Source organism: Pararobbsia silviterrae (assembly GCF_003628125.1).
GTDB classification, from domain to species: Bacteria; Pseudomonadota; Gammaproteobacteria; order Burkholderiales; family Burkholderiaceae; genus Pararobbsia; species Pararobbsia silviterrae.
On sequence record NZ_RBZU01000017.1, the window covers coordinates 1 to 57,671 of the forward strand.

Annotated in this window: 45 protein-coding genes, 1 tRNA gene and 1 pseudogene (1 of these 47 running past the window's edge); 18 read left to right on the plus strand and 29 right to left on the minus strand. The window is 66.1% G+C overall.

What is annotated here, in order from left to right; all coding sequences use genetic code 11:
* Nucleotides 1-566 precede the first annotated feature (566 nt).
* The 5 genes and pseudogenes from D7S86_RS25975 to D7S86_RS25995 form a co-directional block, all read right to left on the minus strand.
* A pseudogene (locus D7S86_RS25975) lies at nt 567-1,184 on the minus strand (tyrosine-type recombinase/integrase); the annotation flags it as partial.
* Between the two features lie 285 nt (nt 1,185-1,469).
* Nucleotides 1,470-1,545, minus strand: a tRNA-Ala gene (locus tag D7S86_RS25980).
* Between the two features lie 62 nt (nt 1,546-1,607).
* Complete coding sequence (locus D7S86_RS25985; protein ID WP_121090877.1) at nt 1,608-1,991, minus strand: c-type cytochrome; 384 nt, start codon at nt 1,989-1,991, stop codon at nt 1,608-1,610.
* A 50-nt stretch (nt 1,992-2,041) separates the two neighbouring features.
* Nucleotides 2,042-2,872, minus strand: a complete 831-nt coding sequence (locus D7S86_RS25990) for a BON domain-containing protein (protein ID WP_121090879.1) — start codon at nt 2,870-2,872, stop codon at nt 2,042-2,044.
* 39 nt (nt 2,873-2,911) lie between these two features.
* Nucleotides 2,912-3,499, minus strand: coding sequence for a phosphoheptose isomerase (locus tag D7S86_RS25995; RefSeq protein ID WP_121091018.1), 588 nt, complete (start codon nt 3,497-3,499; stop codon nt 2,912-2,914).
* Here D7S86_RS25995 and D7S86_RS29300 point away from each other — a divergent pair.
* The gene (locus tag D7S86_RS29300; protein ID WP_147432478.1) at nt 3,473-3,871 is read left to right on the plus strand and encodes a hypothetical protein; all 399 of its coding nucleotides are present in this window, start codon (nt 3,473-3,475) and stop codon (nt 3,869-3,871) included. The two genes, D7S86_RS25995 and D7S86_RS29300, sit on opposite strands and share 27 nt — an antisense overlap.
* On the opposite strand, the gene D7S86_RS26000 is transcribed toward D7S86_RS29300, so the two are convergent.
* Nucleotides 3,868-4,215, minus strand: a complete 348-nt coding sequence (locus D7S86_RS26000; protein ID WP_121090881.1) for a YraN family protein — start codon at nt 4,213-4,215, stop codon at nt 3,868-3,870. The genes D7S86_RS29300 and D7S86_RS26000 overlap by 4 nt on opposite strands.
* Before the next feature lie 271 nt (nt 4,216-4,486).
* On the opposite strand from D7S86_RS26000, the gene rsmI reads away from it, so the two are divergent.
* A complete protein-coding gene (gene rsmI / locus D7S86_RS26005; protein ID WP_121091020.1) occupies nt 4,487-5,395 on the plus strand; it encodes a 16S rRNA (cytidine(1402)-2'-O)-methyltransferase in 909 nt (302 codons plus the stop codon).
* A gap of 273 nt (nt 5,396-5,668) precedes the next feature.
* On the opposite strand, the gene D7S86_RS26010 is transcribed toward rsmI, so the two are convergent.
* Entirely contained in the window at nt 5,669-6,253 is a 585-nt protein-coding gene (locus D7S86_RS26010; protein ID WP_420813308.1) for a septal ring lytic transglycosylase RlpA family protein, read from the minus strand.
* Between the two features lie 1,159 nt (nt 6,254-7,412).
* On the opposite strand from D7S86_RS26010, the gene D7S86_RS26020 reads away from it, so the two are divergent.
* Together D7S86_RS26020 and D7S86_RS26025 are read left to right on the plus strand one after the other, a co-directional pair.
* Nucleotides 7,413-8,069 (plus strand): MBL fold metallo-hydrolase, encoded by a 657-nt coding sequence (locus D7S86_RS26020; RefSeq protein WP_121090884.1) that lies wholly within the window; start codon nt 7,413-7,415, stop codon nt 8,067-8,069.
* Nucleotides 8,066-8,722 carry a 3'-5' exonuclease family protein gene (locus tag D7S86_RS26025; RefSeq protein WP_121090886.1) on the plus strand — a complete coding sequence of 219 codons (657 nt, stop codon included), beginning with the start codon at nt 8,066-8,068 and terminating at the stop codon, nt 8,720-8,722. The genes D7S86_RS26020 and D7S86_RS26025 overlap by 4 nt, the downstream gene beginning before the upstream one ends.
* A gap of 16 nt (nt 8,723-8,738) precedes the next feature.
* Here D7S86_RS26025 and D7S86_RS26030 read toward each other — a convergent pair whose 3' ends face one another.
* The 4 genes from D7S86_RS26030 to D7S86_RS26045 form a co-directional block, all read right to left on the minus strand.
* Nucleotides 8,739-10,034: a glycosyltransferase gene (locus D7S86_RS26030; protein ID WP_121090888.1), complete on the minus strand. Its 1,296-nt coding sequence runs from the start codon at nt 10,032-10,034 to the stop codon at nt 8,739-8,741.
* Nucleotides 10,031-11,143: a glycosyltransferase family 4 protein gene (locus D7S86_RS26035; RefSeq protein WP_121090890.1), complete on the minus strand. Its 1,113-nt coding sequence runs from the start codon at nt 11,141-11,143 to the stop codon at nt 10,031-10,033. Before D7S86_RS26035 ends, D7S86_RS26030 begins: the two co-directional genes overlap by 4 nt.
* The gene (locus tag D7S86_RS26040; protein ID WP_121090892.1) at nt 11,140-12,627 is read right to left on the minus strand and encodes a flippase; all 1,488 of its coding nucleotides are present in this window, start codon (nt 12,625-12,627) and stop codon (nt 11,140-11,142) included. Before D7S86_RS26040 ends, D7S86_RS26035 begins: the two co-directional genes overlap by 4 nt.
* Nucleotides 12,628-12,727: 100 nt before the next feature.
* Entirely contained in the window at nt 12,728-15,064 is a 2,337-nt protein-coding gene (locus tag D7S86_RS26045) for an NHL repeat-containing protein (protein ID WP_147432479.1), read from the minus strand.
* Between the two features lie 294 nt (nt 15,065-15,358).
* Between D7S86_RS26045 and D7S86_RS26050 the strand changes: the two genes are divergently transcribed.
* Both D7S86_RS26050 and D7S86_RS26055 read left to right on the plus strand, forming a co-directional pair.
* Nucleotides 15,359-16,570, plus strand: a complete 1,212-nt coding sequence (locus tag D7S86_RS26050) for a glycosyltransferase family 4 protein (RefSeq protein WP_121090895.1) — start codon at nt 15,359-15,361, stop codon at nt 16,568-16,570.
* A gap of 62 nt (nt 16,571-16,632) precedes the next feature.
* Nucleotides 16,633-17,805, plus strand: coding sequence for an acyltransferase family protein (locus tag D7S86_RS26055; RefSeq protein WP_158602092.1), 1,173 nt, complete (start codon nt 16,633-16,635; stop codon nt 17,803-17,805).
* Nucleotides 17,806-17,962: 157 nt separating this feature from the next.
* On the opposite strand, the gene D7S86_RS26060 is transcribed toward D7S86_RS26055, so the two are convergent.
* From D7S86_RS26060 to D7S86_RS26095, 8 genes are all read right to left on the minus strand, one after another.
* Entirely contained in the window at nt 17,963-19,198 is a 1,236-nt protein-coding gene (locus D7S86_RS26060) for a glycosyltransferase family 4 protein (RefSeq protein ID WP_121090899.1), read from the minus strand.
* On the minus strand, nt 19,195-20,412 hold the full coding sequence (locus D7S86_RS26065) for a glycosyltransferase family 4 protein (protein WP_121090900.1): 1,218 nt from the start codon (nt 20,410-20,412) through the stop codon (nt 19,195-19,197). Before D7S86_RS26065 ends, D7S86_RS26060 begins: the two co-directional genes overlap by 4 nt.
* A complete protein-coding gene (locus D7S86_RS26070) occupies nt 20,409-21,944 on the minus strand; it encodes a glucose-6-phosphate isomerase (protein WP_147432480.1) in 1,536 nt (511 codons plus the stop codon). Before D7S86_RS26070 ends, D7S86_RS26065 begins: the two co-directional genes overlap by 4 nt.
* An 8-nt stretch (nt 21,945-21,952) precedes the next feature.
* Nucleotides 21,953-24,259: a polysaccharide biosynthesis tyrosine autokinase gene (locus D7S86_RS26075; protein WP_158602093.1), complete on the minus strand. Its 2,307-nt coding sequence runs from the start codon at nt 24,257-24,259 to the stop codon at nt 21,953-21,955.
* 166 nt (nt 24,260-24,425) lie between these two features.
* The gene (locus D7S86_RS26080; RefSeq protein ID WP_121090906.1) at nt 24,426-25,577 is read right to left on the minus strand and encodes a polysaccharide biosynthesis/export family protein; all 1,152 of its coding nucleotides are present in this window, start codon (nt 25,575-25,577) and stop codon (nt 24,426-24,428) included.
* A gap of 239 nt (nt 25,578-25,816) precedes the next feature.
* Nucleotides 25,817-26,776 (minus strand): glycosyltransferase family 2 protein, encoded by a 960-nt coding sequence (locus D7S86_RS26085; RefSeq protein ID WP_121090908.1) that lies wholly within the window; start codon nt 26,774-26,776, stop codon nt 25,817-25,819.
* 259 nt (nt 26,777-27,035) lie between these two features.
* Nucleotides 27,036-28,439: an undecaprenyl-phosphate glucose phosphotransferase gene (locus tag D7S86_RS26090; protein ID WP_121090909.1), complete on the minus strand. Its 1,404-nt coding sequence runs from the start codon at nt 28,437-28,439 to the stop codon at nt 27,036-27,038.
* Nucleotides 28,440-28,501: 62 nt separating this feature from the next.
* Nucleotides 28,502-29,236, minus strand: a complete 735-nt coding sequence (locus D7S86_RS26095) for a Crp/Fnr family transcriptional regulator (RefSeq protein ID WP_121090911.1) — start codon at nt 29,234-29,236, stop codon at nt 28,502-28,504.
* A gap of 221 nt (nt 29,237-29,457) precedes the next feature.
* Between D7S86_RS26095 and D7S86_RS29305 the strand changes: the two genes are divergently transcribed.
* Complete coding sequence (locus D7S86_RS29305) at nt 29,458-29,718, plus strand: hypothetical protein (RefSeq protein ID WP_147432481.1); 261 nt, start codon at nt 29,458-29,460, stop codon at nt 29,716-29,718.
* Nucleotides 29,719-29,882: 164 nt separating this feature from the next.
* Here D7S86_RS29305 and D7S86_RS26105 read toward each other — a convergent pair whose 3' ends face one another.
* The 9 genes from D7S86_RS26105 to D7S86_RS26150 all read right to left on the minus strand — a co-directional run bounded on the left by D7S86_RS26105 (nt 29,883) and on the right by D7S86_RS26150 (nt 44,229).
* Entirely contained in the window at nt 29,883-31,694 is a 1,812-nt protein-coding gene (locus D7S86_RS26105; RefSeq protein ID WP_121090915.1) for a serine aminopeptidase domain-containing protein, read from the minus strand.
* Complete coding sequence (locus D7S86_RS26110) at nt 31,691-34,438, minus strand: glycosyl hydrolase 2 galactose-binding domain-containing protein (protein ID WP_158602094.1); 2,748 nt, start codon at nt 34,436-34,438, stop codon at nt 31,691-31,693. Before D7S86_RS26110 ends, D7S86_RS26105 begins: the two co-directional genes overlap by 4 nt.
* 128 nt (nt 34,439-34,566) lie before the next feature.
* Nucleotides 34,567-35,580: a DUF1839 family protein gene (locus D7S86_RS26120; protein ID WP_121090920.1), complete on the minus strand. Its 1,014-nt coding sequence runs from the start codon at nt 35,578-35,580 to the stop codon at nt 34,567-34,569.
* A complete protein-coding gene (locus D7S86_RS26125; protein WP_121090922.1) occupies nt 35,577-36,566 on the minus strand; it encodes an amino acid--[acyl-carrier-protein] ligase in 990 nt (329 codons plus the stop codon). The genes D7S86_RS26120 and D7S86_RS26125 overlap by 4 nt, the downstream gene beginning before the upstream one ends.
* Nucleotides 36,567-37,844 carry an acyl-CoA dehydrogenase family protein gene (locus tag D7S86_RS26130; RefSeq protein WP_121090924.1) on the minus strand — a complete coding sequence of 426 codons (1,278 nt, stop codon included), beginning with the start codon at nt 37,842-37,844 and terminating at the stop codon, nt 36,567-36,569. It lies immediately after the preceding gene.
* Nucleotides 37,841-38,107, minus strand: a complete 267-nt coding sequence (locus D7S86_RS26135) for an acyl carrier protein (protein ID WP_121090926.1) — start codon at nt 38,105-38,107, stop codon at nt 37,841-37,843. The genes D7S86_RS26130 and D7S86_RS26135 overlap by 4 nt, the downstream gene beginning before the upstream one ends.
* A gap of 386 nt (nt 38,108-38,493) precedes the next feature.
* Nucleotides 38,494-40,434, minus strand: a complete 1,941-nt coding sequence (locus D7S86_RS26140) for a tetratricopeptide repeat protein (RefSeq protein WP_121090928.1) — start codon at nt 40,432-40,434, stop codon at nt 38,494-38,496.
* 12 nt (nt 40,435-40,446) lie between these two features.
* Complete coding sequence (locus tag D7S86_RS26145; protein WP_147432482.1) at nt 40,447-42,267, minus strand: tetratricopeptide repeat protein; 1,821 nt, start codon at nt 42,265-42,267, stop codon at nt 40,447-40,449.
* Between the two features lie 12 nt (nt 42,268-42,279).
* Nucleotides 42,280-44,229, minus strand: coding sequence for a tetratricopeptide repeat protein (locus tag D7S86_RS26150; RefSeq protein ID WP_121090932.1), 1,950 nt, complete (start codon nt 44,227-44,229; stop codon nt 42,280-42,282).
* A 383-nt stretch (nt 44,230-44,612) separates the two neighbouring features.
* On the opposite strand from D7S86_RS26150, the gene D7S86_RS26155 reads away from it, so the two are divergent.
* The 10 genes from D7S86_RS26155 to D7S86_RS26200 all read left to right on the plus strand — a co-directional run bounded on the left by D7S86_RS26155 (nt 44,613) and on the right by D7S86_RS26200 (nt 55,722).
* Entirely contained in the window at nt 44,613-45,383 is a 771-nt protein-coding gene (locus tag D7S86_RS26155; protein WP_121090933.1) for a ferredoxin--NADP reductase, read from the plus strand.
* 672 nt (nt 45,384-46,055) lie between these two features.
* On the plus strand, nt 46,056-46,910 hold the full coding sequence (locus tag D7S86_RS26160) for a sensor histidine kinase (protein WP_121090935.1): 855 nt from the start codon (nt 46,056-46,058) through the stop codon (nt 46,908-46,910).
* A gap of 76 nt (nt 46,911-46,986) precedes the next feature.
* Nucleotides 46,987-47,640 (plus strand): response regulator transcription factor RqpR, encoded by a 654-nt coding sequence (gene rqpR / locus D7S86_RS26165; protein ID WP_121090937.1) that lies wholly within the window; start codon nt 46,987-46,989, stop codon nt 47,638-47,640.
* Between the two features lie 567 nt (nt 47,641-48,207).
* A complete protein-coding gene (locus D7S86_RS26170; protein WP_121090938.1) occupies nt 48,208-49,914 on the plus strand; it encodes a flagellin N-terminal helical domain-containing protein in 1,707 nt (568 codons plus the stop codon).
* A 394-nt stretch (nt 49,915-50,308) separates the two neighbouring features.
* Nucleotides 50,309-50,722, plus strand: coding sequence for a flagellar protein FlaG (locus D7S86_RS26175; protein WP_121090940.1), 414 nt, complete (start codon nt 50,309-50,311; stop codon nt 50,720-50,722).
* A gap of 83 nt (nt 50,723-50,805) precedes the next feature.
* Complete coding sequence (gene fliD, locus D7S86_RS26180) at nt 50,806-52,962, plus strand: flagellar filament capping protein FliD (RefSeq protein WP_121090942.1); 2,157 nt, start codon at nt 50,806-50,808, stop codon at nt 52,960-52,962.
* A gap of 113 nt (nt 52,963-53,075) precedes the next feature.
* Nucleotides 53,076-53,495, plus strand: coding sequence for a flagellar export chaperone FliS (gene fliS / locus D7S86_RS26185; RefSeq protein ID WP_420813307.1), 420 nt, complete (start codon nt 53,076-53,078; stop codon nt 53,493-53,495).
* A 4-nt stretch (nt 53,496-53,499) separates the two neighbouring features.
* A complete protein-coding gene (locus D7S86_RS26190) occupies nt 53,500-53,841 on the plus strand; it encodes a flagellar protein FliT (RefSeq protein ID WP_121090944.1) in 342 nt (113 codons plus the stop codon).
* 7 nt (nt 53,842-53,848) lie between these two features.
* Nucleotides 53,849-55,387, plus strand: coding sequence for a flagellar hook-length control protein FliK (gene fliK / locus D7S86_RS26195; RefSeq protein ID WP_121090946.1), 1,539 nt, complete (start codon nt 53,849-53,851; stop codon nt 55,385-55,387).
* Nucleotides 55,384-55,722, plus strand: a complete 339-nt coding sequence (locus D7S86_RS26200) for an EscU/YscU/HrcU family type III secretion system export apparatus switch protein (protein WP_121090948.1) — start codon at nt 55,384-55,386, stop codon at nt 55,720-55,722. Before fliK ends, D7S86_RS26200 begins: the two co-directional genes overlap by 4 nt.
* Nucleotides 55,723-55,915: 193 nt before the next feature.
* Here the strand turns inward: D7S86_RS26200 and fliE are convergent, their stop codons facing one another.
* The gene (gene fliE / locus D7S86_RS26205) at nt 55,916-56,251 is read right to left on the minus strand and encodes a flagellar hook-basal body complex protein FliE (RefSeq protein ID WP_121090950.1); all 336 of its coding nucleotides are present in this window, start codon (nt 56,249-56,251) and stop codon (nt 55,916-55,918) included.
* Between the two features lie 317 nt (nt 56,252-56,568).
* Here fliE and fliF point away from each other — a divergent pair, with 317 nt between their 5' ends.
* On the plus strand, nt 56,569-57,671 hold the 5' portion of the coding sequence (gene fliF / locus D7S86_RS26210; RefSeq protein WP_420813309.1) for a flagellar basal-body MS-ring/collar protein FliF. It continues 679 nt past the right edge of the window; only the first 1,103 of its 1,782 coding nucleotides appear in the window; it begins with the start codon at nt 56,569-56,571; its stop codon lies off the right edge, out of view.

Sequence of the window (57,671 nt, forward strand, 5' to 3'; positions counted from 1 at the left end):
CTCGCTTGGGATCTCGGACCCCGATTTCGGTTTGCGTGGCATACATGCTCCTTTTGGTACATGTTATGCCTCGAACACAAAATCTCTGACACACTCCGCGGAACCGGTCGTCGACTGGATGGCACACCCGGGGTTGGCGGTCGCACGAATACTTCCCGCAACCCGTCGGCAAAGCACGCAGCTGTTCAGCAAACCAGTCTGGCACGTCAGGCAAAAACGGAGCGCGAAAACAACAAACCCAGCTCGACGGGTATCCAAGATACGTTCGGCTTCCAAATCAGACCCGATATAGAAGACCTATGAACACGACAGCGATGCAAACAGAACAGCGCGATGGACGTCACCAGAACACGCCCAAACGCAACCAAATGACGTGAGAACGTCGCGTGAGCGATGTGGTCGATGCGTAGCGACAAAAAAGATCGATAGACCCGCGCAGACATTTACCTTGGGCTCGCCGATTGCACGACATCTACTTTTAACGGGCGTGCCGTGACCCTGTCTGTCCATGAAGGAAGAGTTGGACTCAGCGTCGACTGGAACCTCGACATGTCAGGGCTTTCCCGTCAAAGTCCGCGCGGCCGGATGGGTCCGACCTCCGCCCCGGATTTCAGTCGATCCAGGTAATCGGCCCAAGCCTGCATCATCGCGACCCGGTCGTCGATGAATCGCGTCCGGTTATAGGCGCTGCCGAGGGAGTCGGGCACTCGATGGGCCAGTTGGTGCTCGATGACTTCCGCCGGAAACCGAAGTCGCTCGTGCAGGATGGTCCGAGCCATGGCCCGGAATCCGTGGCCGGTGATCTCGGTTTTCGTGTCGAAGCCTAGCCGTTGTAGCGCAGCGTTGATCGCCGCACCGCTCATGGGCTTTCTGCGATCGCGACCTGTAAAGACGTAACGCCATTTTCCCGTCAGCGCCTGCAGTTCCTTCAGGATATCCACCGCCTGCGTAGCCAGGGGTACCAGATGCTCGGTCTTCGTCTTGGAGACGGTATAGCGCCATTCGCGCCGCTCAAGATCAATCTGGGCCCACTCGGCCTGCCTCAACTCGCCGGGTCGCACGAACAGTAACGGCGCGAGTTGCAGCGCCGCGCGCACGACCAGTGTCCCGGAGAAGCCATCAAAGGCGCGCAGCATCTCGCCGACCTTCTCAGGATCCGTAATCGAGGCGAAGTGGGTATGCTTGTTCGGTCGCAGCGCGCCGCGTAAGTCGGCACTGACACCCGATACGTCTTTTCGCGTGGCGCGGCGCGGCGAACTTCCAGATCGGTAAGAGGCATGGGACACCTCCCGTTGCATGGGGGCACAAATTCTGCCGAGGCGGAAAATCTGGCCTTATGCCCCCAAAGCTGCGCCGAAAGGCCCCGGGCTGTCAACGGAAACCATGATCCCGGAGTGGAAACAAAAACCCCGCGAGCCTTACGGGACGCGGGGTTTCGGGAATACCGTGGAACTGCCTGGAACACGTGATGGTGGAGAGGAGGAGGATCGAACTCCCGACCTTCGCATTGCGAACGCGACGCTCTCCCAGCTGAGCTACCCCCCCAACGAACGCAAATTCTAGCCGGATTTCCGGCCCCACCGCAAGTAGGTCAATTCAGCAGCGATTTATTTATCGGGCGCACCCGCAAGAATCCAGCTCACGACCGTCCGGATGTCGCCGTCGCTCATCGCCGGGTGCGAAGGCATCGGAATCGCGCCCCACACGCCCGACCCGCCGCCTCGTACGACCTTTTCAAGGTGCGCCTGCGCGCCCGCATCATTCCGGTATTTCGTCGCAATGTCCCGGTAAGCCGGTCCGACCAATTTCCGATCCGCCTGGTGGCAACTCGCGCACGCGTTCGCCTTGTAGATCGCCTTCGCATTCGCGACATCGACCGTCGGCGCAGCGAACGCCGCGTCGCTCCCCACCACGCCGAGGAGCACGCCGCAGCACACCAATGCCGACGCCAACGGACCCGCAAAACGACCGCCACATACGCGCACCCTCATCGCGCCGAGAATCGTAGCGACAACTCGCACGCTCACCCCAACACGCCCCTTCACTGCGTCTTGTTCGGATTGCCCGGCTGCACCGGCGACGAATTCATCACAGGCGCCGGCGCCTGCTTCTGATCGATCGATTGCGACTGCACATTGCCGTCCGGCACCGCACCCGTCGTCACGCCCGCATCCGGCTCAGGCGCCGGCGCAGCCTGCACCGGAGCCGGCGCATTCGCGCCCGACGCGCCACTCGCGCCATCCGGCGACGGCGGCGTACCCAACGACAAGCGCTGCGCCTCCTCCGGCGTGATGTACTGGAACACCTTCACAACCTGCACCACCCCCGTCACGCGACTCGCGGCATCCGCACCCCGATCACCTTCCGTCGGCGTCACAAGCCCCATCAAATACACGCGCCCACCCTCGGTCACCACCTTGAAGAAGTTCGACCCGAGATCCTTCTCTGTGAACAACGCAGCCTTGACCTTGCTCGTGATATACGCGTCATTCGAACGCGCCGTGAACGAACTCGGCGGCCCGACCGTCAGCTCGTTGATGATCCCCTGCACGTTGTCGATCGTCCGCGTGATCGCCTCGGCCTTCGCCTTCGCCTCGGGCGTCGGCACCTCACCCGTCAACAACACGCGACGATTGAACACCGTCACGTCCATATGCGCCTCATCAGGCATATCACCGATGAACATCGACTGCGTCTTCGCCTGAATCTCGCGATCCTCAGTCTGCGCACCCACCGAACGGCGATCGGTCGCCATCAACGCACCACCACCCGCCGCCCCAACGACGACAAGCGGACACCCCTCCAACATGACACACAGGCTGGCAGTCAGCGCAGCCGCACAGAGCGCTTTGGTCAAGCGTGTTGCGATCATCGGATCGATCTCCTCAACAGTAAGCAGTCATGCGGAAGGTCATTCGTCGCCGAGCAGCATCGCATCGATGCCGTCGCTCAAGCAATGCAGCGTCAACAGGTGGACTTCCTGAATCCGCACCGTCCGGTCCGACGGCACACTGATATGAATGTCCGTATCGTACAGTTCTTCATTGATCTTGCCGCCACCGCCGCCGGTCAGCGCCACCACGATCATCTCGCGCTCATGCGCCTCGCGAATCGCAGCAATCACATTCGCCGAATTGCCCGACGTCGTGATCGCAAGCAGCACGTCACCCGGTTGCCCCAGGCCACGCACCTGCCGCGCAAAGATCTCTTCAAACTGCTCGTCGTCGCCGATCGCGGTCAGGATCGACGTATCCGTCGTCAACGCAATCGCACCCAGACTCGGTCGCTCTCGTTCGAGACGATGGATCAACGCGGCCGCGAAACGCTGCGCATCGGCCGCCGATCCGCCATTGCCGCACGCAAGCACTTTGCCGTTATTCGCCAACGCGCCGAACATCGCATCGATCGCCGCGGCAATCGGCACCGCAAGTGTCTGGACAGCTTCGAGCTTGAGCGCCACGCTGTCCTGGAAGTGCTGCTGTATTCGTTCAATCGACATCGATTTACCCATTTCCAGCGCAGCACGCAGCGCCGAATCATCCGTCTCGCCTCGCATCGTCGCGTCGCACGCCCCCATCGAACACGCTCGACAAACGTCAATCAGCCGTTCCAGAAGCCGTCGCAGACCGATGCAAGAAGAAGTTGCGAGTGTACCGCACTCAATGCTGCATTCGATGGCCAGAACGCCAACGGGTTCCGCTCAACACCCAAGATCAGCATCGATGCGCGCGTCAACGGCAGCCGCCTCGACCTCGCCTGTTCGACATCGTCCCTTCTCAGCGCCGATTTGATATCACCTCTTCGACATCGCCAATTCGATGTCGCTGATTCAACATCGCTGATTCCGCATCACCGCGTCGACATCCGCTAAAGCTGCGCATCGAATGCATCGCGAATCCAGTCGATACGTCCATCGTCGAATGCCACGACGTCGAAACGACAGCGCGGCACGCGCGCTCGATATCGCAGCAAAAATCGCTGTGCGGCCAGTTGCACGCGTCGCTGCTTGCGCGCATCGATCGAACCGAGCGCGCCGCCGAATGCGGCCCACGCACGCGCACGCACTTCCACAAAAACGAGCACGTCGGCATCGCGCATCACGAGATCGATCTCGCCAAAGCGATACCGGACATTGCGCGCGATACATGCGAGGCCCTGCCGTTCGAGATGCGCGCACGCAGCATCCTCATAGCGACGCCCGCTTTCGATCGACATGTCCAGCCTCCCTTTCGGCCACACACTTACAGAACATCTCGCACGTCTCGCACGGCGCGCTCCGTGTTCTCCCTGCGCCTCACACACCTCGCGCGCCTCTCGCCCTTCAAGCCCTCACCTCGCCGAATCGCCGCGACGATCTCGGCCGCCGCGACGCCGGCGCCTCCTTCATCCCCTCGGCACAGTCATCGCTCACGATGCGCTCGGCGCCTCCCGCTCACATGGCACAATGCCGAACGCCGCGACGCGGCCGTTTTCTCAGGACCATGCCGTGCCCGACCTGTTCGATCTCGCCCGCCAGCAACACTATCCCGAGGCCGCCCTCTTCATCGTCGCGACCCCGATCGGCAACCTCGCCGATATCGGCGTGCGCGCGCTCTACGTGCTGTCGCTCGTCGACCGCATCGCGGCCGAAGACACGCGCAACACACAGCACATGCTCACGCGCTACGACATCGACAAGCCCGTGCTCGCGGTTCACGAACACAACGAACACGAAGCCGCGGCCCGCGTCATCGAGCATCTCCGCGCGGGCGAACGCGTCGCCTATGTCTCCGACGCCGGCACGCCCGGCATCTCGGACCCCGGCGCACGCCTCGTCGACGCGGTACGCGCCGCGAACCTGCCCGTCATCCCATTGCCGGGAGCGAGCGCCGTCACGACCGCCCTGTCGGTCGCGGGCGCATGGGCGCAGACCTTCACGTTCATCGGCTTTCTGCCGACCAAAGCGCGTCAGCGCGACGATGCGATCCGCGCGCTCGCGTCATCCGAACCCGCACTCGTGTTCTACGAAGCACCGCATCGCGTCGTCGACACCGTCCGCGCACTCGCGCAAGGACTCGGCGCCGAACGCAAAATCCTCATCGCCCGTGAACTCACGAAGTTACATGAAGCACTGCATGTGTGCCCCTTGGCCGAAGGACCAGCTTTTCTCGAAGCCGATCCCAATCGGCAACGCGGCGAATTCGTCCTCGTCGTCGAAGGACGCGCGCCCGATCGCGACGGCGACGACGCACACTTGCACGACACGCTGCTCGTGACGCTGCTCGACGCGTTACCCGTCAAGGCCGCGGTCAAACTCGCGGTCACGCTGACCGGCGCATCGCGCAACGTGCTCTACGCGCGCGCGCTCGAACTCAAGAACGAGGACGACAACGCGGGCGACGAAAGAGAAGACTGAAAGAGACGGAAGCGCGACTCGGCATGTCGCGAGCGCGTTTGAGCAGGCATCAGACCCGTACGCTCAGAAGCGACGGATGACGCACAACAAATGACGGAATCGATGTGAAAGAGGCCATTGCGGCCGGGCATCTGATCCCTTCGCGCCAATGCGAAGGGATCAAAACCGACTGACGACGATGGCGAAGTATCGCCATCGTGACCGGTCATGCGAGGGGGGAGCGTCCAGCACGCGGCGGGACCGATGTCCGACGCCGCGAACGTCCGAAGACGCTTAATTCGCCGAGGCGAGCGATTCGCTCTGGGCGGCCGTCGCTTCAGCCGTCGACAACCCCTGAATCTTCACGTTCGACGTGCCGCTATGCTGCATGCCGAGCGCCAACGCCGCCGCGCGCGACAGATCGATGATCCGGCCACGATGGAACGGGCCTCGATCGTTGATCTTGACCACGATCGACTTGCCGTTGCTCTCGTTCGTCACCCGAACAAAGGCCGACATGGGCAGCGTCCGATGCGCCGCGGTCATCGCGTTCATATCGTACCGTTCGCCATTCGCGGTCTTGCGACCGTTGAAGTGACCGCCGTACCACGACGCGCGGCCCTTCTGCGAAAACGTCGATACATCGGGAATCGAGGCCGTCAGCGTCTTGCCGCCGAGCTTGCTCGACAAATCGGGGCTCGCGGGTAACGCATCGGCGGCCGACGCAAACGCATTCGGCGCGTCGGCGTGCGCCACGGCGGATGCGGGGTTCGTATGGATCGCATCGGACGTACTGACGCCATTGGGCGGCGTCGCACAAGCCACCAGTGCAACCGAACCGGCGACGGCAAGCACGCGTGCGCGCATCCGGATTCCCACGCGTGCAAACCGCGTTCGCAGACGCACCTGATGCCGATGCTCGAAGTGAAGCTTCATAGACGTGTCAATCAACGTTAGGCGAGCAGGCACACCGGCATCCACCGGTACGGCTGCTCAAAGGCGTACGAAAGCGATGACCTCGGCCCGGCCTGCGCCGTGCGTCAAGGTGCCTCTCTGGCATTCACCGACAGTCGTTGTCGACGGCCTTCCGGCCGAGCTTTGCCTAATTCAATCCACGTCTGGCAGCCACTCCCCCAGCGGCACCACCAGACACCCATACGTCACCGCCCCGGAACGCCGCGTCACGCTGCGGCTCATACACACGGACTTCGCGACCCCGGACATTGGGGGGGCCGTCGAAGATGCGGCAACTTTTAGGCTCCGTCAGGCGTTCTTTTGGCGAACATGCGGCGCAATGCCGCCCCGACGAAACGTGTTACATCGCAGATGCGATGCTTGGTATTGCAAAATCCGTCAAATCTGAAGCTCGACGTGACCACGCAACAATTGAAATGCACTTGAAAGCAGGTCCGAACACGCGACTCATACGAGCCGTTCAAACCCTGCTGCCTGCCTAAAATATGTGCAAGCGAGGCGCCATTATACCCAATTCTGAAAACCGGGCTCCGCTGCCCAAAAAACCGATTCGTACACTCACCTTCGTCCATCGCATTCGCATCCCATGCGTCGACCTCATCCGCCGGCCCGCCCGACCATCGGTTTCACCCTCTGATCCGGCTGCTTGAAACGGAAGCGCCCCACGCATCGATCGTCGCGCAAGCCGCGCGCCTGCGATGCCGCACACGCCGCCGAACACGGCGCGCCCTATCCCGCGAAAGCCCGCCCACGCGGGCGCGGCGCCGTCGCGCGCGATGTGTTCGATTCGCATCGAGAGCCCGAAACGGCACCCGGCCGCTTCATATTCGATGGCAGTTCCGGATCGCGATTTCAAACGGACGCGTCGACTCAGTAAACGCTTCACGGAACCGCGGCAAACCTGCCTTGGCAGCACACCGAGCGTCCCGCACCGCGCGCCCCGCCATGTGTCTGCCGTCCGATGCGTCCGCGCCGCCCCCGCTACAATGCCGCTTTGTGTTTCGCGCAGCCCCGCGACGCGTGTCGACGTCGCGCGCTCGGCCGCGCCACGTCCCGCTCATTCATGAAAGTCACGCTCATTCCCGTCACGCCGTTCCAGCAGAACTGTTCGCTGCTCGTCTGCGACCAGACGCAGCGCGCCGCCGTCGTCGACCCGGGCGGTGACCTCGACCGCATCGAGGCCGCGCTCGCGCGCGAAGGCGCGCAGCTCGAAAAAATCCTGCTCACGCACGGCCACCTCGATCACTGCGGCGGCGCCACGGCGCTCGCGTCGAAGTTCGGCGTGCCGATCGAAGGCCCCCACGAAGACGAGCGCTTCTGGCTCGACCAACTCGCCTCGCAAAGCCGAGACTTCGGCTTTCCGCCCGCGCAGGCATTCGAGCCGACACGCTGGCTCACCGACGGCGACACCGTGTCGTTCGGCGCGCAAACGCTCGACGTCTTTCATTGTCCCGGCCACACGCCCGGCCATATCGTCTTCGTGGATCGCACGCATCGCGTCGCGCTGGTCGGCGACGTGCTGTTCAAAGGCTCGATCGGCCGCACCGATTTTCCGCGCGGCAATCATCAGGATCTGCTCGACGCCATCCGCACCAAGCTCTGGCCGCTCGGCGACGACATCGTGTTCGTGCCCGGCCACGGGCCGACGTCGACGTTCGGCGCAGAGCGCCGCTCGAACCCCTACGTCAGCGACGCCGCACTCGCGCGGGGGCACGCATGAGCGTCGAAATCTACGTCAGCACGGACGTCGAGGCCGACGGCCCGATCCCCGGTCCGCACTCGATGCTGAGCTTCGCGTCGGCCGCCTATACGGCCGACAAGCAATTGATCGGCACCTTCAGCGCGAACCTCGAAACCCTGCCCGGCGCGGCCGCGCATCCGATCCAGGAAGCGTGGTGGAAAACGCAGCCCGAAGCATGGGCCGCATGCCGGCTCGACCTCCAGCAGCCCGAAGTCGCCTTGCCCGCCTACGTCGAATGGGTTGAGAAGCTGCCCGGCAAAGCGGTCTTCGTCGCGTACCCGGCGGGCTTCGATTTCACGTACATGTTCTGGTACATGATGCGTTTCGCACAGCGCTGCCCGTTCTCGTGGTCGGCGCTCGACATCAAGACGCTCGCGTTCGCGATGACGGGCCTGCCTTACCGGAAGTCGATCAAACCCCGGCTTCCGTCGGCATGGTTCGACGAACATCCCCATACGCACGTGGCGCTCGACGACGCGATCGAACAAGGCGCGCTCTTCTGCAATATGCTCGCCGAATTACGCCGCCGCGAAGCGCGCTACGCCGAACTCGACGCGCTGCATCCGCCCGCCTCCGCCGAAACGTCCGCGCCTGACAAGACAGGGCAACAAGCGGACGAGGACGCGTCGTAGCAAGCGCCCGCTCGACTCAGACCTGTCCGGGCACCGCCTGATGCCCGGTGCCGATGCGATCGGCCACGCGCGCAAGCGCGGCGTCGACGCGTTCGACGAAGGCCGCTTCGGTGAACTGCCGGCGCGCGGTCTCGCGGCCGGCCTCGGCCAGTTCGGCCGCATAAGCGGGATCGCGCCGCAGCGCGCCGAGTGCGCTCGCGAGCGCGCGCGCGTCTCCGGGCTCGGTCAGCAGTCCGGTTTTGCCATGCTCGACGATCTCCATGACGCCGCCCGCCCGCGCGGCGACGACAGGCTTGCCCGCGAGCATGCCCTCGACGACGACGCGTCCGAACGGCTCGGGCGCCGTCGAGGTATGCACGACGACATCCATCGCGGCCATCCAGGCCGCGACATCATGCTGAAACCCCGCGAAGTGAATCCGCGGTTCGAGCCCGAGACGCGCCACCTGCTCGCGCAAGCGCGCCGCATACGCATCCTCGCCGAACAGCGGCGCGCCGACGAACACGACATGCACTTCGACATGACGCGTCGAACGCGCGGCGGGTGCACCGCGCTCGCGCGCGCCGCCGACGTGACGCCGTTCAAGCGCATCGTGTTCGTCGACGAGCATCTGCGCCACCGCGTCGATCAGCACATGCTGCCCCTTCCACTGCGCGAGACGGCTGAACAGGCCGATGCACCACGCATCGGTCGGCACGCCGAGCGCCGCGCGTATCGCGCGATGCTGGGTATGCAGCGCGGCGTCGAATTGCGACGGATCGATGCCGTTGTAGACCACGTCGACGGCGCGATCGCGCCGCCCCGTCAAATCGGCAAGCGCCTGTGCGACCGCCTGCGAGTTCACGAGCGTCGCATCGGCAAAACGCGCGAGCCCGCGCACGACGTAACGCTGGAGCGCACCGAAATGCGCGGCGCTCATGATGTCGTGCAGAAACCAGACCACGGGCCTGCGCACGATCGCGCGCGTCAGCGTCCCGAGCACGAAGGCCTTCTGCGTGTTGACGAACATCACGTCGTAGTCGCGCGCGAGGCGCGCCAGCGCCCTGACCTGTCGATAGACCGGCAATGCCGCACGCAGCAGCGCCGACAGACCACCCGTCTTGCGCACGCGCGAGACGCCCGCGTCGACGAGCAGATGCACGGTCACGCCCGCGGCCTCGAGCCGCTCGCGAAAAGGTCCGTCCTGCAGCAGCACGACCGCGCCGTGTTCGCGATGCCGGATCGCAAGCGGCAGCAACGCGAGCTCGGCCCCGCCGAGCTCGCCGCTCTGATCGACGAACAGGATCCGCGAACCTCGCGCCGCATCTGTCATAGCTGCTCCCGGTGCCGCTTCGGTTCGAAGCGCGCGTCGTTCGCATGCGCGGCGCGCGCCGCGAGCGACTCGCGATAGATCTCCAGATACGCGGCATGCATGCGCGCCACGCTGAGCCGTTCGAGGCCCTGTCGCGCACGTTGCGCCCACGCCTCGCGCAATGCGGGATCGTCGAACAGCGTCGTCACGACATGCGCCATCGCGGTGGCGTCGCCGGGCTGCACGAGCCAGCCCGCGTTCGCCTCGTCAAGCGCGGCCATCGCGCCCGGCGCGCGCGCGGCGACGATCGCGCAGCCGGCCTCGCGCGCCTCGTTGAGTACGACGGACCACGTGTCCGATACCGCGCCCGACACGAACACATCGGCCGACGCGAGATAGCTGCGCGGATCGCGCACGAATCCTTCGAGATGCACGCGGCCCGCGAACGCGGGTGCCGACACGGCCTCGATCATGCGCATGCGATCGGCGCCGTCGCCGACGAGATACCAATGCGCATCGGGGACCTTGTCGAGCACTTTCTCGAAGGCGTGGAGCACGTCGAACACGCCCTTGCGCTCGACGACCTTCGCGACGCTCACGATGTTCGGATGCTGGAGCGCGGCCGGTTCGGGCGCGCCCTCGTAGCGCAGACTGCCGACCGTGCCGGTCGGAATCACGCGCACGCGTTCCGCGGGGATGCCGCGCGCGATCAGCGGCTGCGCGACGGTGAGCGTCGGCGCGACGAGCAGGTCGCCGTCGCCCATCGCGCGCGACGACTTCTGATACTCGCCGTGCACCGTGACGATCAAGACATACTCGCCGCGCACGGCGGCGAGACGCGCGAGCACCGCGCCCGTCAGCATATGCGCGTGAACGACCTGCGGCCGCTCGCGCGACACGACGAGCCGGAATCGAGAGAGCATCGCGGGCAGCGCGAAGACGTTCTTGCGCTGCACGAGCCGTACGTGCGAGACGCGATGCGCGGCGAGCAGCGCCTCATAGTGTCCGCCGCTCGACGCGACGGTCACGTGATGGCCGTCGTCGGCCTGCGCGCAGGCGAGATCGATCATCGCGTTGACGGCGCCCGAACCGAGCGTGTCCGTATGATTCGCGAGATGCAGGATCCTCATTTCGCGGTCTCCGGCGCCTTCGCGTGCGGCACGATCCGCGCGAGCATCATGCGCGCGAGCGTGCGCAAGCCCGGCGACGACATCCACGACCAGGTCGCGCTGCAGAGAAGCACGACGACGCCCGCGCCGAGCGACGTCGCGATGCCGAAGGACTTGGCCAAGGGACCGGCGAGCGCGAGCGATACGACGAGCAGGCCCAGATGCGCGAGCGCTTCGAAGACGGTCTGTCTCGCGCGAATGCGCGCGAGCCACGACAGCACGATGTTCTCGATCGCGGCGCGCGCGACGATCACCCACGCCGCGCCGAGAATTCCGAACGCGTGGATACCGATCCAGAGCGCGATTGCGACCGCCGGCAGCGTAATGAGCGAGACGCGCGTCGACGCGATCGGATGCCCCTGAGCCTGCAGCAGGATGCGCGCAAGCGCCGACTGACCGAAAAACCAGACCGCGATGATCAGGATGCGTCCGACGGGCAGCGACTCGACCGCGACGGCATGCCCGACCCAGAGGTGCAGAAACGGCCCGAGCGCGAAGATGCCGACCACGCAAGGCGGCGTCAGTACGGCGTTCATGAACGACAGGCCGTCGCGCGCGACACGATCGGCGCCCTCGCGTTCCAGCGCCGACAGGCGCGGAAACAGCGTCCGATGCAAGGCCATCTGCAGCATCTGCAGTTTCGTCACGAGGTTCTGCGGGACCGCGTAATACGTGACGAAGCGCGCGCCCATGATGAAGCCGATGAGGGTCCGGTCCATCGTATCGGCAAACCCGCTCGTCGCATTGCCGAGCACGACCCAGCCGCCATAGCCGAAAAGCTCGCGCACGAGTTTGCGGTCGGGCGGCAGCACGCGGCGCACGTCGAGGATGCGCAGCACGGCCGCGCCGAGCATCGCGCCCGCGATCAGGCGCGCGGCGATCGCCGCGGCGATCACGACGGGCAGCGTCGCGCCGAACACAAACGCGGCGCCGATCGGCAGCAACTGAAAGATGAACGTGCCGATCGTCTGATTCGTATTGAACACGCCGAACCGTTCGGCGCCGTTGATCGCGCCCGCGAACACCCACGAGACATTGCTGATCGGCACCGCGAGCGCGAGCCACGGCACGGTCGCGATCATCTCGTGCTGCAGCGGCGTCGTCGCATAGCCGAGCCGTACATAGATCCATCCGCTGAGCAGCACGACGACCGAGCCGCAGAGTCCCGTCACGAGATTGAGCCAGAACGCGCTCCAGAATAATCGCGCGCGCAACGCCGTGTCGCCGCTCGCGCAGGCTTTCGAGATCTGGTTCTCGGTCGCGATGCTCATGCCGAAGTCGAGCACGCCGAAATAGCCGATCAGCGTCCAGATCAGCGCGACAAAGCCGTATCGCTCGACGCCGAGCAGGTGGATATACGTCGGGATGGTCGCCAGCGAGATGAATGTCGGGAGCACGAGGCCCACGAAATTGATCGCGACGTTCTTCAGAATCGCCCTTTCCATGCCCTCGCCCGTTTTCCCTGTTCGGCGCTTTCGGCACCGGTCGGTTCCGGTGCATCCCCGCCTGCGCGTTGCGCTGCCCCGACGATCTCCACGCGCTGCACTACGACGCGTGCGGACCGGGGGTCCATCGATACATGATGACCTTGCCCATGTTGTCTTCTTCGACGAACACGAGGTACTCGCCATTCGCGCGCCGGTATGCGGTCACCGGCATCGGCACGTCGATCATGCCGCTCAGTGCGCCGACTTCGGGGCCCGGCTTCAGTTCGCCCACGGGCGAGCCTGTGTTCGCATCGTAGACCCGGACCGCCCCGCCGACGCGTTCGACAGCGAACACATAATCGCCTTCTTGCGCGATTCCCTCGATCGACGACGTATTCGGCACCCAGTTTTCGACGGGGATCGTGTACCGAAGCACCGGATGCGTGCTCCAGTGGTCGTAACGCGCGATGAGTTTCCCCGCGCCGTTCCAGTCATGTTCGTCCCACGGATACGCGGCGCTCGCGCCCGAGAGATACATCGTGTCCGACTCCGGCACATAGACGATGCGCGCAATGCGCGTGAACGGCGCCGGTATCGCATAGCTGTTCATATGCGCGTAGTCGTAGCGCGGATTGCCCACGCGATCGAGCCCTTGCACGCGATACCGCCATGCGCCGCGGTCGCCGAGGCCCTCCCAGATGTCTCCGCGCGCATCGACGTACCAGCAGCTCACCCACGTCTCCATGCCCGCCTGCGCGATTTCGCCCGCGGCGACCGTGCCGTCGCCATTCGTATCGCGCCAGATCCATCCGCTATGTTCGGGACGCTCGGGCGGCCACGCGATCGGCCGCGCGCTCACGAGGCCCGACGGAATCGCGATCTCGCCGTCGTGCGCGGCGTCGAACCGGTAAATCTTCAGGTACTGCGAAAACATGTCCGTATAGAACACGAAGCGCTTGCCGTCGATGCGACGCACCATCGGCATGCCGCGCTCGCTGCGCAGCACGTGATAAAGCGGATCGCCCGGATACTTGAAACGATCCGCCGTGAAGCCGGCGGCGCGCCATTCGGTACCCGGCGACGTCTTCGACAAGTCGAGCTCGACATGCCAGGTCCCCGTGAACACCGAGAGCGTGTTGCCGTCGGCCGAGACGTCGCCGCGATCGACATCGGCGCCGTCGACGAACATCAGGCCCTGATGACTGAACAATCGCTTGCCGTCGGGTCCGTAACCCTCGAGCACCGCGCCGTCGCCGACGCCGCCGTTGTCGAAGCCGATCGCGCGCGGCCCGCGCCCGTTCATCGCGACATAGACGTTCCCGCGCACATCGGCCGCGACGCTCGTGAGGCCGTTGAATCGCTGCGGACCCGGCAGGCCCTGCGTCCCGCCGAGGATGCCGCGCGCCTCGCCGAGCTCGCCGTCCGCCTGCCAGCCGCCCGCGCCTTTCGCATAGATGAGCACCTGCTGGCGCGGCCCGTCATCGGCGACGAGCAAGCGGCCCTTCGCGTCGAATGCGATCGAGACGGGGACGGCATCGTCGGGAAGCGGCACGGCATCGCGAAGCACGGTCCCCGTGACCGAAAAGTGTTCGAGTCGCGGACGCTGCGCGGCACGCGCGCCTGTTTGCGCATCCGTTCGCGTCTGCACGCTTGAGCCCGAACCCGGAGCCCCGGCGGTGGTCGGCGCCGACACGTGCGGCACATCGACGATCGCCCAGAGCGTGCCGTCGGGCGCGAGTGCGAGCGCGCCCGGCCGATTGGCGTCCCAGCTCGGTCCGGCCTGCATCGTCTCGGCGTCGAACGTGCGAATCTGATTCGTGTACATGTCGGCGACGTAGAGCGTCTCGTCGCTCGCCGCGAGCCCGCGCACGACCGCATCGCCGCCGCCCGAGACTTCGTTGACGATCAGAAAACTGCGCGCCACCGCGGTCCCCACGTTCCCGCGTCCGCCCGGAAACGGCGCGCCTTCGGCGATATTGCCGATCTTGCGACGCGACACGCCGACCCAATACCGCCCCTTGTCGGGATAGTCGCCGCGGCCGACGAGGCCGCCGCCTTCGTTGTCGATCGACGCGCCCGCGTAGATATAGCGGCGGTTGACCGCGATCGCGTCCCCGCCCGAGTTGCCCCACCCATGCGTCGCCATGCCGTACGTGACATGCGCGTCGCGCCAGGCGCCGAGTTCGCCGCCGGCTTCGTCCCAGGGCGTATTCGTGAGCACGGTGCCGTCCGGCGTCGCGGCGATGGCCTCGATCGCGTTCTGCACCCATTGGTGCTGTCCATGCGCGTCGACCGCGCCGCCGTACGTATTGCCGATCCACGAGGTTCGGTACGTCAACGTGCTGGCCCCATCGGCGCTCATCACGCCGAACGCCGCGGCGGCCACGAGCATCGTGCGCACGCGTGGCCAGGCACATCGCCATCGGGCGTGTACAGCGAGCAAGTTCCAGCTCATCGGCATGATCGTTCTGACTACGGATGACCCATTATTCAAAATCCCTCGCACACAATCTGTGCGGCTGCGTACCGACGTCGGGCGGCGCGGCGACTAGCATCGGTTCAGCGTCAGGACATTCATCCACAAGCCCGCGGGCTCACGCGCGCACCGTCACACGACGGACGACCGAAACGCGATCGACATGCTGCGACTCGGACGACGCGTATCTGTACCTGCTCGAAATACAAAGCTTGAGGATGCCTGGCATCGGTCCGCGCAGCCGCGCGTCGCCGCACGCTCGGGGAGTCGACCTTGAAAGTTGCAATCGTTCACGACTGGCTGGTCACGTATGCGGGCGCCGAACGCGTGCTCGAACAGATCGTCGCGTGTTTTCCCGATGCGGACCTGTTCAGCGTCGTCGACTTCCTCGACGACGACCGCGCCTTCATTCTCGGCAAGCGCGCGAAGACGACGTTCATTCAACGCCTGCCGTTCGCGCGCAAGCACTATCGCAGCTACCTGCCCCTGATGCCGCTCGCGATCGAGCAACTCGACCTGTCGGCGTACGACCTCGTCATTTCGAGTTCGCACGCCGTGGCCAAAGGCGTCATCACGGGCCCCGATCAGATGCACATCAGCTATGTGCATTCGCCGATCCGCTATGCCTGGGATCTCCAGCACCAATATCTGCACGAAGCGCGGCTCGAACGCGGCTTCAAGGCGGGACTGGCGCGCGCGATCCTGCACTACATGCGGACGTGGGACACGCGCACGAGCAACGGCGTCGATTTCTTCCTCTGCAACTCGCACTTCATCGCGCGGCGCATCGCGAAGATCTATCGCCGGACCGCCACGGTCTTGCCGCCGCCCGTCGATACCGACGGCTTCACGCCGTCGGCGAGCAAGGAAGCGTTCTATCTGACCGCATCGCGCATGGTCCCGTACAAGCGCATCGACCTCATCGTCGAGGCGTTCGCGGCGATGCCCGACAAGAAGCTCGTCGTCATCGGCGACGGTCCCGAGATGGCGCGCATCCGCGCGCTCGAGGCGCCCAACGTCGTGCTGCTCGGTTACCAGGCGTTCGACGTGCTGCGCAATCACATGCAGCGCGCGCGTGCGTTCGTGTTCGCCGCCGAAGAGGATTTCGGCATCGCGCCGCTCGAAGCGCAGGCCTGCGGCACGCCGGTCATCGCGTTCGGCAAGGGTGGCGTGCTCGATACGATCCGCGCGGACGGGCTCTCGCCGACGGGGGTCTTCTTCGAAGAACAATCGATCGCGTCGCTCGTCGCGGCGGTCCAGCGCTTCGAGCTCGCGCAGGAGAACCCGCTCACGCGCATCGACGCGGCGGCCTGCCGCGCGCAAGCCGAGCGCTTCGCGCCGCATCTGTTCCGCACCGCGTTCAAGGCGTTCGTCGGCGAGAAGCTCGCGAGCCGCCGCATGCTGCTCGAACGCGCCGCGCATCCGGAGATGCTCGACGCGCAAGACCTGTTCGACAGCGCGCCGATTCCCGACGCGGTGAGCTAAGACCGATGCATTCGGCGCGCGCTCGCGGCGACGTTACCGGGGTCGCGGTCATGGAAACACAGATGTCATCGACACACGTCAAGGGCTTCAACGGACTCCGCGCGTTGGCCGTCATGCTGGTGTTTCTCGACCACAAGGCGCGCATTCACGGGTTCAATCTGTCCGACCTCGGCGTCTGGATGTTCTTCGTCCTGAGCGGCTACCTGATCATCGGCGAACTGCATCGGCAGCGCCGCCGCATCGAGGACGGCGTCACGGGCGCGCGCGCGCAGATGCGCGTGTTCTTCACCAAGCGGGCGCTACGGATCTTCCCCGTCTATTACGCCGTGCTCTGCGTGCTGTTCGTCCTGCAGCACTTCTACCGGCATGCGGGTCCCGATCTCGGTTTCGCGTATCACTTCACGTACACGTCGAACGTGTGGATCGGTCTCGTCACGCGACATTGGGTCGGACCGTTCGGCGTGTTCTGGTCGCTCGCGATCGAGCAACAGTTTTATCTCGTCGCCCCGTTCGTCTTCCTGTTGACGCCGTCGCGTCTGCATCCGCTCGTCTGTGTCGCGGCGATCGTCGGGGGCGGCATCGCGCATGCGTCGATGTACGCGGCACACGTCGACGACATCACGATCTACGTGCTGTCGCCATGGAATTTCTCGATCCTCGCGATCGGCGGCCTCGGCGCCATGGCGTCGGCGATGCCGCGTTCGCGCCGCGCCGTGCAGCGCGTGTTCGGCGGACCGCTCACGCTCGCGCTCGGCGTCGCGGGCATCGTGTTCTTCGCGGCAAGCGCGCAATGGCTGGGCTCCGACTATCCGGGCCCGAACGCCGGATTCGATCTCGCGCTGACGGGCTCGGTCGCGGCCGTCGTGCTGTGGGTCGTTCACAATCAGGCCAGCCGTGTCGTCGCGATACTCGATCTGCCGCCGCTCGCGTACTTCGGCACCATCAGCTACGGCTTCTATCTGATGCACAACTTCATTCCGAACCCGCTCGGCCCCGCACTCGCGATGTACGCAGGCGTGCACGTCGAGCCGGCCCTCATCGAAACGTTCGGCGTGGCGCTCGATTTCGCGCTGTCGGCGACGGCGGCCGCGCTCTCGTGGCGCTTTCTCGAAGCGCCGGTCATGAGCCTGCGCCGGCGTCTGACGACGACGGGCGCGACCACCGCGACGCGACGAACCGACGCCGCGAGCGCGCCTGCTCAGCGAACAGCCGGCGCCGCGCGTAACGCGGGCTAAATGCTGGATCCTTTTTGATCCGCGCCGAGCCCGATTCGCGAAGGTCTCCACGAATGCGCGCACCGGCGTGCTGTCTGTCGCACACCCACGGCATGAACGACGGAAGCGAGGCATGCGGCCCCTCCCGCGTCGCTCATACACTCACGCGCTCATGCATTCACGCGTCGCGACGCATCATCGCCGCGTCGCGGGAACGCCGGCCGCCGCGGCGCGCCGAATGCTGTTCGCCGAACACGCGCACCGCTTCCTGATAGACCTTCGCCGTGCGCGCGGCTTTCACGGGGACATCGAAACCCGTGCGCGCATAGGCATGGCACGCATCGGCCGACGGCAACCGCAAATGTCCGCGCAACGCATCGACGATGCCGGCCGCCAGCGCGTTCGCGCCGAAGTTCGGCAGCACGAGATCCTGCGACAACCCCGACACGGCCTCGGGCAAGCCGCCGACCGGCGTCACGAGCACCGGCGTGCCGGCCGCGAGCGATTCGACGGTCGTGAGCCCGAAGCCTTCGAGCGCGACGGTCGGTACGATCGACAGATCGGCCGCGCGATACACGAGCGGCAGCACGTCGTCCTCGATACGGCCGAGCAGACGCACGTGATTCTCAAGGCCATGCTGTGCGACCCGCGCCGCGAGTTCATCCTTGAGCACGCCGCCGCCCACAATCACGAGCAACGCGTCGGGCACGGTATGCCTGACCTGCCGGAAGCTGTCGATCAGGTCCTCGATCCCCATGCGCCGCGCAAGCCGGCGCACGGTCACGACGATCGGCCGGTCGGCGGGCAATCCGAGCGTCTCGCACGCCACCTCGCGCGACGTACTGATCGCGAAGCGCGGTACGTCGACACAGCCGGGGATCACGCGAATCACCTCGCCGGGCACGCCGAAACGCGATTCGAGCACGTCGCGAAACGCACTCGACAGCACGATGATGCGCGTCGAGCGACGATAGACGGCGCGCTCGATGAGCGCCTTCGTCATCCCGCCGAGGTGCACGCCGGTCGCGCGGCGTTCGAGTCCGGTCTCGTCGGACCAGGGTCCCTGAAAGTGCGAGACGAGCGGGCGGTCCCGATACAGGTCGAGCGACGGCGCGCTATAGAGCGCGAAGTGCGATACGACGACATCGGGCGACCACTCGCCGAGCATGGCGCGCACGGCGCGGCGCGCCGCACGCAGACGTTCGACGAGCGGCCGATCGGGCCGCGCGAAAGCGCGCACGACGCCGTTCGACTCACGCGCGACCGCGTCGCTACCCGCGACGAGACCGCGCACATCGACGCCCGCATCGGGCAGCGCCTCGATGAGGTTCTGATAAATCCGGTCGAGACCGCCCGGTCGCTCGGGAAACCAGTGCAGCCCGAGTTGCAGTGCCGAGATGCGTTGCGCATTCATGAGATGGACCCCGTATTCCGATGCGCCGCGTCGGTCGTGCCGGGCGGCGTCTGATAGGCAGGCGAAGCGAACAGGCGCCGGTAAAGCGCGAGGTATCGCTCGCACATCGACGGCCAGCCGAGGCTCAGCGCGCGCTCGCGCGCGGCGTGCCCCATGCCGCGCAAACGCGCGGGTTCCGCGACCACGCGTGCGATCGCGCCGGTCAGGCCGTCCACATCGTTGGGGTCGTCAAGCACGACGCCGCACGCGGCATCGATGACTTCGGCCCCACCCGCGGTCCTGGCCGTGATCACGGGCAGGCCCGACGACAACGCTTCGAGCATCACGAGGCTCATCGCCTCGTAGCGCGAAGGAAACACGAACAGGTCGACCGAACGCATAAGCGCCGGCATCCGGTTGACCAGGCCGAGAAAATGCACGCGCGCGTCGAGGCCGGCTTCGGCGACGCGCGCCGCGTAGGGATTGCCGTTTTCGAGCCGCGCGGCGATCGCGAGATGCACGTGCGCGGGTAGACGCGCGAGCGCGAGCAGCACGGTGTCGAGGTTCTTGCGCGAAACCTGGATATCGCCCGCGAACAGCATCAGGATCGGACGCGCGCTCGCATCGGCCGCATCGTCGCCCGGCAGGCCGAAGCTCGCGCGCTCGGACGGTCCCGGCTTGAATTCGTCGATATCGACGCCGTTGTGGATCACATGGACCGATGCGGGATCGATGCCGTGCGCGACGACTTCGTCGGCGACTTTGTGCGAGACCGGCACGATGACGCGCGAACGGCGAAACGCCCAGCGTTCGAGCCACGCGTTGAGCGTGTTGAAGACGACCTGATACGTGTCGCGCGCGGATCGCCCCATGCGGAACGGATAGAAGCCGCAATGCAAGAAGCCGCGATGCACGAAGTGCACGGAATTGACGTCGGCGCGTGTCCACGCCGTGAAGCCGTTGACGTGCACGAGGTCGAACTCGTGGCGATGACGCGCGAGCCAGCGTCCCGCGCGCCACGCGAAGCTCTGATAGCGAAGCAGGCGTCCGGGCAGCCGTCCTTCGGGGATCTCGATCCAGCGCACGCGCGGATGGGTCCGCAGCGATTCGTCGATGCGCGAACCGATCAGCGTGAGGGTGTAGCCCGCGTCGAGCGCGGCGCGCGCGACCTCGGAATTCACGCGGCCCTGACCGTCGTTGCGAACGAAGACATGCGTGACGATGGCGATTCTCATAGACGCTCCGCCTGAGGCGCGAGGCCGTGACGAATCGCGCGGCGCCCGATCACGGGCAGCATGACGGCGATATAGAAATAGTTGCCGTTGCCCGCCGTCAGCATGTTCGACGAGAGGAGCATCACGAGCAAGGAAAGCGAAATGCCGACGGCCGACGCCGCGAAGCGGTCCTTGCGGATCGACATCGCGCTCAAGAACCCGCGCCCGAGCAGCGTGAAGATGCCGCCGCAAAACAGGAACGTGCCGGGCCAGCCGAGCACGAACGGAATCTCCATGAGACCGCTGTCGAAGACCGCGAGCGAGCCCGCCGACGAACTCGAATCGAGCTTGGTCGCCGCGCCCGTCGAACCGAGCCCCTGCCCGGCGATATCGGTCAACGCGGTATCGAGGAATTCCGCGTAGAAGCGGCTTCGATCGGCAAAGCTCTGGTCCTGACTCAGATTGCCCATCGACTGCAAGCGCTTCATGACGGGCTCCGAGAACTTGTCGATCGAGAGCAGCGGCACGGCAAGCATCGCGAGCACGACGCCGCTGCCGATGAGCCTCATGCGCATCCGCATGCTGAGCGCCGAGAGCGGAAACACGAGGCCCAGAACGAGTCCGCCCCACGCCGTTCGCACGGACGAAAACATCAGGGCCAGCACGATCGCGCACGAGGCGACCGCGCGTATGCGCCCGCCGTCGGCGAGCATCATCAACGTGCACACCATCGCGGCGACCGCGAACGGCCCGCTCGAATTCATCGTGCTCGCCACGCGCACGCTGAACGGCAAGGGATCGCCCTCGGAGTGCATCTGCGAGCCGATCAGCCAGAACGCGTCCCACGGCGGCATCGTGACGAATTCGAACACCCCGTAGAGCCCCATGACGAGCGCGCCATAGCGGAACGTGAGCCGCAGCACCGAACGAAACTCGCCATAGCGGCGCCAGTGAATCAGCAAATGAAAGCCGACGAAAATCGGCGAGCACCAGTTCACGAGACCGAAGATCGCCGGCATCGGGCCCACGCGCACAACCCCGATGCAGAATCCGTAGAGCACGCCGCAGAGCGCGAGCAGCAGCGGCATCGCGCGGCGCTGCGCGAAGACCCGGTGATAGCGAATGACGCCGATGCCCGCGAGCGCCGTCGTGGCCATCGGCACGACCATGATCGGACTGACCGGATTGAACACGCCGTTGAAGAAGTCCGCGAAGCGGCGCACGCCGGGCGTCAGAAACGTCACCCAGAACACGAACGCGAGCCAGTGGACGGGGTGCCGGAAGTAGAGCACGACGGCCGCCACGATCGCGATGACCGGATAGAGGTACTGGAGCAGATGGCCCTGATGCGCGACGATCAACGCGAGCGTGAGACCGAACACGGCCGCGCCCGGAAACCACGGCTGCGCGGCGAGCGCGGCCAGTCCGCGCTTGGGCGCACGTCCCGCCGCATCGCGGGTCGGCGCCGCCTCGCCTTGCTCGGCGCGCGGCGCGCCCGTCGGCCAGGCGCTCGCGCGGTGAGGCTCGCCGGGTCCGAAACCCATCTCGCTCATGGCGCGCATCAACCCGGCCCCGACCCGTATTGGTACGAGTACGCGTACTCGTATTCATAACCATGCCGGCCCTGACGATTCGACGGCACCGCATTGAACACGCCGCCGAGCACGCGCGCGCCCGCGCGGTCGAGCCGCTTGAGCGACTCGGCAATCTCGCGTTCGGTATGCGCGCCCGAGCGCAGCACCATGACCGTCGTGCCCGCGACGTGCGCGATGAGCGCCGAGTCCGTGACCGCGAGCACGGGCGGCGTATCGACGAGCACCACGTCGTAACGCGTCTCGAGTTCCTCGAGGCACTGGCGCAAGCGCGGCGTCATCAGAAGCTCGGATGGATTCGGCGGATGCGCGCCGCTGCCGATGAAGTGCAGGTTCTGCATGCCGGTCGTCACGAGCACCTCGACCGGGTCCATCTGGCCCGACAGCACTTCGGAGAGCCCGACACCGCCGCGCCGGCCGAAATAGTCGCCGAGATGGCCGCGGCGCAGATCGGCGTCGATGAGCAGCACGCGCTTGCCGGCCTCGGCCATGAGCACCGCGAGGTTGACCGCGAGAAAACTCTTGCCGACCGCGGGCGCGGGCCCGGTCAGCGCGACGACCTTGTTGGACGCGTCGGCCATGCCGAACTGCAGCGCCGTGCGGAAGTTGCGGATGCTCTCGATCGTCATGTCGTGCGGGAACTGACGCGCGAGCAGCGGCAAGCCGACGCCGTCGCGCGTGCGCTCGTCGGCGGAACGCACGACGAGGCCGCGGCTCTTCGACGGCGGCGTACCGCCGCCGAGCAAGGCGCGCGGCGGCGTGCGTTCGAGCGCGCCCTCGCCGTCGAAGCGCGCCTGTTCGACGCTATAGGTGATCGACCCGAAGATCGGCAGATGCAGCGTGCGTTCGACCTGATCGGGATCGTCGACGCCGCTGAGAAACGTCTGTTTGACGAACGCAAACGCGCTGCCTAGGATCAGCCCGAAGATCGCGGCGCCGGCGATGATCATCGAACGCTTGGGTTTGATCGGCGTCGAGGGGCGCATCGCTTCGTCGACGACGTGGACGTTGCCGATCGTGCCCGCGCGATTGACCGAGAGCTCCTGCGCCTTGTTCATGAGCTGCACGTAGACCTCTTCGGCGACCTTCGCGTTGCGCTCGAGCGCAGCCGCCTGCTGCTGGTCGGCCGGCATGCCGTTGAAACGCTGATCGAACTTGTTCTTCTCGGCTTCGAGCATCGAGATCTGCGAGTCGATCGCGCGGACCACATCCGATTGCTCGGTGAAACGCGTCAGATACTGCGCGCGCTGCAGACGCAGATTCGCGATCTGCCGCTCGTATTCGATGCCGTTGGTCAGATAGGTCGACGACTCGGCCGTCGGCTGCATCGAGCCGGCCTTCGCGCGATATTCGGCGAGCGCGCTCTCGGCGGTCTCGAGGTCTTGCTTGAACTTCGGCAACTCGGCGTTCAGGAAGGTCAGCATGCGGCTCGCCTCTTCCTGCTTGCGCGCGAGATGCTGCGAGACGAAGGCCGCGCTCACGGCATTCAGGATGTCGGCGAGCATCTGCGGATCGCCGCCGTCGAGCGCGATCTCGACGACGCCGCTGTCCTTGCCGCGCTCGCTGACGCGCAGGCTGTTGGACAGCCCCTCGACCGCGTTGAGCTCGTTGGACTTGACCACCGTGAACGTCGTACCCGGCCGCGCGACGAGCGTCGTGACGAGGATCGATACGCCGCTGCCGTGTTCGAGTTCGCCGACCGTGCCGTCGAGCAGCACCTGTTCGCCGGGCCCCGACAGTTCATAGCGGCCGTCGGGCAGCGCCTTGAGCTGGAGATGGACTTCTTCGAGCCCGCGCGGCACGTCGATCGATCCGAGCTTGATCTGCTCGCCGCCCCACGCATATTTGCCGAGCCCGAGCCAGGGACGCGCGAGACCCTGCCCGTGCCAGAGCTTGTTCGCGATCTTGCCGAGCACCGGACAGACGTTGGGCCAGGCGCCGAAGTCGAGATGGAATTGCGCGACGAGTCCCTCGACCAGCGAGCGGCTCTTGAGCAATTCCATCTGCGACGCCGTCGAGAGCTGCGCGGTCGCCGGCGACGTGCCCTGTCCCACGACCGTCTGTTCGGTCGGCTCGACCTGCAGCAGCGCATTCGCCGAATAGACGGGCGGCTGCAGATACGCGTAGACGGACGCGAGCAGTGTCAGCACTGTCGCGATCGCGAGAATCCAGACGATCTGGCGCCGCAGAATCGCGATCAAATCGCCGAGCACGAACTCGTCGTCGGCATCGCGCGCGTTGGCGTACTGGACCGACATCGGCGGCATCTGTGCCATCTGGGGCGACACGTTCTCCGGCGGCGCCGGAAGAAGATAAGGCCTGTTCACTCTATTCACCTCTGCATCGACTGCGGCTGCGCCTCCCGCGCGATCCGGTACCGGACGCGTTTCACCCCGCGCGCACCGCCGGCGAGGAGCCCGCGCAACGCGCGGGCCCGTCTCGTCAATAGTTGTTCGGATCGACGAGCGCCTTCGTATAGAACAGGGTCGAGAGCGCCGGCGTGATCTGGTCGAGGACCCGGTTGAACCGCACCGCGCCCGACGTTCCGACATAGAGCACGTCGAGCGGATGCAGCGCGAATTGGGTCTGCAGCAACAAGGCGTCGACCTGCGTCATATCGAGGCGGAACACGACCGGCTTCTGCGGGTTGTCGGCCGCGCCGCGAATCACGTAGATCTGCCGCGGATCGGCCCCCTTCGGATCGATGCTTTGGACCGCCGCGAGCGCATCGGCGAGCGTGAGCCCCGCGCGCGGAATCGGCACCATCTGCGGGTGACCGACTTCGCCGAACGCGAAGATCCGCGCATCGCTGCGATCCGGCACGTTGACGACGTCGCCCGCTTCGAGCAGCACGTTCTCGCGCATGCGTCCGTGTTCGAGAATCGACTGCGCGTCGATCTCGATGGTCTCGCCGTGGCGCGTCAGATGCACGCGCGACATATCGGCGGCGGGCGTTTCGCCGCCCGCGCGCGTGATCGCGTCGATGAGCGTCAACGGCACGTCGGTGACGGCCATCGTGCCCGGGCTCTTGACCTCGCCCGTCATCTGGATGCGCTGGCTCCGGTACGCGATCACGCGGATATCGACCTGCGGATCGCGGACGTTCTTCGCGAGCAGCTTCGCGAACGTCTCGCGCGCCTGTTCGATCGTGAGCCCCGCGAGCTTCACGCGGCCGAGCGTCGGAAAGAAGATGGTGCCGTCGGAGCCGACGCGATGGCCGGCCTGATCGCTCGGCGCCGCGCCCGCGACCTGCGGCAGCGGCGGCGCGCCCGCGTTCGACTCGGGCGCCGCCGTCGGCGAGGTCGTCGAGAGTTCCGGATGGTCGTAGACCGTCACGCCGATGATGTCGTCGGGACCGATCTTGTAGTCCCATTTGCTGAGGTCGCTCGGCAGGCTGCTCGCCTGTTCGGCGCGCACCTGGGCGACCTGCTTCATGATGACGTCGGCCGTGATGACCTGGACCGGGTACGTCTCGGTCGACTGCTTCGCGTCGAGGTCATCCTGCAACCGTGATTTGTCGAGCCAAGGACCCGGCGCACAGGCGCTCAAGCCCACCGCGGCACACGTGACCGCTGTCAGAGTTCGAATCCACATAATCTGTCCGTCCTGGTCCTGGTCTTTATGGTTGTTTGAATGGAGCACGTGGACACTCGCGGCCCGCCTTCGGGCCGCTCCCGCCGTTCCCGCCTTCCCCACCGCCTGCTTCGCCACGCCGACTTGCCTGCGTGTTCCGTCTGATCCGCCGATCCGTTCGTTGCGCCTGTTTCAGGTACGCCGCCTTTCCCCGACCGCGCGTCCCGCCCATGCCGCCGGCCCCCGGCGGCCCGATTCATTCAGGCATGGTGAGCCGCCGGTCCCCGCCCGCGGTCCGCTTCGCCGAAGACCGCCCAGGTCGCCCGCGCGCTGATCCATACCTTGTAAAACGACTGTGTCCAGCCTTGTCCCTGCAATGCGAGCAACGCCGCGCGCGCGAGGCCCGGATCGGCACGCGTGCCGACGAGACTGCAGAACGCGACGAACGCGATACGGCCGGGTCCGCTCAGGTGCTCGCGCATCACGAAGCGGTAGTTGTAGGCCGCGTTGAAATACGCGCTCGCGTTGAGTACGAACCGCTTGTCGTCGTCCGCGCGCTCGGCCGGAAAGTGATCGACCCGCACCATCGGGTCGTACAGCAGCTTCCAGCCGCGCTTGTGCACCGCGAGCGAAAACGCCAGGTCGTTATGGACCTGCGCGCCCGCGCCGAGCAGTCGCGTATCGAACCGCAATCCCTCGATCGCATCGCGCCGCCACGCCATGTTGGCGCCCTTCAAAATCTGCACATCCCGCGGCGCGCCGCTGCCGATGTGATGGTTGCCCGTCACGCGGCCATACCAGCTCAGCAAGCCGACCTTGCGCGCGTCGCCCGTGAGCAGCGCGCCGCGCTCATGGACCAGATCGCGGCCGCCGACGCCGCCGAGCTGCGGATCGCGCGCGAAATGCGCCTCGATGCGCTCGACCCAGTCGCGATACGGCGCCGCGTCGTCGTCGGTGATCAGGATCAGCTCGCCGTGCGCCGCGCGCAGCCCGCAGTTGTTCGCCGCGACCTGACCGGGTTCGTCGACCCATGCCACGCGCAGTCCGTGCACGGCCTTGACCGCGATCCAGCGCTCGAGGGCCGCGACCGTCGGCGCGTCCTCGCGGCGCGCGACGACGACGACTTCGTCGGCGCGACGCGTCTGCGCACCCAGCGCGGCGAGGCAGCGTTCGAGATCGTCAGGTCGACGAAAGGTCGGCACGAGCACCGAGATCTTCATCCAGTCTCTCCGTCGGTGCCGCCGTTCCCGGGAAGGGATCGCGGATCATTCAGCCTGTTCGCGCGGCATCGTCTTGCGATGCCGGTCGGCTCATTGGGTTGGCCCCGTCGCGTGATCTGTACCGCCCTTGATTCGGGCGCGCTCGACGGCTGCTATCCACACAGTCGTGCACCATGGTTCATACAATGGCGCAGCGCTCGACGCGTGTCGGTTCGGTCGCGAACCAACGCATTGCCGCGCGCGGCTCGGCAATCGGTCATCAATACGCGTTGCGGCTCATGAAGCCCTTGAACAGCGTCATGACGACGATCTTGATGTCGAACCAGAACGACCAGTTCTGGATGTAGAACAAGTCGAACTTCACGCGCGCTTCCATCTTCTCGACGCGCGACGTCTCGCCGCGATAGCCGTTGATCTGCGCCCAGCCCGTAATGCCCGGCTTGATCCGATAACGGAACATGTAGCCGTCCACGAGATTCTTGTAGAGATCGTCGTGCTCGATCGCATGCGGACGCGGGCCGACGACCGACATCTGGCCGAGCAGCACATTGATGAACTGCGGCAACTCGTCGAGACTCGTGCGCCGCAAGAACGCGCCGACACGCGTGACGCGCTTGTCGGCGCGCCCGGCCTGGGTCAGACGTCCTTCGGCTTCGCGATGCACGCGCATCGTGCGGAACTTGAGGATCTCGAACGGATGCCCGTCGACGCCCTTGCGATGCTGACGGAACAGCACGGGACCCGGCGACGAGAGCTTGACCGCGATAGCGATCGCGATCATCACGGGCAGCAGCGCCAGCAGCACGGCAAGCGCGAAGAACCGGTCGAATACGCGCTTGGGCCACATCTCGAGATCGCTGACGGGAGCGGCCGCGAGATTGATCGTCGGCATGCCGAGGATCTCGACGAGCGAGTGCGCATACAAGGAAAGGCTTCGTGTGTCGGGCATGAAGCGCAGGTTCACGAAGTCGTCGCGGAACTCGCGCATGAAGCGCAGCAGCAGCCGCTCGTTCGACATCGGCACCGCGAGCCAGATCTCGTCGATATGCGTCTCGCGGACCTTGCGCACGAGCCCGCCGAAATCATGGAAGACCGGGATGCCCGACACCGTCGCCGCTTCGCCGCGCGGCAGATCGACAAGCGTTTCGTCGTCCTCGGGTTCATAGATCATCGCGGGCTGAAAACCCGCCTGCGGCGTATCGCGCAGATGATTGATGATCGTGCGGCTATGACTCTCGGAACCGACCACGGCAACGCGCCGCTGATTGCGTCCGGTGCGGCGCACGCGGCGCAGCAGTTGATACACGAGCAGCTTCGCGCCGACGAGCCCGACGAGCGCGCAGAGCGTCATCGTGCCGAACCAGAGCCGCGAAATATCGCTCCGGTGCAGCGAGAACAACAGCATCAGCGCGACGCTCGTCGAGACGAGCCAGGCGCCGACGATGCGCCACGCGAGCGACGACAGCGACTTGCCGCGCCACGACTGATAGACGCCGCAGGCCGGAAAAATAATGAGTACGAGGGCGCAGTCGAATGCGACGAGCAGCGTGTCGGCATCGTTCCATGCGAACACGCCGCCGATGCCGAAACGCAGCCAATGAGCCAACAGCGCCGACAATGCGACGATCAGCACGTCGGTCGCGCGCGCGGTCAATCCAATCATGGCGAATCCTTGTCGCGGACCGCGCGCGCCGCGCGCGGTCCTTTAAAGCCCGAAGGAGGACCTCAGTTCATGTACTGAGGACGTTCGTATCGCGGCAGAAGGCGATCGAACTCGCGCTTGACGATGCCGTAGCACTCGCAGGCCTTTTCTTCGAGACCCGAGCGATCGAGCACGGTGATGTGCCCGCGGCTGTGATGGATGAGACCCGCTTCCTGAAGCTTGCCCGCGGCTTCGGTGACGCCCTCGCGGCGCACGCCGAGCATGTTCGCAATGGTCTCCTGCGTGACGGTCAGCTCGTTCGTCGACAGGCGGTCCACTGCAAGCAGCAGCCAGCGGCACAGTTGGCGCGCCAGCGCGTGATGACGATTGCAGGCGGCTGTCTGCGCAATCTGTGTCATCAACGCTTGCATATAGAGCAGCATCAGGCGATGCATGAACTGCGACTGCATGAAGTGCTGTTTGAACGCATGCGCACTGATCTTGTAGGCAAAACCCGCACTATGCACTTGCGCGCGGCTCGGCATCGTTTCGCCGCCCGTCAGCACGGGGACGCCGACCACGCCCTCGTTGCCGACCGCCGCGATTTCGACGGAACCGCCGTTCTCCATCGTGTACATCAACGACACGATGGCCGTCGTCGGAAAGTACAGATTGGTGATTTTCTCACCGTGATCCGAAAGGACCTGACCGCGCTGGAGTCTCACGATCTCAAGCTGGTGAGCAAACTTCTGCCATTCTTCCGTGGGTAAAGCAGCGAGAAGGTGGTTCTCGCGAACATCGCCTCGTAGTTGGATCATCGCAGTTCCCGAATTGGCCGTGGATGTATTCAGGCCGATGCGCCGCGCTTGTCTCGCACAGTCCCATCGGTCACGTTGTTGTTGCGATTCCATTAGCGATTCCCGTGCCATGACACGCGCAGCACGGTGTTTACGCGCGTGCGCTGCCCTGCAGCATCGTGCTCGGCGAGACATGGGCAAAAAATGTTTCAAAACTGAATCGCGAGACAGAGGAACGGGTCTTGAACGCTTCAGCGATGTTGCGCATCGAGCGACGCGAAACGCACTCGACGGTCGGCGCGCGCCACACGCTCATCGTGAGCAATGCACGCCAAACCATTGTCCGAAAAGGCGTTTTGAATCACGAAACGCAAGGTAAGGCGAAGCGCAAGTCGGGAACACCCGATAAAACGCCGCGTGAAAAACGATGCAAATTTGTTCACTGCAGTGTGAGTGAAATTCTTAATCGTTCTTTGTGTTCGCTTGCGCACACTGCTCGATAGGTGCGCGCTTTGGGTACAGATCGAGGGCCTCGCGGCGCTGGCGCGCGGATTTTTCTCGTGCTAGACACACGGACGTCATGAAGCGAAAAACGGCCGCGCGCGTGTCGCAAACCTGCGACGCGCGCGCGGCCGTCTTGCTTCGTCGATCGTCGAGCCGGGTCGTTTCAGAGCGCGAATTTGGCGCGTTCGCCGGCACGCCATGCCGACGCGTCACGGTCGGCGTGTTGGGGCACGCCATCGAATTCGGCGAAGAACTGTTCGGCGTAGGCAAACACTTTCTCTCGCCCGGTGCGCGAGACGAGCGAATGATCGAGTTTGTCGATCCGCGCGACCTCGATATGGTCGTACCGCTCGAGCCGGCGGCCTCCCTGACCGAAGTAGGTACTCAGTTCCTCGAGCCCGCGATTGAACGAACCGTAAACGAGCCGGACCTCGACGCCCTTGCGGTTCAGATGCGAGACGAGCGCCTGCGCGCGCCCCGAGCGGCCGAATTCGAGCCGCGTGAGATCGTGCGCGAGATTCGCCGTCGCGATCGCGCCGCGCCGCGCGAACCGATGCGCGATGGTCTTGAGCTTCGCGCGAACGTGGCTGCGCCCGCGCAGCACGTTGACCCACTTATTGAGCTTGCGCGCCGAACGCATATAGAGCTGCATCGACTGCCCCTGCTTGCTCATGGCCTGTTCGAGCGTTTCGTCGGCGCCCCAGATGAAACGCTGGACGTTGACGGCGAGCACGCCGTCGACATGCGGCGACATCGCGGCCGCATGGAGACTCAGATACGCGCCCGAGCAGATGCCGAACAACGCGATGCTCGGAAACCCGTGCGAGGACAGCCATCGCGTCGCCTCGCAGACGTCGCCGATCGCGCGCGCGCTGTAAAGCGGCGACTGGCTGTCGACCCAGCCCGAGGACGGCGTCTCGCCGATTCCGCTGATATCGAGGCGCACGGACGCGACGCCCTGCGCCGCGAGCCGGCGCGCGAACACGACGGCAAGCCGCCCGTCGCCCGTATGCAGGTTCGCGCCCGTGTTGACGATCACGACGAGCGGCCCGCGCCGTACGGTCGAAACCGGCTCGCAGAGCACGCCGAACAGTTCGCGTTCGTCCGTCCCGTCCACGCCATCGATGCGCAGCGGCGTCTCGCGCGCGTCCTGCGCGAAAATCCGCGCGGGCAAGGATTCGATACGCGCGGCCGCGTGGTGCTCGGGGACGTTCTGCTGGAGCCAGAGCGCGACGTCGTCGAACGCGGCGCGCGGGTCCGCGCTATAGATGGCTTCGACCATCAGGTCCGCGTATTCGGGGAACGGCCGCAGCTCGACGTCGGCGCCGAGCTCGATATAGCGCGCCGCGAGCCGTTCGCCTTCGCGGCCGAACGGATCGAGGATCAGCACGCGCGGCGCCGGACGGCTCGACGTGCCGTTCAGGCTGATCGACGAGATCGGGTCGAGCGTCTCGCGATAGAACCGGTGTCCGAGCACGTCCTGAAACGCTTCGCCTTGACCGGGCTCGTCGTCGACGTCGACGACGGCGCGCCAGTTCTTGTAGAGCGCCTTCATTTCGCGCAAATACGTGCGCCCCGACACGGCCGGCGCGAGCAGCACGAGCCCCGCGAGCGATTCGTCGCCCTGCAGCACCTGACTCGCGAGCGCCGCGAGCGTCGCGCCGAAACGCAAGCCGACGAGCACGACATCGCGCACGCCCGTCGTTTCGCGCAGCTTGCGCGTCGCGGCGACGATATTGCCGATCCACATTTCGAGCCGCGCCGCGTCGCTGTCCGCCCCCGCCGAATCGCCGGTGCCGTGATAGTCGAAGCGCAGCGTGGGCATGCCGTTGCGCGCGAGCTGGCACGCGAGCCTGCGCAACGACTTGTGCGCCCACATGGCCTCGTGGCCGAGCGGATTGCAGAGCACCACGCCGCGTGTGCCGGGTGCGTCATGGAGCCAGCCCAAACACCCATCGAAAACGATCGGATTCATCGTTCACCTCGAAAAACACGATGCTGCGCGCCGTTGAGCGCGCGCACCGAACCGTCGGGCGCGTCGGCGGCGGGATCGCGCGTCGCGAGCCGCACGCGGCGCTCGCGGCCCGGCGCCAGCGAGAAGAAGTTGTCTTCCGCGACATAGTGCGGATCGACGATCTGGACGCAGCGCGCGAAACGGCGCGCGCTGACGACGAGGACCCAGTCGGAATGCGTCGCATCGCGTTCGAGTCGCGCGGCCAGGCCGACGTCGACCGGCTCGCCGAGCGTGCGCTCGGGCAGATGCGAGGCCTCATCGAGCACGACGTGCGTGCGCCGGTCCCAGAGCGTCGCGATCGTGACGTCGTGCTCGCGCGGACCGAACCGGTACGCATACGTGAAATCGAAAAAGCGTCCGACGATGGCCGACGCCGTGATGCGTTGCGTCGAATGCGCAGCGACGTCGATATCGACGCCGGCCTGCAGGAGCGGCGTCTCGCCGTTGCGCAGGCTCGCGAGTTCGAGCCGCGCGCGCAACGCGACGGGCCGATCGTTGACCACGTGCAGATGGAGCCCGTTGAGGCCTTCGTCGGTAATCAGCAACTGGATAGGCTTGAACATCTGGCGCATCGCGTACCACGCGGCCTTCGGCCGTGCGTCGACGCCGAGCACGCCCCATCCCGCGCCCTGCCGCAAATCCTGAAGCTGCCAGACGAGCCCGCCCGCGCAGGCCGAGCCGTGACGCCGCCATTCGCTGAACACTTCGGTCACGAGATCGACGCTGACTGCGCGGCCCGCGTCGAGATAGCGCGTCGGATCGGTCTCGCGCAGCGTGCGCGGATCGAGTCCGTAGAGCGCCTCGACGTAGTGGTCGCGCACGTCCTCGAAATCCCAATCCGCGCCGTTGTCGCGCGGCACGCCCACGCGCCACGCCGCGCTGCCGGGCGCGACGCCCGGCATCAGCACCGCGAGCGATTCTTCCGCGGGCACGTTCGACAACGCGAGACATTCCGACGCGAAGCGCACGCACGAGCGCCGGATGTCGTCGAAGCCCCGGCGGTAGGCGCCGACGCCGTAGTAGTGCGCAACCGACGTGTCTGGCTGGAACGGCAGGTCGCCGCCACTCGGCGAATTGGGTACGTAGACGAGATCGGGCCGATAGCGCGCGACGAGCGACGGCAGCCGCTCCGTGAAGAATTCGGGCATCGCGTCGCGTGCCGGAACGCCGAACATCGCGGCCTGCTGCGCGACCTCGCTGCCGCCGCAGATCACCGCGAGCGACGGGTTGGTCTGCGTGCGCAGCAGCAGATGTTCGACTTCCGCGCCGACGTCCTGCGAAAACGCGGCGTCGTCGGCCGGGTAGTCGAAGTTCGCGAACATCATGTCCTGCCAGACGAGGATGCCGAGTTCGTCGCAGAGATCGAAGAACGGGTTCGCCTCGTACGTCATGACGCCCGCGATCCGGATCATGTTCATATGCGCGTCGCGCGCGGCGCGCAGCCAGGGCTCGTACGCCTCGCGCGTCGCGGGCAGCGCGACGAGATCGGCCGCGGTCCAGCATGCGCCGCGGCAGAACACGCGCACGCCGTTGACGACGAGCGCGAAGCCCGCGCCGTCGGCGCCGTGATCGGCTTCGACGGTCCGGAAGCCGACGCGCCCGAGATCGAAACGCCCGCCGCCGATTTCGACCGACAGATCGTGCAGGACGGTCTCGCCATGCGTGTGCGGCCACCAGAGCTGCACCGACGGCATACGGAGCTCGCCTTCGAACACGTTCGCGTCGGCGCGATGCATCGCGCCGCGCTGATCGCCGCAGACCATCGAGACGAATGCCCCCGCGTCCTGCCGCTTGCCGCCCGTGCAGGCCTGGCGCGCGAGACGCGGCGCGCGCACTTCGATGCGCACACTGACGAAGCCGTCCGCGCCGACGACGCGTGTTTCGACGTCGACATGCGAGATCCATTGCTCGCGCGGATCGACGAGCGTGACCGCGCGCCACGGACCGACCGCGGGCACCGGCGCGCACCAGCCCGGCATGCGCCCGAGCGCCGCGCCGCGCACGCCGCGCAAGGCGGCGGCCGCGACGAGCTTCTGGCGCCAGCGCTGACGGCGCAGCGCGGGTCCCTGAAGCGCGCGGAACACGAGATGCAGCGTATGGCGCGCGGCGGGATCGTCGCCGAGGTCGAGTTCGATTTCGTGGGCGACGAACATCGAGCGCGATTGATGACGCAGCGTGCCGTCGACCCAGACTTCCGCGAGCGTCGCGAGTCCTTCGCAGCGCAACACGCGCGCGCCCGCGCCCTGAAATTCGGTGCGATACCACCAGTCATGCGTATCGGGATCGTCGTGCGCGAGCGGCGCGCCGTCGGCCCAGCGCCCCGCGTCGCGCAGCGCCTGCGCGACGGTGCCGGGCACGCGCGCGGCAAGCCAGTCGGCCGCGTGCGGCGCGCCGAACGGCAGCTCGGCGGGACTCCGGTACGCGCCGGCGTCGGTACCGAGCACGGTCCACCCTTGATCGAGCGCAACGCCCGCGTGAATCGGCATGCCATGGACGGCCGGATCGCGAACCGCACTGACCGCGCGCCATTCCGCTTCGGGCGTGTTCGAATCGGCCAGCGGCTCGACGACGTCGAGCGTGCCCTCCGCGTCCGCCTGAGCGGCGATGGCCTGGGCGGCCGAAGCCGCATGCGACCGCGCGTCGAACCCCGCGGTCCCGGGTACGCCGGACTCGATCGTCGCGAGCGCCGCCGGCGGTGTGGTCATACGCGTGTGGCCCGCCGCGCGGGCCGCGACACGCAGGCGAGCGCGCCAGCGTTTGGACGCTCCGTCGTGATTGGCGACTGTCATCCGCCCTCTCCCCCGAATACAGGTCAGCCTCGGCTGTCCTCTCCTCAACTTCTCGTGACGTCGAGCGCGCCGGCCAGCGCCGGCACCCCGTCTTCGTAGGCGCGCTCCAGCAAATCGAAGCACTCGTTGCAGGCGTCCGGCCGCCGGCGCGCCATCGCGCGCGCGATCCGGAACTGGAGCACTTTCGCCTCGCTCGCGATCGTCGCGCACGCCGCGCCGATCGAAGGCGCGGTCTCGACGCCCGTTTGCGCGAGCCAGCCGAGATACAGGCCGAGCAGTTCGAAATTGGCCCCGAGCTGCCGCAGCGTGTTGAACGCGTACAGATGGAAGTACGCCTCGCCGCGCGCGATCAGCGTGTCCAGATGCGCGGGAAACGCCGCGCGGAACGCGCTTATCGGATTGGCGGCTGGACGGGCCGCCAGATGCTCGCGCAAACGTATGAGCGAGGCGTGCGCCAATGCCTCGCCCGTGAGCGCGGCGCGCGTCTGCTTGACGAACTCGACGTACGGGAACAGCAGATCGGGGTCGGCCCGCAACGCGTCGGTCTTGCGAAATACACCTGCATAGTCTTCTCCGTCCAACGTGAAGTAGCCGGCGTTATGGAAATAGCCGAGCCGCGCGCCCGCGCGATCGATCCGATCGATGCCGATCGTCGTTTTCGTGTGACCGCGCCGGTAGGACGTCGCGCGCGTGTCGGGCAAATAGAACGCGTCCATTTCGACCAGGACCGTATGGCCGCGCGCGACTTGCTGCTCGACGTGCTCGTCGAGCGCGTCGTAGATCGCGAGTTCCTGGACGCTGACGCCGTAAAGGCGATCGAGGTCGTACAGCGGAAACTTGAAGAACGTGAACTGGTCGCCCTCGAAGTCCTGCGTGACCGTGAACGCGAGACCCGCGCGCGCCTCGCAGCCGCGCGCCGCGAGCAGGCTCAACCAGAGGTCGACGTAGCAGTTCGTCTCCTGCCAGCCGCGCTCGACGGCATGCAGGCCCGCGGCAGCGGGCCGTTCGCCCGCGGCCGCGCCGAGATCCGCGCCCGCGCCGACCGCCACGGTGTTCATCGGGCGCCCCAGAGCGCTTCGCGCACGCTCGCGGGCCACTGCGCGACGTCCAGACCGTGATGGCGGAACATCGCGAGCGTGGTGCGCTCCATGCCGAAGCCCACGCAGCCCGTATGGGCGATCTCGCCGTCTTCGGTGCGGAACTTCCAGATCTCGCCGAAATGATCCATGTGGTAGTTGAAGCTCAGGCAGGCCGTGGGCTTCTCCTCGCTCTCGATCGGGATCAGCAGCTCGAACTTGAGCTCCTGCGCGCGCTGGCTGTCCGCGACGATCTTGCCGCCGCGGCCGAAGAACGGGTCGTTCGCGAGATCGATCCAATGCGGCAACGCGAGCGTCTCGACGAGCTGCTTGCCGCGCTCGATCCACATCTGACGAAACGCGACGATCTGCGCGGGCGTGCCCATGCGCACGTACTCGCGCATCCGGAACATCTGCATGCGCGCGGGATCGAGCGACGGCTCGTGCCGGAAGCAATACGAATACACATCGACCGTGCGGCCCTCGGCCGGCAAGGGACCGCGCTTGGCGACGACCGGATAGCACGGATAACACGCCGCCGGCGTCAGCACGACGCGCGTGGGCTTCTGGTCGCCCATCCAGTCTTCGCCGTCTTCGAGGCACTTGAGCAGCCGATGGTGCTCGCGATCGCCGCCGCAGAAGCTGTGCACCGTGCCCGCGAGATTCGGGAAACTCTTCAGATACTCGCTGTCCTCGAAATCGGCGCGGTTCATCGCGGGCGGAAAACGCATGACCTCGGCGTTCTGATCCGCGCCCATGCGTGTAACGAGCTGATTGATGCCTTCGACGACGCTCTCGAAGACTTCGCTGCGGCCGTAGAGGCCATCGACGCCGGTCGGGATCAGCAGACCCGCGTCGATGAGTTCGTCGCGGAAGGTCCGCGCCGAGACGCGTTCGAGCACATCGGCGAGCGCGCGGGCGGAATCGGCGTGCTGCGCATCGTCGAGCGGAAGTTTGGTTTCGGACATTTAGAACCTCAACGTCGTGGAGCGTTGCGCAAGCAACAGGCTCGCGGTGTTGGCCGCGATGCGGTCGTTGTTGATCATGAGCGGCGCCGAATGGAGGTCGCGCAGATGGCGGCCGACGCTGAACGGCGTGCCGTTCTTGTAGCCGGCCATGCCGCAGATCATGAGGACCTGGCCGACGATCGCGAGCGCGGTCGTCGACAGGCTCGTCTTGAGCAGGTTCATGTCCGAGGCGAACGCCATGGTTTCGGCCATCGATTCGCTGATCGTTTCGCTGCGCCGCGCCTGCGCATAGCTGTCGAGCGACATCGTCAGGCGCGCATGCATGAGCTGCAGCAAGCCGACCGATTCGGCCAGCCGCGTGCCGCCCGGCGGCAGCGCGCCCGGCTTCGCCTTGGCCTGCATGCGGAAGTACTGCTTCGCGCGATCGACCGCGTTGGCCGAGATGCCGATCCAGACCGCGGCCCAGAGCACGTGCGAGACGGGCAGCATCGTGCGGTCCGCGATCTCGGCGAACGGCGTCGGCAGCACTTGTTCGGTCACGCCGCGCGCGATGAGCTTGAACGCTTCGCTGCACGTGCCGCGCATGCCGAGCGAATCCCAGCCGCTGCGGCGCTCGAGCGTGTAGTCGGACGTCAGCACCGTGATGAGCACCTGGTCCGACGCCGGCGCGTCGGCATTGCGGCGCGCCGTCACGAGAATGCCGTCGGCATACGCGCCGTACGAAATCGTCGAGGCGAGCTTTTCAAGCGCGAACCCCTCGCCCTCGGCCTGCACCGCGCACGCACTGTTGCGCAGATTGCCGCCGACGGTGTCCTCGGAGGTCGCCGACGCGAGCAGCAATTGCTCGGCGGTCAGGCGTTCGAGCAACTGCTGATGCCATGCGTCGCTCGGCGCATGTTCGAGCAGGCACGCGACCTGGATCTGATGCATCGCGTAGATCATCGCGGTCGAGGCGCACGACTGCGCGAGCGTCTCGCAGATCTGTGCGATGCAGCGCAACGAGGCGCCGTGGCCGCCGAACGCGCGCGGCACCATCGCGCCGAGCAGGCGCTGTTCGCGCAACGCGGCAAGTGCTTCGGACGGGAATCGCGCGACGCGGTCGACGTCGTCGGCATGCGCGGCCGCGACCTGCGCGGCGGCGCGCGCGGCGGCTTCGAGCGCGGCGAATTCCGTCTCGCCTTCGCGCGCGATCGCGCTCGCGAGCGGATCGGCGGCGGCGCCGGACTGCGCGTCGCGAAGTTCAGCCGCGTCGGATGCGGCGGCGGTCAGCGCGCTCATACTTCGGCTCCATTCGCGGACAGCTCGGAGACGGCCGCCGCAAGAGAATCGATCGACTGGAACAGCTTGCGCGTCAGCATCGCGTCGGGGATCTCGATATCGAACGCATCTTCGACCGCGAGCATGATCTGGACGGTCGCGAGCGACGAAAGGCCGTGCTCATAGAGGTCGCTGGCATCGCCGATCTGGTCGACCGGCACATCGAGCCGCGCCGACTCGGACAGGATTCGCCGCAACGTAACGTAGCGAGGTGCGGTATTCATCAAAGGTCCCCTTGCAAGACTGGTCCTGGAACAGGCCGATGCCGCGCGGGCGGCAACGAGATCTAGGTATCGTGGTTGCGCGTTGAATCGGCTCCGGCCGTCGACGTCCGCTTACGGGCTCACGTCGACGGTTGGATTGCATTAGAAGGGATCGTCGGTCGCGAATCGGTGCGATGGCTCACATATCCCTTACGAGACGTGGCTTCGAACGTGAGTCCCCGCTCGCTATGTGCGGTGGCGCGCATTGCGCGCGAGGCGAATGAGGTCGCGCGCACACAGGCGCACGCACCGGCGCGCGCGCAGCCGCGAATCCGGCCGGACAGGAGGATGTAAGGTGAGAACGGCGATCTGCGCGCGCAGCGCGCACGGATGCGCCGCGCGGCGACTCACTGCACGATGAAATCGTGGCCGAGCTGGATGGGGGGTGCAGCGGTCCGCGCCGCTTTCGCGCGCGCGAAATCGATCAAGGCTTTCTGCACGTCGTCGACGACGGCTTCCCAATCGCCGAGCGACGGCTGGCGGAACAACCGCGCGCTCGGGTACCACGGCGTATCGGTCCGGTCATGGAACCAGCGCCATTCGGCGGCCCACGGCAGCAGCAGGAACAGCGGCCGGCCGAGCGCGCCCGCGAGGTGCGCGACCGACGTATCGACCGCGACGACGACATCGAGCACGTCGAGCAACGCGGCCGTGTCGCCGAAGTCCTGCAGATGCGGTCCGGCATTGAGCACGTGCGGGACCGTCGCGAGCGAACGCTGATCGAATTCGGTCAGCCCCGGCTGGATCACGCACCAGTCGACCGACGCGTCGCTGACGAGCGGCGCGAGGAACCGGATCGGCATCGACCGGTTGCGGTCGTTCACGTGGTTCGGATTGCCGGCCCACGCGAGACCGATCCGCAGCCGGCCGCGATCGGGCAGCGCGGTCTGCCACTTCGCGCGGTAGCGCTCGGGCGCCGACAGATAGCGCGGCGCCGAAGGAATCGTCTCGACGCGCGTGCCCAGAATCAGCGGCAGGCTCATCAGCGGAACGAAGTAGTCGCACGGCGGCAGCGCATCCTTGTGCGTGACGAGCGTGAGATTGCCCGCCGGCCCCCACTCGCGCGCCTTGTCCTCGAACAGCGCGAACAACGGCGCGTTGACGGCGAACACGACGCGGCCGCGCGTCGCTTGCACGACCATCGGCACGAAACGGCTGAATTGGATCGTGTCGCCGATGCCCTGCTCGGGGACGATCAGCAAGGTCTTGCCCGACAGATCCTCGCCGTTCCAGCGCCGCGCGCCCGCATAGCGCGCGCGCTCGACGACCGGCGCGCCGTCGAGCGGGATGCGGCTCTCGTAGCGACGCCATCCCTCGGCGTAGCGGCCGAGCCGCAGACACGACACGGCGGCCGAGATCTTCGCGTCGATCGTCGAATCGGGCTCGATCTCGTGCACGCGGTCGAACATGGCGATCGCGTTCGCGTCGTCCTTGCGCGCCGCCATGACCTGGCCGATGTTGTTGAACGCCGCCACGCCGCGCGGACTGACTTCGAGCGCCGCGCGCGCGAACGTCATCGCTTCGTCGAGATGATCGAGCGACCAGAGCGTGGCGCCCGCGCCGATCAGCGCGTCATACGACTTCGGTTCGACTTCGAGCGCCTGCTGGAACGCGATCAGCGCCTCGGGAAAGCGCTTCTGCGCGAGCCGGACGTTGCCCATCTGCGACCACGCGAAATGCCGGCTCGCATCGAGGCGCAGCACGGCTTCGTACTGTTCGAACGCGGCGTCGTAACGCTTGAGGAAGTAGAGCGAATTCGCAAACTGCAGACGCCCTTCGACATGATCGGGCCGCACGGCCAGCAGCCGGTCGAACATCGCGCGCGCGCGCTCGTGGTCGCCGGTCTTGCCGTACATATTGCCGATATGAAACATGAGCTCGACAGCGTCCGGATTCGCGTCGAGCGCGCGCAGCATGCGCGACTCCATCTCGTCTTCGCGGCCTTGCAATCGATAGAGGCGCACGAGCGTCGCCCACGCGATCAGCGAATCGACGTGCGCGTCGCACGCGCGCTCGACGATCGCGAGCGCCTCGTCGAGCTTCTTGAGGGCAAGCTGAAACTCGGCGAGCTGCAGATGGCTTTCGACATCGGCCGGATCGGCATCGATGGCCTTGCGCACGAGCGCGAGCGCATCCGGAACACGCTTCTGCATGAAGCGCACGATCGCGAGGCCGCGCATCGCCGGAATATGACGCGGCGACGTCTTGAGAATCGCGTTGAAGCCTCGCTCGGCCGCGCCCAGTTGCTTTTTGTCGAGCGCTGCGCGAGCCGCCGCGTACTGATCCATCGTGACGTGACCTCAAATAGGAAAGTCGGCAAGCGCGGCGCCCAAGGCCGCCACGACCGACGCCCAGTCCTTCGGCTGCGGCTGCCTGAACAGGCGCGCGCTCGGATACCACGGACTGTCGTCGCGATCGTGCTGCCAACGCCAATCGCCGAAATACGGCAACAGAATCCAGACCGGACGCCCCATCGCGCCCGATAGATGCGCGACGCCCGTATCGACGCTGATCACGAGATCGAGCGATGCGAGCAACGCGGCCGTATCGTCGAAGTCGCGCAGCGCGTCGCCGGTCCACCAGACCGCGGGGTGCGCGTCGAGCGCCGTGCGATCGCGCTCGCGAAGCTCGGGCTGCACGACGACCCACTGGATGTCCGTGCGCGCGAATAGCGGCGCCATCTCCGCAAGCGGCATCGAACGATCGGCATCGAGCTTGAACTGCGGATTGCCCGACGCCACGAGGCCCACGCGCATGCGCGGCGCCGCGAGGCCCGCGCGCGCGGCATGCGCGTCGAGCTCGGCGCGCCAGTGCGGCAGGCGGTCCGCGTCCGCGAACAGATACGGCACGTCGCGCGCATACGTCGCGGGGTCCTCCTGCAACGCGTACGGCATGCCGACGAGCGAATTCTGGCGCGTGTAGTCGGGACGCGGGTCGTCGCGCGCGATGACGTCGACCTGCGTCTGCGCGAAACACCGGCGCAAGAGATCGCGCAGCGGCGGCTGGACTTCGACCGTGACCTTCGCGCCGAGCGCGGCGACGCGCGGCGCGAAACGGATGAACTGGAGCGTGTCGCCGAGGCCCTGCTCCGCGATCAGCAGCAGCGATTCGCCCTCGATCGCGTCGTCGCCGTTCCACATCGGCGGCACGGCGTTCGCGAGCCGCTGCGCGAACTCGCGCTTTTCATACGCGCGCCAGCCCGCGCGGAAGTCGCCGCGGCGCAGATGCAGCCCGGCCTCGTCCATCCACGTATCGGGCCAGTCGCCGTGACGCAAGGTCCGCGCGGCGCGGATGCAGTCGAGCGCCTCCTTGTCGAAGCGCAACGCGGCGAGCGTGCGGCCGAGATGGCGGAATGCCTCGGCGCACGCGGGTTCGATCGCGATCGCGCGATTGAACCAGGGCAAGGCCTCGCCGAGCCGGCCGAGCCGCACGAGCGCCTGACCGAGGGCGACCGCGGGCGCGCCGCGCCCGGTGTCGAGCGCGAGCGCGCGTTCGAGCGGCTTGAGCGCGGCTTGCGCGCGGCCGACTTCGGTCAACGTGCGGCCCAGCGCCGTATAGGCGGGCCCGTATTGCACATCGAGCCCGATCGCGCGGTTCAGCGTGTCGAGCGCCTCGGGGTAGCGTTTGGCCTGCGCGAGCGCATCGCCGAGCCCCGCGAGCGCGGCGCTCGAACGCGGCGCGAGCCGCACGGCGCGCTCGAATTCGACGATCGCTTCGTTCGCGCGCGTCAACGCGCAGAGCGCCCATGCGAGCGCGATGCGCGTACCGACTTCGTCGAGCGGGCCCTGTGCGAGCGCCGGCTCGTTTGCGGCGCGCGGCGTATCGAGCACGCCACGCAGCAGATCGACGGCCTCGCGATGCTCGCCGAGCGCCGCGAGCGCCTGTCCGAGCAAGCGCACGGGCGCGATCCGCGCATCGTCGACGAAGTGCGCGGCGCGCGCGAATGCGGCGGCCGTGCGTGCATCGCCCGCCTCGAGCCGTTCGAGACCCAGCGCGACGAGCGTGTCGAGATCACCCCGTCCCGCGCGCAGGACGTCGGCCGGTGCGGGTGTCGAGGTCGGGGCCGACGCGGGTATCGACGCGGGTATCGACATCGAAGCCGGCGCCTGGGGCACGCTCACGCTCTCCACGGCTCAGACGGCGTTCAGTTCGATACGCGAGAAAGCGTCGAACGACTTCGCGACGCTCGCCATCGCCAGTTCGCGCGCGTGCGCGACGAGCGCCGCGCGGATCGCGTTCACCACGCCGCGCCAATCGCCGATCGCGGGCTGACGGAACAGGCGCGCGCTCGGGTACCACGGCGAGTCGAGCCGATCGTGCATCCAGCGCCATTCGGCGGCCCACGGCAGCATGACGAACACGGGCTTGCCGAGCGCCCCCGCGATATGCGCGACCGACGTATCGACCGTGATCACGACGTCGAGCGCATCGATGAGCGCGGCCGTATCGGCAAAGTCCTTCAGGTTCGCGCCGGCGCTGAACACATGCGGCACCGTCTTCAGAAACTCGGCATCCGCGGCCGTCACGCCGGGCTGTACGACACACCAGACGACCGATGTGTCCGCGAGCAGCGGCGCGAGCGTCGCGAGCGGCATCGAGCGGTTGCGATCGTTGGTGTGCTTGGGATTGCCGCTCGTGACGAGGCCGCATTTGAGCCGGCCGTCCGCGGGCAGCGCCGCGCGCCATTTGCCGCGATAGCCTTCGGGCACGTTCAGGTAGCGCGCCGCGCTCGGAATCGAATCGAGTCGCGTGCCGAACACGAGCGGCAAGCTCATCAGCGGTACGAAGTAGTCGGCGCTCGGCAACGTCGAATCGGCCGACACGATGCTCAAACGGCCGTCCGGTCCCCAATGCGCGGCCATGCCCGAGAGCAGCGGCAAGGTCGGCGCCTGGACCGCGAAGATCACGCGCGCGCCCGATGCCTGCACGACGCCGGGCAGATACCGCGCGAACTGGAACGTATCGCCCGCGCCCTGTTCGGCGACCACGAGCAAGGTCTTGCCGTCGATGCGTTCGCCGTTCCAGCGGCGCGCGCCCGCGTACCGGCCGGGCTCGACGATCGGGTTCCGATCGAGACGGAAACGCCGCTCGTAAGCCTGCCATCCCGAGGCGAAATCGCCCATGCGCAGACGGCACGTCGCGGCCGAGAGATCGGCCTCGGCCAGCGAGTCCGGTTCCATTTCATGGACGCGGTCGAACATCGCGATCGCGTTCGCGTCGTCCTTGAGCGACGCCATGACCTGGCCGATATTGTTGAACGCCGCCGCGCCGCGCGGATTCACATGGAGGGCCGCCTGAAGAAACGTCAGCGCGGCGTCGAATTGATCGAGCTCCCAGAGCGTCGCGCCCATGCCGACGAGCGCGTCGTACGAGCCCGGCTCGATCTCGAGCGCCTGCTTGTACGCGACGAGCGCGTCCTGCCGACGCCCGAGACGCACGAAGATATTGCCCTTCTGGGACCACGCGTAATGCAGCGCGGGCCGGAGCTTCAGCGCGACGTCGTAACCCGCGAGCGCCGCGTCGTAACGTTCGAGCAGATACAGCGCGCCGGCGCGCAGCAGTTGCGCATCGAGATCGGCGGGGTCGCATTGCACGGCGCGGTCGTACGCATCGAACGCCTGGCCGTGTTGCGCGCGGTTCGCGCGCATATTGCCGAGCAACAGCCACAGGGCCTTCAGATCGGGCTGCGCGCGCAGCACACGCGCCATGCGGTCGAATACGGCGTCGGCGCCGCGCCCGTGCTTTTCATACGCGTTGCCGAGCATGACCCACGCGCGCACCGAACTCGCGTCGGCGTCGCAGGCGGCCTCGTGCCGCGCGATCGCGTCGTCGTGCCGCTTGAGGGCCGTATAGATGTCGGCAAGCTGGAGATGGCTGTCGGCGTCGCCGGGGCGCAGCGCGATCGCGGCGAGCGCCATCCGTTCGGCTTCGTCGAAACGCCGCTGCATGAACCGGAGCACCGCGAGTTCGCGCATCGCTTCGACATGGTCGGGCGTGGCCTTGAGCACCGCGAGCAAGCCGCGCTCCGCCGCGCCCAAGTCCTTCTTTTCAAGCGCCGCGCGTGCGAGCTCGTACTGGTTCATCGTCGTATCACCTGTTTAGTCCGGGGCCGCCCTGCCGCGCATCGTCGCGCGCGGCCCGGGCTTGAGCGGCGCGCCTGCGGGCGCGCGCGCGTGTGTTCACTTTAACGGCCCGGACCGGCCAAAGTTTAGGGCGCGCGCGCGCTCGGGCGCCGCCGCGCGACACGGCCGGGCCGGTACGCGGCGAAACACGCGGAAACACGCCGATTTGCGTGTTTTCCTCCCCGCACGCATGGGCAAACTCAGGATTTTCCCGAGTCCGGTAGAATAGCGGCCCAGCCAGTCTGAAAAATCCCGTAGACCCGCGCCGACGGCACCGATCCCGCATCGGGCGCGCTCGTTTTTGGTTCGAGCGCTGCGCTGCCGCCCGGCATGATCCGATAGATATGAGCAACCTTCACGAACAAACCGTTCTCAGCGTGCATCACTGGACTGACACGCTGTTCAGCTTTACCTGCACACGTGACGCCTCGTTCCGCTTCGAGAATGGCCAGTTCACGATGGTCGGCCTCGAAGTCGACGGCAAGCCGCTGCTGCGCGCCTACAGTATCGCGAGCGCGAACTACGAGGAAAACCTCGAGTTCCTGTCGATCAAGGTGCCCGACGGCCCGCTGACCTCGCGCCTCCAGCATCTGAAGGAAGGCGACAAGGTCTTTATCGGCAAGAAGCCCGTCGGCACGCTCGTCGTCGACAACCTGCTGCCGGGCAAGAACCTCTGGCTGCTCTCGACGGGCACGGGGCTCGCGCCGTTCATGAGCATCATCAAGGACCCCGAGGTCTACGACCGCTACGAGCGCGTGATCCTCACGCACACGTGCCGTTTCGTCGATGAACTCGCGTACAAGGAATTCATCACCGAGCATCTGCCCGCGCACGAGCATATCGGCGAGCTGATCCGCGAAAAACTCGTCTACTACCCGACGGTCACGCGCGAGAGCTTCCAGACGCGCGGCCGCATCACCGACCTGATCCAGACCGGCAAGGTCTTCGAGGATCTCAACCTGCCGCCGTTCTCGCTCGAAGACGACCGCATGATGCTCTGCGGCAGCCCGCACATGCTCAAGGACACGCGCGAACTCCTGGCCAATATGGGTCTCGAGGAAGGCAGCAACAACGCGCCCGGTCACTACGTCGTGGAAAAAGCCTTCGTCGGCTGATCGTTTTACACGCACGGCGCAGTCCCGCGTAGACGGGACGCAACAATCCCCTCAAGGAAATCGATTCCTGAGGGGATTTTTTTATTCCGATTCGACATACATGCCATTCATCCTCGTGGACGTCCCGCACGCGGTCAGGCACACGCGATGCACGCGCTTAATCGTGTGTCGACGCACGTCGACGTGCACCGCTCGAATCTGTGCAACAACGCAACAACTTGCATTTTTCAACCAATTTAGAGGGGTTTACCTAAAAATAGTTGGAATTTTTGAGACGGGCCACTTTTTTGAGCACTCAGAAAACAGGTCACCGGGCCGTCGAGCGCCGCAAAGTGTTTCGTACTCGCGGACAATCTGTTACACGTCGTGTCAGAATTTTTTACCCAGAAAATAGGCAGTTTCGAGACGTCGGCCGTATCAATCGAAGCCCTCGAAAGCGCGCCTTTTTCGCGGCGCAAGGCGCCAGGCCCCTTTCAGGACAGGCGTTTTCCATTACCATGCGCGCTGCTCTGAAATTTCTGCCTGACGAGACAGCGCGTATTTACCAAGTTGTTACCGAATGTAAATTCAGTTACATTGCCCCGTAACAGTTTCGCAATACGCTTGATCTGCCCAGTCGTCAGACATCCAATCGGTGAATCGAACATGCAGTTCCACGCAGATTCCTTGTCAATGCTGGCCTCGACGTCGCCGGGACATGTTTACCTGCCCGAAGACGCTGTCGTGCGCGACGTGTCGATCTCGGTTCCACCGACGGGGCATGTCCAGCCCGGCTGGGGCCATGGCGTCACGGCGAATCAGGAACTCCTCGCGGCGCGCGCTGAAATCGAACGTTTGAATGCGCGCGTACGCGAACTCGCGACCGATCTGGTCCGCGCGCAGGAAGCCGAACGCGCGCGACTCGCGCGTGAACTGCATGACGGGCTCGGCGCCCAGTTGACCGCGTCGCGCTTCGCGCTCGCGCGCATCGAGACCTGGCTGCCGATGAATGCAGCCGAGGCGTGTCACGAGGCGCTTGCGACAGCGAACACCGCGCTCGACCAACTTTGCGAAACAAGCCATCGCCTCGTCGAGGAAGGCCATGCGCCGGCGCTCGACGACGGCCTCGCGGCCACGCTCAAGCGCTGGATCGGCGATTTCGGCGACACGACGCACTTGCTGACGACTTTCGAGCTGATCGCCGACACGCCGATGTTGCGCGAACGGCTCGCGACCATACAAAACGACGGGGCCAATACCGTCTTCCGGATCGTCCAGGAATCGCTCAACAACGCCGCGAAGCATGCGGCGGCGCAAGGTGTCGAGGTCACCCTCGTCGCCGAGCGGCGTTTCCTTACGGTCACGATCAAGGACGACGGCCGCGGACTCGCCCGCGGCGCGCGCGCCAAGGCCAACCGGTTCGGTCTGGCTGGAATGCGCGCGCGCTGCGAGGCGTTTGGCGGCACGCTGAAGGTGGTTTCACAAGCGGGACAAGGCACGCAGATCCGCGCCAGACTCCCGTGGGACACGCTTTGCACGGCGCGCTGAGACGCGCCGCGAGATAAAAGACGCCAACGCGTCACGACACGCTGCACCCAGACCAACGCTTTTGAATTCAGCCACCATGACGTTACGCATTCTGCTCGTCGACGACCACGCGATCGTGCGTCAGGGCGTCAAGCAGTTGCTGCTCGACAAGGGCATTGCAACTGACGTCTCCGAGGCTGAGACCGGCGCCGAGGCCCTTGCTCAGATCGATCGGGCATTTTGGGACATCGTGCTCCTCGACATCTCGCTGCCCGACATGAACGGCATCGAGGTGCTCAAGCGGCTGCGCCGCAAGGCGCCGCGCGTGCCGGTGCTCATGTTCAGCATGTACCGCGAGGACCAGTACGCGGTGCGCGCGCTCAAGGCCGGCGCCGCCGGTTACCTGAGCAAGACGTCGAACGCCGTGGAAATGATCGGCGCGGTCCGGCAGGTCGCGGCGGGCCGCAAGTACGTATCGGTCCAGATGGCCGAGGCGCTCGCCGATTACGTCTCGCTCGACGGCGACCAGCTCCCGCACGAACGCCTGTCCGACCGCGAATACCAGACGCTGTGCATGCTCGGCTCGGGCAAACGGCTCACGGACATCGCGCTCGCGCTCTCGCTGTCGGTCAAGACCGTCAGCGTCTATCGCTCGCGGCTGCTCGAGAAGATGGGTCTCTCGAACAACGCCGAACTCACGTACTACGTGATGAGCAACAACCTCATCGACGTCGGCTCGGCCGCCGCCTGACACACCGCTCGCTTGAATCTCGCTTGAAAGCGCTGACATCCGGCCGGCACGTCCGATTGCCGGCTTCAGGTCCGCGCGTCCGATAGCCGGACGACCGCCGAGCGGCAATCGAACGCTCGGATCGCGCACGATCGTGCGCTTGCTCGCCCCCCGGCCTCATCCTCCCCTTCATCTGCCCCCTCATTTGCCTTATTTCGCGGCACTTTTCCGCCTGATCTTGATTACAGACGCCGAAATAAATCGCTCACGCAGACGGCACGAGTAACATTTTTTTACACCTGCACTTCATCCCGTAAGCGTGTTCTCCGCGTCGCGCGAGAAATCCCCGAAACCCCCAGCCATCGGGCGCGAGCGACGGATGATCGAATTCGCGAAATCGGGCGCGAACGGGTCGCGGCGACCCATTTTCCCGTGCCCTGCCCCCCTCGCCCTCGACCCCACCCTAAAGCTTTGCAAGGACCCTCCGATAACCCAATCAACGGCGGCTAAGCAGTACGTCATCAAATCAGAGCCTCGTTACGGCAGGTGTGCCGATAACACACCACTCTTGGAAAACGGAGTGCTTCAATGTCCTCGATCATCAACACCAACATCCTGTCGCAGATCGCTCAGAACAATCTGCAGAACACGCAGTCCAGCCTGACGTCGGCTGTGACTGACCTGTCCTCGGGTCTGAAGATCAACAGCGCGGCGGATGATGCTGCAGGCCTCGCGATTTCGGATCGCATGACCTCGCAGATCAACGGTCTGACGGCTGCGCAACAAAACGCGACCGACGGTATCGCACTGGCGCAGACCGCCGGTTCGGCACTGACGCAAATCACGGCCAACCTGCAACGTATCCGCGAACTGGCCGTGCAAGCGTCGAACTCGACGTACTCGGCAAGCGACCGCGAGTCGATGAACGAAGAAGTGCAACAGCGCCTCTCGGAAATCAACCGTATCGCTTCGCAAACGCAATACAACGGCCTGAACCTGCTCGACGGCTCGTTCGGCGTCGCAAGCTTCCAGGTCGGTGCGAACGCAGGTCAGACGATCAGCGTCGATCTGTCGAGCAGCATGAAGACGTCGCAGATCGGTCAAACGTCGGAAACGACGCTCCAGATCGGCGCCGGCACGGACCAAAACCTGTCGTCGGGTTCGCTCGCGATCCAGCTCGGTTCGGGCACGACGGTGGCAATCGGTTCGGCAACGTCGGGCGCCGACGAAGGCCAATCGGCTGACTCGGCTTACGCCGCAGCCGCAGCGATCTCGGGTTCGGACATCTCGGGCCTGAGCGTCACGGCAACGAACACGCAGAACGTCACGGTCGCGACCTCGGTTGCCGCCGCCACGACGATCAGCGTCAACGGCACGGAAGTCTACGAAGCCGGCGCGGGCAGCCTGTCGATCGGTGACCTGATCAACGGCATCAACGCACAATCGTCGACGACCGGCGTGACGGCAACGGAAAACGCCGACGGCACGCTGTCGCTGACCGCTGCGGACGGCCGCAACATCGCCCTGACGGACTCGGCAAGCCAAGGCGCGCTGACGACGAACCAAGGCGCGGTCACGAGCTCGAGCCAAACGCTCTACGGTACGGTCACCCTGTCGTCGAGCAGCGTCATCGGTCTGTCGGGTTCGGATGCAACGAGCCTGTCGGTTGGCACGAACCTCCAAAGCACGGGCCGCGCAGTTGATTCGTCGACGTCGCTCAGCGGCACGACGGCAACGAGCTTCACGCTGAACGGCACGGTCGTCACGACGGGCACGACGTGGAATGCAGCGGACCTCGCCGCCGCGATCAACGCAGCGCACATCTCGAACGTCGTCGCATCGGCGGACTCGAGCGGCCACCTCCAGCTCGAATCGTTCTCGAACGCCGGCATCACGCTGACGGGTTCGAGCCCGGTCGTGTCGGATTCGGGTCTGTCGGGCTCGCAAACGACGATCTACACGGCAAGCACCGCGAACAGCAGCCTCGCGACGGCAGACGTGTTGACCGTGGCGGACGCTCAGCAAACCCTGCTCGCAGTGGACTCGGCACTCGACGAAGTCGACAGCCTGCAAGGTGAACTCGGCGCAGTGCAAAACCGCTTCTCGTCGACGATCACGAACATCCAGTCGGCGACGCAGAACGCGCAGAGTGCACAGTCCGACATTCAGGATGCGGACTACGCGGCCGAAGCATCGGATCTGTCGCGAGCGCAGGTGCTGCAACAAGCGGGTACGGCGATGGTCGCGCAAGCGAACTCGCTCCCGCAAAACGTGCTGAAGCTCCTCCAGCAGTAAGGAGGCAGGCGGGTTCGCGGCGGCGCCGGCATGATCGGGCGGCGCCGCGGTCCCGACCGACGCATCATGCCCGCCCGGCAGGTCCGCGCTACCCGCGCAAGGCCCGTCGGGCGCTTGTACGAAGGCTGCAGGAATGCGGCAAGCAGTATCGAAGCGGTACGGTTTGACGCGTTACGAATACAGGCAGGGCACGCAGCAAGGATTAGCAACAAGGATTAACAAGCAGTGAAAATAGCAGGCATCGTTTGGACAGTCGGCATCGCGGAACACGAGCATGCCGGCCGTTTTTTTCAGGCGATGCGAGTCCGTAACGAAATGATCGAATCTACCGATCGCGGGTATCGCAGACGACACCGCGCGACGTCATTTCGATTCGGTCTCCCAGGGGAATGACATGGACGTATCGGCAACCGCAGGCGCCAGTTCCGTCGATCCGAAAGTCGCCGCCCAGTTCGGCAGCGGCACGGATTCGGTTCAGGCATACGACGAACGCGAAAGCAAGTCGCAGGACGATGCGGTGACGCTCTCGGGCGCCGCCGCCGCGATGAACGCCCAGGTCATCCAGCAACCCCTGCCGGTCAGCCAGGCCAACTCGACCCAGCAGGCCGTGACCGAAATCAATGCCGCACTCAAGCGTTTCGACACGACGCTCGAGTTCACGGTCGATCCGTCGACGCTCACGCGCGTGGTCAAGGTCGTCGATACCGACACCGGGCAGACCGTGCGCCAGATGCCGAGCGAAGACGCGATCCTGGCCGCGCAGAAACTCGCCGAGCAGAAAGGCCTGCTGATCGGCGAGAAGGTATAAGGCCAATCAGCTTCGACTGCGGCCGGCCGGCAGGTCCGGCATGCCCGCGGTGCAACTGAATTTTTAGGAAAAGAGGTAAGCGCATGACTTCCAGCGTCAGTTCTTCGACCACCAGCTCGACGAGCACGGGCAAAACGACTTCCGCCGCGGAAATTCTCGCGGAAGCGAAAGCCGCCGCTCAGGCCGCGGCCCAGACCATCATCTCGGGCTCCGGCATCGGCTCGAGCATGAATCTGTCTTCGCTGATGAGCGGCCTGATGTCGGTCGAAAGCGTGCCTCTGCTCCAGCTCGAGGCGCAAGCCGCCGACGTCGACTCGCAGATCTCCGCGTTCGGTACGCTGTCGAGCGCGTTCAGCACGTTCGAAGATTCGATCTCCGAACTCACGTATTCGTCGAGCTTCAACACGCTCTCCGCCGCGACGAGCGACGAAACGGTGGCGTCGGCCGCGATCAACCCGGGCGCGACCGCGGGCTCGTACACGGTCAACATCACGCAGCTCGCGCAGTCGGAATCGCTGCTCGCGACGGGCGTGGCCAGCACCTCGACGCCGATCGGCACGGGCGCGACGACAACGCTGAACATCTCGCTCGGCACGACAACGACGACGACCAATAGCGACGGAACGACGTCGCAGAGCTTCACGGCAACGGCCGGCTCGACCGTCACGCCGATCACGATCGACTCGTCCAACGACACGCTCGAAGGCATCCGGACCGCGATCAACGCGGCCAACATCGGCGTGACGGCGACGATCGTCAACGACGGCAGCGGCACACCGTATCGTCTCGCGATCACCTCGAACACGACCGGCGCCACGGAAGCGATCTCGATCTCGGTGGCCGGCGCGGGCGGCACGGGCACGGGCGATTCGACGCTCACGAACATGTTCACGTACAACCCGGGCGGCACCGAAGACATGACGGAGACGTCGGTCGCGCAGAACGCGCAGATGACCGTCAACGGGACGCCGATCCAGAGCGCGACGAACACGGCCGACAACTCGTATCCGGGTCTCTCGATCGCGCTGATGGGCGTGGGCACCGCGACGATCACGGTCGGCACCGCGACGGGCACCCTCGAAGGGCTCGTCGACAACTTCGTGACCGCCTATAACGCGATGCAGGCCGCGATCGCGCCGCTCACGCAGTTCGACGCGTCGGACTCCGACAACAACGGCCCGCTGATCGGCAACAGCACGGTCCAGCAGCTCACGAGCCAGATCCAGCAGATCGTCTCGGGCACGGTCGGCGGCTCGACGACCTATCAGCAGCTCGCCGATATCGGCATCACGCTCGACGCGACGACCGGCGACCTCGACCTCGATTCGACGACGCTCGAGGACGCGCTCGCCTCGAACTCGGCAGCCTTCCAGGCCCTGTTCGGCACGATGGAATCGGCGACCGACCCGCTCGTGACCGCCGGCACGACGGGCACGACGACGCCGACGTCGGGCACCTACGCGATCAACGTCACGCAGGCCGCGACGCAGGGCGTGCTGACCGGCACGGCGTCGCCGGCCGTTCCGACGGCGGCGACGCAACTCTCGGTCAACCTCAACGGCACATTTGCAAGCGTCACGGTGCCCGCCGGTTCGTATTCGTCACTCAGCGACTACGCGGCGGCGCTGCAGGCGGCGATCAACGGCAATTCGACGTATCAGAGCGACGGCTACGGCGTCACCGTGTCGGTCGATTCGACCGGCACCAACCTCGTCGTCACGTCGAACACCTACGGTTCGGACTCGACGGTCCAGATCTCCGGCACCGACGCGGCAACGCTGTTCGGTTCGACGACGAACACAGGCGTGGCCGGTACCGACATCCAGGGCTCGATCGGCGGCTATCCGGCGACGGGTTCGGGTCAGACGCTGACCGCGAGCGGCAATACGCCCGTTTCGGGCATCACGGTGACGGTTACGGGTTCGCAAACGGGTTCGCGCGGTACGGTCAGCTATTCGACGGGGATCGCGACGCAGCTCACGAACGTCATGAACGACGCGGTCGCCGTGCAGGGCACGGGCGACGCGACCGTCGACGGCGCAATCACGGGCGCGGTCGATACGCTCAAGGACCAGGTGTCGCAGATCGAGGACCAGGAGTCGACGCAGCAGTCGTATATCGACTCGGTCAGCGCGATCTACCAGGCCGAATTCACCGCGCTGCAGACGACGCTCGCGTCGATGTCGAGCATCAGTAGCTATCTGCAGGAAATCTTCAACCCGACGACGAGCAGCAGCTAAGCACCACGCGGGCCGCCAGCCGGCGGTCCGCACGTCAAAGTCTCGGGCGGATCCGACGCATCGCACGCGCGGCGCGCGCGTCCGGCCGAGCACCCAGCAATACCAGGAGAGCCATGATGTACGGACAATTCGGCGCGAGCGCCTATTCACAAGTCGGCGTGCAAACGAGTGTCGTCGACGCGAGCCCGCATCGCCTGATCGTGCTGCTGTATGAAGGTGCGCGCAAAGCGCTCGCGGTCGCGCGCATGGCGGTCCAGAGCAACGACATTCAGGGCAAGGGCAAGGCGATCTCGAAAGCGATCGGCATCATCGGCAGCGGTCTGCGCGACGTGCTCGACCTCGAAGCCGGCGGCGAGATCGCGCAACGCCTCGACGCGTTGTACGCCTATATGAACCGGCGGCTTATGGAAGCCACGTTGCGTATGGACGACACGCTGATCATCGAGGTCGACGCGCTGCTCGCAAACCTCGAAGATGCGTGGAAAGCGATCGGTCCCGAAGTCGCGCAACCGCTTACCGCCGCGGAAGTCTAGCAATATGAATTCCAGTCTCGAACTGTTCTCGTACTACGAAGCCATCGCTGGCGTGACCGCGCGCATGCTCGACGCGGCACGCAAGGACGACTGGAATCAACTGTTCGAGTTGCAAAAGCAATATGAACGTCTCGTCGACGAGATCCGCCCGATCGACGCCCGCGTCGCGCTCGACGAAGCCGAACGCCAGCACAAGCACGAGCTGATCCGCCAGATTCTCGACAACGACGCCGCCATCCGCGATCTCGCGAGTCCGCGCGTCGCGCGTCTGTCGGCGCTGCTCGTCAGCAATCGCCAGACGACCGCGCTGCGCGACATGTACGGACTGAACGCAGCACGCGGGTGAGGTCGTTATGAGCGGGATCGACCCGATTGTCGCGTCCGCGCTGACGAGTCAGATCGACATACTGCTGAAGGCGATCTCGGGGCCGACCGACGCGAACGCGGCGCAGGCCGCCGAAGCGGCCGCGCCGACGCAGTGGGCCAACGCCCAGCCGTCCCAGGTCGCGGATGTCGAACAGCCGCCGCCCGCCTCCGCTCAAGCGGTACTCTCGCCCGCCGCACGCACGCTCGACGTGATCTCGCGCGGCGCCGACGGCGAGCCGGCCCCGCCGGTCATCGGCCGTCAAGCGCTCTGGTCCGCGCCGCCCGGCGCCGCCGCGGCATCCGGTGTCGGCGAACCGCCGTTCGCGGGCCTCGCCTCGTCGCTCGCGATGGCGCTCGAACAGGCGCTCGACACGAGCGGCCTCTTCTACGAATCCCATCTCGCTCAGTGGTTCGCCGGCCAGCGCAGTAGCGCGCTGCTGAACCAGGAGCCGCAATCCAATCTGCCCCCCGCCGAAGACGAAAACGGCTGGCCCTATGACGCCGAAGCCGCATTGCGCACGCTCGCGGGCGCGCCCGAACCGTTCACGGGAGGCCGCCCCGCGGCCAGCGGCACAGCGGCTCAAGACGGCCTGGAGGCCGACATCGTCGACGTCGATATCGCCGACGATGAAGCCGCGTTCGGCGCGGCTTCGCCGTTGTTCGCTGCATTGTCGAACGATGGCGGCGAGGGTGACGGCGACGGAGATGGCATGGACCTGCTCGACGACGGCTTGATTCAAACCGTCGTCGACGACGCGAGCGCGGCCGCCGTGCCTCAGAACGCGCTCGTGCCGGCCGACCACGCGCCCGCGAACGCGCCGGGCGCGGGTGCGACGTCGGCGCGCGCGTCGGCCAATGCGTCCGAAGCATCGGACGCCTATGCCCCGACGCCCGGCAGCACCTTGTTCGCGAACGCGGGCAACGCCGCGTATGCGGCGCAGGCCGCCGTGCAGGTCCGCGAGGCGCCCGACGCGTCGGCGAGCGCGGCCGAGCGCGCGCTCGCGGCGGCCGCCGACAACGATCCGACCTTGCAGGCCAGCGCGACGCCGGGCACGCTGCCGATCCATCCCGACGCGCTCTCGATCGTGCGCCAGCAGCTCGAATTCCTGCAAAGTCCCGAGCCGCGCTTCCGCTGGTCGGGCGAGGCCTGGCCGGACTCGCGCATGTACTGGGAGCTCGATTGGGACCACGACGAGGCGCAGGCCGCCGAGCATCGCGTCTGGCGTACGCGGATCGCGATCGAACTGCCGCGGCTCGGCCTCGTCAACGCCGAGCTCACGCTGACCGGCCACCGGCTCGGCGCGCGGATCACGGCCGACGGCCGCACGCTGACCACGCTCAAGGAAGGCACGTCGGATTTCATGCGCGCGCTGGCCGGCGCCGGGCTCAATCTCGAACAGCTCGCGATTCGCAGCGCGGACGGGATCCGCGCGCACGAGACGACGGGAGCCGCCCAAGCGAGCGCCGCACCGGCGCGCCCGGACGACGTTTCGGGCTCGAATACGGATTCAGGGAGCCCGACATGAGCCGCACGCCCCGCCGCGAAGCGGTCGCGCTTGCCTACGATCACGGTCACGACGTCGCGCCGCGCGTCGTCGCGAAGGGCTATGGCGAACTCGCGGACATGATCGTCCAGCGCGCGCGCGAATCGGGACTCTATGTCCACGAATCGTCGCCGATGGTCTCGCTGCTGATGAACGTCGATCTCGACAGCCACGTGCCGCCGATGCTCTACCAGGCCGTCGCCGAGCTGCTCGCGTGGCTCTACCGGCTCGAACACGGCGCCGCGCCGCCGCTTCCGGGGCCGCTGCCGAACGCCGCGCCCAAAGGCGCGAAGTCGTCGAAAAATCGCGGGAAATAAGAGAAAAAGAAGAAAAACGAGCTGTCGCAGAGGTGAATCCGCGCGCTCGGAGACATCGATCGGGCGATGCGCCGAGATCGTCGCGCGTCAGACGTGCGCGCGTGCCCAGGCACACCCGCCGTGCGGGGCGAACCGAGAAAACACGGACGGGAGAACCCCGTCCCTTATCCCTTGCGGCCCGGTCAAAGGCCCGTCAAACGCTCATCTGCATGATCGTCGTATAGGCCGACGACAGCTTGTTGCGGACTTCGACGACTTCCTGGAACGCGATATTCGCCTTCTGCATGTCGACCATCACGTCGTTGAGCGCGACGTTCGGCGCGCCCATTTCGAATGCGTGGGCCTGCGCGACGCTCTGCATCTGCTTGCCGCTCGTCTTGCGCAGCGCGTTATCGAGCAGCGTCGAGAATTCGCCGGATGCCGCGCCGCTTTCGGCGATGGTGCCGATGGACGGCGCGTCGCCGGCCGCTTCGGCGGCCATCGACTGGATCTGCTGCATGGCGGAGGCGATCGGGGTAACACCGCTCATAAGACTCTCCCGTGCGCGCGAAGCGCTGGACGCGTGTATCGATGGAACGGACTGTAGCACCCCCCTCGATCGGGCAAGCCGGTCAATTGACGGGAAAACCCGGTTCTATTCCCCCGATCGGTACTCGCCTTGCCGTCCAATAATCGGCAACGTGCAGAACCTGTCGTTCACTGCCCGCCCGCGGACCGCGGGTTGCGCGCACGAACACAGCACCGTCGAATTCTGGAGAGTTTCGCCGTGATGATGGTTTCATCCACCCTGATAGCTGGCCTGATCGGAGACGCCGCATGAACGCCGCGACTACGACCCCGGCACCGCTGAACGCCGCCCCGGGCGGCGCCGTCGCGCCCAACGCCGCGCCTGCGCCCGCACCCGGCGCGCCGGCGTCCGCGGCGCCCCCCGCGCCGTCGTCGATCCCCGTGATCGCGGCGCTCGAGCAGCGCCTGCCCGTCATCACCCAGCTTCGCGCGAACCCGAAGTTGCCGCTGATCATCGTCAGCGCGCTGCTCGTGGCCGCGCTCGCCGCGCTCTATCTGTGGACGCGCGCGCCCGACTACAAGGTGCTCTACACCAACCTGTCGGACCGCGACGGCGGCGCAGTCATCACCGCGCTCCAGCAGATGAACATGCCCTACAAGCTGACGGATACGGGCGGCGCCATCCTCGTCCCCGCCGACCAGGTCCATGAGGCTCGGCTGCATCTCGCGTTGATGGGCTTGCCCAAGGGCGGCGCGGTCGGTTTCGAACTCATGGACAACGAGAAATTCGGGATCAGCCAGTTCGCCGAGCAGGTCAACTATCAGCGCGCGCTCGAAGGCGAACTCGAACGCACGATCGACGCCCTGTCGGCCGTCAACGATTCGCGCGTGCACCTCGCGATTCCGAAGCCGACGGTCTTCGTCAGCGAAAAACAGAGCCCGACCGCCTCGGTCATGCTCAATTTGTGGCCGGGCCGCGCGCTCGACGACGGCCAGATCGCCGCCATCACCCATATGGTGTCGTCGGCCGTGCCCGATATGCCGCCCCAGAACGTCACGATCGTCGACCAGAACGGCAATCTGCTGACGGCGCCGCAAACCGGCACGGGCCTCGACGCGACGCAACTCAAATACGTCGCCCAGATCCAGCAGGACACGCAACGCCGCATCAACGCGATCCTCGCGCCGCTGTTCGGCGAAGGCAACGTCCATGCGCAGGTCAGCGCGGACATCGATTTCTCGAAAATCGAGCAAAGCAGCGAGGAGTACACGCCGAACGAATCGCCGCGCGACAGCGCGATCCGCAGCCAGCAGACGAGCGAATCGAAGGAACTCGGCCAGACGCCGTCGGGCGGCGTGCCCGGCGCGCTGTCGAACACGCCGCCGCAGCCCGCGAGCGCGCCGATGGCGAATCCGCCCGCGAGCGGCGCGAGCGCGACGAC

What these genes read in the sequence shown, in the direction of transcription:
- D7S86_RS25985 (WP_121090877.1), bottom strand. Translation starts at nt 1,991, where the DNA reads ATGAGGGTGCGCGTATGTGGCGGTCGTTTTGCGGGTCCGTTGGCGTCG.
- D7S86_RS25990 (WP_121090879.1), bottom strand. Translation starts at nt 2,872, where the DNA reads ATGATCGCAACACGCTTGACCAAAGCGCTCTGTGCGGCTGCGCTGACT.
- D7S86_RS25995 (WP_121091018.1), bottom strand. Translation starts at nt 3,499, where the DNA reads ATGTCGATTGAACGAATACAGCAGCACTTCCAGGACAGCGTGGCGCTC.
- D7S86_RS26000 (WP_121090881.1), bottom strand. Translation starts at nt 4,215, where the DNA reads ATGTCGATCGAAAGCGGGCGTCGCTATGAGGATGCTGCGTGCGCGCAT.
- D7S86_RS26020 (WP_121090884.1), top strand. Translation starts at nt 7,413, where the DNA reads ATGAAAGTCACGCTCATTCCCGTCACGCCGTTCCAGCAGAACTGTTCG.
- D7S86_RS26025 (WP_121090886.1), top strand. Translation starts at nt 8,066, where the DNA reads ATGAGCGTCGAAATCTACGTCAGCACGGACGTCGAGGCCGACGGCCCG.
- D7S86_RS26030 (WP_121090888.1), bottom strand. Translation starts at nt 10,034, where the DNA reads ATGACAGATGCGGCGCGAGGTTCGCGGATCCTGTTCGTCGATCAGAGC.
- D7S86_RS26035 (WP_121090890.1), bottom strand. Translation starts at nt 11,143, where the DNA reads ATGAGGATCCTGCATCTCGCGAATCATACGGACACGCTCGGTTCGGGC.
- D7S86_RS26040 (WP_121090892.1), bottom strand. Translation starts at nt 12,627, where the DNA reads ATGGAAAGGGCGATTCTGAAGAACGTCGCGATCAATTTCGTGGGCCTC.
- D7S86_RS26045 (WP_147432479.1), bottom strand. Translation starts at nt 15,064, where the DNA reads ATGAGCTGGAACTTGCTCGCTGTACACGCCCGATGGCGATGTGCCTGG.
- D7S86_RS26055 (WP_158602092.1), top strand. Translation starts at nt 16,633, where the DNA reads ATGTCATCGACACACGTCAAGGGCTTCAACGGACTCCGCGCGTTGGCC.
- D7S86_RS26060 (WP_121090899.1), bottom strand. Translation starts at nt 19,198, where the DNA reads ATGAATGCGCAACGCATCTCGGCACTGCAACTCGGGCTGCACTGGTTT.
- D7S86_RS26065 (WP_121090900.1), bottom strand. Translation starts at nt 20,412, where the DNA reads ATGAGAATCGCCATCGTCACGCATGTCTTCGTTCGCAACGACGGTCAG.
- D7S86_RS26070 (WP_147432480.1), bottom strand. Translation starts at nt 21,944, where the DNA reads ATGAGCGAGATGGGTTTCGGACCCGGCGAGCCTCACCGCGCGAGCGCC.
- D7S86_RS26075 (WP_158602093.1), bottom strand. Translation starts at nt 24,259, where the DNA reads ATGGCACAGATGCCGCCGATGTCGGTCCAGTACGCCAACGCGCGCGAT.
- D7S86_RS26080 (WP_121090906.1), bottom strand. Translation starts at nt 25,577, where the DNA reads ATGTGGATTCGAACTCTGACAGCGGTCACGTGTGCCGCGGTGGGCTTG.
- D7S86_RS26085 (WP_121090908.1), bottom strand. Translation starts at nt 26,776, where the DNA reads ATGAAGATCTCGGTGCTCGTGCCGACCTTTCGTCGACCTGACGATCTC.
- D7S86_RS26090 (WP_121090909.1), bottom strand. Translation starts at nt 28,439, where the DNA reads ATGATTGGATTGACCGCGCGCGCGACCGACGTGCTGATCGTCGCATTG.
- D7S86_RS26095 (WP_121090911.1), bottom strand. Translation starts at nt 29,236, where the DNA reads ATGATCCAACTACGAGGCGATGTTCGCGAGAACCACCTTCTCGCTGCT.
- D7S86_RS26105 (WP_121090915.1), bottom strand. Translation starts at nt 31,694, where the DNA reads ATGAATCCGATCGTTTTCGATGGGTGTTTGGGCTGGCTCCATGACGCA.
- D7S86_RS26110 (WP_158602094.1), bottom strand. Translation starts at nt 34,438, where the DNA reads ATGACCACACCGCCGGCGGCGCTCGCGACGATCGAGTCCGGCGTACCC.
- D7S86_RS26120 (WP_121090920.1), bottom strand. Translation starts at nt 35,580, where the DNA reads ATGAACACCGTGGCGGTCGGCGCGGGCGCGGATCTCGGCGCGGCCGCG.
- D7S86_RS26125 (WP_121090922.1), bottom strand. Translation starts at nt 36,566, where the DNA reads ATGTCCGAAACCAAACTTCCGCTCGACGATGCGCAGCACGCCGATTCC.
- D7S86_RS26130 (WP_121090924.1), bottom strand. Translation starts at nt 37,844, where the DNA reads ATGAGCGCGCTGACCGCCGCCGCATCCGACGCGGCTGAACTTCGCGAC.
- D7S86_RS26135 (WP_121090926.1), bottom strand. Translation starts at nt 38,107, where the DNA reads ATGAATACCGCACCTCGCTACGTTACGTTGCGGCGAATCCTGTCCGAG.
- D7S86_RS26140 (WP_121090928.1), bottom strand. Translation starts at nt 40,434, where the DNA reads ATGGATCAGTACGCGGCGGCTCGCGCAGCGCTCGACAAAAAGCAACTG.
- D7S86_RS26150 (WP_121090932.1), bottom strand. Translation starts at nt 44,229, where the DNA reads ATGAACCAGTACGAGCTCGCACGCGCGGCGCTTGAAAAGAAGGACTTG.
- D7S86_RS26155 (WP_121090933.1), top strand. Translation starts at nt 44,613, where the DNA reads ATGAGCAACCTTCACGAACAAACCGTTCTCAGCGTGCATCACTGGACT.
- D7S86_RS26160 (WP_121090935.1), top strand. Translation starts at nt 46,056, where the DNA reads ATGCTGGCCTCGACGTCGCCGGGACATGTTTACCTGCCCGAAGACGCT.
- rqpR (WP_121090937.1), top strand. Translation starts at nt 46,987, where the DNA reads ATGACGTTACGCATTCTGCTCGTCGACGACCACGCGATCGTGCGTCAG.
- D7S86_RS26170 (WP_121090938.1), top strand. Translation starts at nt 48,208, where the DNA reads ATGTCCTCGATCATCAACACCAACATCCTGTCGCAGATCGCTCAGAAC.
- D7S86_RS26175 (WP_121090940.1), top strand. Translation starts at nt 50,309, where the DNA reads ATGGACGTATCGGCAACCGCAGGCGCCAGTTCCGTCGATCCGAAAGTC.
- fliD (WP_121090942.1), top strand. Translation starts at nt 50,806, where the DNA reads ATGACTTCCAGCGTCAGTTCTTCGACCACCAGCTCGACGAGCACGGGC.
- fliS (WP_420813307.1), top strand. Translation starts at nt 53,076, where the DNA reads ATGATGTACGGACAATTCGGCGCGAGCGCCTATTCACAAGTCGGCGTG.
- D7S86_RS26190 (WP_121090944.1), top strand. Translation starts at nt 53,500, where the DNA reads ATGAATTCCAGTCTCGAACTGTTCTCGTACTACGAAGCCATCGCTGGC.
- fliK (WP_121090946.1), top strand. Translation starts at nt 53,849, where the DNA reads ATGAGCGGGATCGACCCGATTGTCGCGTCCGCGCTGACGAGTCAGATC.
- D7S86_RS26200 (WP_121090948.1), top strand. Translation starts at nt 55,384, where the DNA reads ATGAGCCGCACGCCCCGCCGCGAAGCGGTCGCGCTTGCCTACGATCAC.
- fliE (WP_121090950.1), bottom strand. Translation starts at nt 56,251, where the DNA reads ATGAGCGGTGTTACCCCGATCGCCTCCGCCATGCAGCAGATCCAGTCG.